Here is a 57,671-nt window from a genome sequence, read left to right as displayed (position 1 = left end):
GCCGTCCTCGTAGTTGACCGAGTTCACCGCGCAGCGCCCGCCCAGCGACTCCAGACCGGCTCGGATGACCTCCGGCTCGGTGGAGTCGAGCATGATCGGCAGCGTCGACGAGGTGGCGAACCGGCTGGCGAGAGCCGTCATGTCGGCGGCGCCGTCGCGACCGACGTAGTCGACGTTGAGGTCGAGCATGTGCGCGCCGTCGCGGGTCTGGTCCTTGGCGATGTCGAGGCACTTCTGGTAGTCCTCGGCGATCATCGCCTCGCGGAAGGCCTTGGAGCCGTTGGTGTTCGTGCGCTCACCGATCACCAGGAAGCTGGCGTCCTGGTCGAAGGGCACCGCGGAGTACAGCGACGACGTCTCCGACTCGTGTTCCGGGGTCCGGGTCGCCGGGGTCACCTCGGACACCGCGTCCGCGACCTGCCGGATGTGTTCGGGTGTCGTGCCGCAGCAACCGCCGACGAACTGCAGGCCGAACTCGCCCACGAACTGCGACATGGCCTGCGCGAGTTCCTCGGGCGTCAGCGGATACTCGGCACCGTTGGCACCGAGGACCGGCAGACCGGCATTGGGCATCACCGACACCGGGATGCGCGCATGCTTGGAGAGGTACCGCAGGTGTTCGCTCATCTCGGCGGGACCGGTGGCGCAGTTCAGGCCGATCAGATCGATACCGAGCGGCTCCAGCGCTGTCAGCGCGGCACCGATCTCCGAGCCGAGGAGCATCGTGCCGGTCGTCTCGACCGTGACGTGGGAGATGATCGGGATCCTGCGGCCCACCCGCTCCATCGCACGGCGGGCGGCCACCACCGCCGATTTGACCTGCAGCAGATCCTGCGAGGTCTCGATCAGGATCGCGTCGGCACCGCCCTCGAGCATGCCGATGACGCATTCCAGGTAGGCGTCGCGGATGGCCGCATACGTGGTGTGGCCGAGGCTGGGCAGCTTGGTGCCCGGCCCGATCGAACCCAGGACGAAACGGTCGGTGCCGTCGGCCGAGGGACCCATCTCGTCGGCGACGCCGCGCGCGATCGTCGTTCCCTTGTACGACAGCTCCCGGATCCGGTCCGCGATGTCGTAATCGCCCAGATTCGACAGGTTGCACCCGAAGGTGTTGGTCTCCACGGCGTCGGCGCCGGCCTCGAAGTACGCACGGTGGATGCCCTCGAGGACGTCGGGCCGGGTGTCGTTGAGGATCTCGTTGCAACCCTCGAGGCCACGGAAGTCGTCGAGCGTCAGATCCGCGGCCTGCAGCATGGTGCCCATCGCCCCGTCGCCGATCAGTACCCGACGCGACATCGCCGACAGAAATGTCGTGTCGAAATCGCGTGGATCGGTTCCGGAGAAGTCAGGGGACATGGTTGACAGCGTAGTTCGCCCTCTCTGCGTGTTCGGTCGTAGGCTGGATCGGTGAACGCTGAGCAGACGTCGAACCTTCCCCAGCTGCGCAGACCCATTCTGCTCGCGGCCTTCGAGGGGTGGAACGACGCCGGGGACGCCGCCAGCAGCGCTGTCGAGCACCTGGCACTCGAATGGGACGCCCGACCCCTCGCCGACATCGACTCCGATGAATACTACGACTTCCAGGTCAATCGCCCCACCGTGAATCAGATCGACGGGGTCACACGCCGGATCGACTGGCCGACGACGTCGATCTCGTACTGCAGCCCGCGGGGCGCCGACCGCGACATCGTGCTGGTCCGCGGCATCGAACCCAACATGCGGTGGCGGGCGTTCTGCGCCGAGATCGTCGACCTCGCGCAGGAGCTCGGTGTCGAGACCACGGTGATGCTGGGCGCATTGCTCGCCGACACCCCGCACACCCGCCCGGTGCCGGTGACCGGCGCGGCCTACAGCAGCGAGTCCGCGGCCCGGTACAACCTCGCGGAGAGTCGCTACGAGGGACCGACCGGTATCACCGGCGTGCTCCAGGATCTCTTCGTCCAGGCGGGTCTGCCGGCCGTCTCGTTCTGGGCGGCCGTCCCCCACTACGTGTCGACGCCGCCGAACCCGAAGGCCACGGTGGCGCTGCTGACCCGCGTCGAGGAGGTCCTCGACATCGAGGTGCCGCTCGGCACCCTCCCCGAGCAGGCGGAGGAATGGGAACGCGCGGTCACCGAGATGACGGAAGACGACGAGGAGATCGCCGACTACGTGCGCGGGCTCGAAGAGCGCGGGGACGCCGAGGTCGACACCGACGAGGTCATGGCGAAGATCGACGGCGACGCGCTGGCCGCCGAGTTCGAGCGCTACCTCAAACGTCGCGGCCAGGGCCCGTTCGGACCCTGAACCAGGCGTCCGGCCGGAATCCGGGTCGTCAGCCGATCTTCTCGATGGACACCACGGGGGTGGTGATCCGCCACGTGCGGACGTCGGGATCGTCGGCGGCGCGCACCCAGAACTGCGCGGACTCCCCCAGGCGACAGGACTTCACCCCGAGCAGCGGGATGTCCTCGGAGTCGCGTCGGAGCCTGCTGACCGTCCAGTCCTCGTTCTCGGTGCCGCCGACCCCGGGGGCCCGGAGCAGCGTCATCTCGGTGAAATCCAGCAGGTAGGTCGACGTCCGGGTGACGACGGTGTACACCCCGGCGTCGGTCTCGGGTCGGATCTCTTGCACGCGCGCCACGTCAGCACTCTACCCAGACGTCGGCGCGCGGACATCCGGGTGTGGGGACAACGCCTATCGGACGTCGGGGACGAGCGGGATTCCCAGCAGCGCGTCGACCGCGGCCGCGAGTTCGGCGGGCGCCGTCGTCGACGAACCGATTCCGTTGCGGACATCCGCGCACCAACCGTCCACTGCGGCAAGCGCTTTAGGGGTGTCGAGATCGTCGGCGAGATGCTGGCGGAGCCGCGCGATGACCGGTTCGGCGTCGGGTCCGGTACTCGCGCCGAGCGCCGCACGCCAGCGACCGAGGCGTTCGACGGCCGTGTCCAGGACCGCGTCCGTCCACATCCGGTCACCGCGGTAGTGGTCGGCGAGCAGTGCGAGTCGGATGGCCGCGGGGTCCACGCCCTCGCGACGCAGGACCGACACGAACACGAGATTGCCACGACTCTTCGACATCTTCTCGCCGTCGAGCCCGACCATCCCGGTGTGCACGTAGTGCCGGGCGAACCGCCGCGAACCGGTGAGGGCCTCCCCGTGGGCCGCCGAGTACTCGTGGTGCGGATAGATGAGATCGTTACCGCCGCCCTGGATGTCGAACTCGATCCCGAGCCGGTTCAGCGCGATCGCCGAACACTCGATGTGCCAGCCCGGCCGGCCCGGACCGAACGGCGACTCCCACGACGGCTCGCCCGGACGTTCGGCGCGCCACAGCAGCGCGTCGAGCGGATCGCGTTTGCCGGGACGATCGGGATCGCCGCCGCGCTCGGCGAAGAACCGTTCCATGGTCTCGCGGTCGTACCCCGACTCGTAGCCGAACTGTTCGGTGGCATCGGTGCGGAAATAGACGTCCGGGAACTGCGCATCGTCGACGGTGTAGGCGGCCCCGGAGGCCAGCAGCTTGCCGACGACTTCGACGACCTCGTTGACCGACTCGACCGCGCCGATGTAATCGCGCGGGGGCAGGACGCGCAGGGCGGTCATGTCGTCGCGGAACAGCTGCGTCTCCCGCGCCCCGAGATCACGCCAGTCGACGCCGTCCCGGTCCGCCCGTTCGAACAGCGGGTCGTCGACGTCGGTGACGTTCTGCACGTAATGAACCTCGTGACCCTGATCGCGCAGGATCCGGTTGACCTGGTCGAAGGTCACATAGGTGGCGGCGTGCCCCAGGTGGGTCGCGTCGTAGGGGGTGATGCCGCACACGTACATGGTCGCGGTGGCCCCGGGGGCGACGGGACGGACCGCACGGTCGGCGGTGTCGTAGAGACGGAGGGCGGGTCCACTGCCCGGTACGGCGGGGAGTTCGAGATCGGGCCACGACTGCATGCGTCCACTGTATTGCCCACCGCGCGCAGGCCCTTCACGGCCTCGTCCGGGACGGAGCGCATTCGCTCAGAACGGCGGCCACGGGATGGGCCGGTGACCGGGCGGGTGCGGCATGGTCGCGCTCTCGGCGACCACGATCGCGCGGATCGCGAGCGACTCGATCTCGTCGGGCGTGATGTGTTCGGCGAGCTGTGCGCGCAGGGCCGAGCCGTCGGTCTCCAAGCGCTCCGCGAGTTCGGCGACATCGGCGACGAGGTGCCCGGGTACCGGTTCGCCCGCCCAGCCCCACAGCACCGTCCGCAGTTTGTCCTCCTCGTGCAGACAGATGCCGTGGTCGATCCCGTAGACGGTGCCGTCCAGACCTTCCAGGACGTGACCGCCCTTGCGGTCGGCGTTGTTGAGGATGACGTCGAGCACCGACATGCGCTGCAACCGCGGGTCGTCGGCGTGCACCAGCACGACGGGGTCGCCGTACGGGTCGTAGGCCTGCAGGACCGCGAGATAGCCGGCGGGTACCGCGCCCACCGGGCACAGGTCGACCAGGTCGACCCGCGGTTCGGTCTCCGGGATCGGGTGATCGGTGTTGTCCGGTGTCTCGACCCAGCGCTGCACCATCCCGGGCCCGAGCGGCCCGTCGCGGTGCACCGTGGTCGGGATCGTGTCCCACCCCAGCGCCTCCGAGATCAGGTACGACGCCACTTCCCGTCCGGCGAGCGTGCCGTCGGGGAAGTCCCACAGCGGGACCTCACCGCGCACTGGTTTGTAGACACAACGCACCGAGGTCCGGTCGTCGAGCACCGCATCGCACACGAGCGTCGCGTTGCTGGCCGAGGGGATCCGGCCGAGGATGGTGAGTTCGCCGTCGCGGAGGACGTGGTCGACCGCGGGCTCGTCAGTCACGTGCGGAAGAGCCGGCGTCACCGGGCTCGTCGGGGTCGTCCGGGTCACCGGACGGCGGGGTGTCCCCCGCCTGACCGAAGGGGTCGTCGTCAGCCGCCAGGCCCGGATCACTCTGTGCGGCAAGGCTGTTGAAGACATCAGGGTCGATGAAGTCGAGGGATTTGCTCAACTCCGCGTCCCGTTTGTACCCGTTGGTCCGGATACACAGGTGACCTTCGGGGTCGAGCGGTTCGCTGCACAGCGGGCACGGCTGTCGTCCCGCGGATATCACCCTCGACGAACGGGCGGCGAACTCACGGGCCGCCGCGGTCGTCAGGAAGACCCGCACCGCGTCCGGGCCCTCGTCGGTGTCGTCGAGGACCACGCTTTCGTCGAACTCCCCCTCGGTGATGGCGAGCAACTCGACCACGACCGCCTCGGATTCGGCGTCCCAGCCGAGACCCATGGTGTCGACCCGGAACTCGGCGTCGACCGGCATCACCAGCGGACTCAGGTCACCGACCCGGTCGGTCTCCGGCGGGATCGGCGTGCCGAAGCGTCGGTGGATCTCGTCGAGCAGGGCACCGATCCGGTCGGCGAGGATCTGGACCTGCTGCTTCTCCAGCATCACGCTGATGATGCGGGCCTCGTGGACCGCCTGGAGGTAGAACGTGCGGTCACCGGGCTGCCCGATCGTGCCCGCCACGAAGCGGTCCGGGCTCCGGAACACGTGTATCGCTCGAGACATCACACCTCCTTCGTCGTCTGGTTCATTATCCCGATGTCGCCGGGATCGTAGCGGCACCATTGGCGGACGGCGCTACATCCGCGCCCGTGTCGCCGCCCACCACCGCGTCGTCGGACGGTCGTTGCCCGTCCTGCGCCGGCGGCGGGGGCTTCGGGATGGACAGCAACTCGGTCGCATTCACCGTATGGACATAAGGACGCGACGGCGTGTAGCGGATCACGCTGATCGACGCCGGTTCGACGACGATGCGCTGGAAGGCGTCGAGGTGGCTGCCCATGGCGTCGGCGATGATCGACTTGATCACGTCACCGTGCGAGCACGCGATCCACACCCCGGAACCGTCCGGGCCGCCGTGGACGCGGTCCAGTTCGCGGATGGCGCGTACGGCCCGTGCCTGCACGTCGGCGAGTCCCTCCCCGTCGGGGAAGATCGCGGCCGACGGCTGCCGCTGCACGACCTTCCACAGCGGTTCGGTCAACAATTCCGAGATCGGACGCCCGGTCCACCCGCCGTAATCGACCTCGGCGAGATCGTCGACGACGATCTCGGGTGGCGCCTGCCCGTCCGCGGCCAGCGCCGCCAGCAGTGGCTGGACGGTCTCGGCGCACCGATCGAGCGGCGAACGCGCCACCGCGCGAATGGACCCGAGATGGTCGCCGAGACGACGAACCAGATCATCGGCCTGGGCGCGCCCGCGGTCGTCGAGGTGGACGCCGGCGCTGCGACCGGCGAGCACCCCTGAGGTGTTCGCCGTCGAACGGCCGTGCCGGAGAAGGATCACGGTCATCCCACAACCATAGGCACCGGCCCGGCGGGACCGCACGGCGCGACCGCCCGGCGCCGCGGCCGTGGCATCAGGTCGCCGAGACGACGCCGGTCGACAACAGGATGATCAGCGTGACGCCCAGCACGACGCGATAGGCGCCGAACCAGTTCATGGAGTGCGCGCTGACGAACTTGAGCAGCCAGGCGATCGCGGCATAACCGACGACGAACGCGACCAGCGTCGCGACGAGCAGCTGGGGCCCGCTGGCCTCCATGCCCTCCCCGCTCGGGTTGAACGCGTCCGGGAGGCTGAACAGGCCGGATGCGGTGACCGCGGGGATGGCCAGCAGGAACGAGAAGCGGAAGGCGGCTTCGCGTTCGAGTCCGAGGAACAGGCCGGCACTCGCGGTCGCACCGGAGCGCGACACGCCCGGGATCAGCGCCAGACATTGGGCGCCACCCATCACGAGGCCGTCCCGCAGGGTGAGCTGTTCGAGGTTCCGCTGCTTCTGCCCGTAGCGCTCGGCCAGCCAGAACACGCCGGCGAACACGATCAGCATGATGGCGACGAGCCACAGATTGCGTCCGGTGGTGCGTATCTCGTCCTTGAACAGGAAGCCGATCAGGCCGATCGGGATGGTCGCGAAGATCACGTACCAGCCGATCCGGTAGTCGAGGTTCCGCTCGTCGGCATGGCGGAGCCCGCGGAACCACGCGGTGATGATGCGGACGATGTCGCGGGCGAAGAAGACGAGGACCGCGGCCTCGGTGCCGAGCTGCGTGACCGCGGTGAAGGAGGCGCCGGCGTCCTCGCCGAACATCAGTTCGGAGGCGATCCGGAGATGCCCGGACGACGAGATCGGCAGGAACTCGGTGAGACCCTGCAACGCCCCGAGGACGATCGACTGGGTCCACGTCATGGTGTCGGTCACGGCGCCCGATGCTACTTGGCACCGCCGCAGCCGACCCGACACGGCGACACGGCCCCGACCCGCCTGAGCGGCGCGCGGAAGCGGTCGCGCAAGATGGGGACATGCTCTTCCCGCGACCTTCACGCCCAAGTCACCAGTCCCACACGGGCATGTCGCGGCTACGGGGCCCGATCGCGGCCACGGCGGCACTGGTCATCGGTGTGGGCATGATCACCGCGTGCGGCTCCGACGACGGCACCCCCGACGTACCGACCGTCGCGCCCGCGACCGCGCCGGAGGCGCCGGCGGATTCGACGACGGCTCCCGCGGGCACCGTCGTGCCCGCCCCGGCCGGGGCGCGTGCGCTCGCCGCGTCGGGTGGCAGCGTCGCCGTCCTGTCGGCCGACGGCAACCAGATCCTCCGCTACGACGCCGGGGCGCTGACGACCCCGCCGCAGACGATCGCGGTACCACGCCTCACCACCCTGGCCGCCGGCGACGACGGCGGGTTCGTCGGCGCGGGCCCGGGTGCGCTCGTCGTCGTCGATGCCGACGGGCGGGTCCGCACCGGCGACCTCGAGTCCGACCAGCCGACGGCGATCGCCCGGACCACGGCCGGGCTGCTCGTCGTCGGCACGGCCGATGGACGAGTCCTCGTGTACGACAACGATTTCGCGAAGAAGCACGACGTCGATCGCTTCGTACGGGTGGACTCGGTGACGGCCGCGCCCGAGTCTGCGGAAGGCCTCGACGGCCAGGTCGTCGTCCTGGATCGGGCGCAGTCGTCGGTGACCCCCGTCGACCCCGAATCCGGTGAACTGGGGCCGGCGCTGCGTGCGGGCAACGGGGCCACCAACTCGACCGTCGACGAGTTCGGACGCGTGCTGGTCGCCAACACCCGTGACGGCGAGATCCTCGGCTTCTTCGGATCACCGCTGGTGATGCGCTTTCGCTACCCGGTGGCCGGCGGACCGTACGCCGTAGACTACGACGACACCCGGGACCTGCTCTGGGTCTCGACGACCGGCGACAACGAGGTGGTGGCATTTGACCTGGCAGACGGTGAACCCACCGAGGTCCGGCGGTTCGCCTCGGTCGTACAGCCCGACCGCATCGTGGTCGACGGATCGGGCACCGTCTACGTGCTCTCGGCGCGGAACGGCGGACTCCAGGTGGTTCCCGACGACGGGCGGGCCGAATGAACCCCGGCGCCGGGAGCGAAGCGAGCGGGCCGAATGAATCCCGGCGCCGGGAGCGAAGCGAGCGGGCCGAATGAATACTGACCGGCGTCCGCACGCTCGTAGTGCGCGTACTGCTGCGCGCCTCGGTTCGCGCTATCCCGACGGGTGGGAGGTCACCTCGGAGGATGTCGAGTGCATCCTGCTGCGTCTTCCCCCTGACGTCACCCGGGTGACCGCCTCGATGCGGTTGGCCCTCGAGGCGGAGTTCGGCGGTTGGGAGCTGTCCCGGGTGCGGCTCTACTCCGACGGAACCCGCAAGGTGCTGCTCAAACGGCGCCGGCCGCCGCGAGGTTCGCGCGGGCCCGACACCGCCGACCCGACCGGCGACCGGTCCACCGGATTGACCGACAACGACCCACGGAGCGCCCGCGCATGCTGATGTCCCGCAGCACCACCCGAGTACTTCCCGTGCTCAACCGGTGGTGCTATCCCCTGCTGCGCTCGATCATGTTCCGCGTCGATCCGGAGCGTATCCATCACATCGTGTTCTCGGTGCTGCGCGTCGTCGGGCGGGTTTCGCCGTTGGCGTTCCTGACCGCGAGGCTGTTGGCCCGGCATGATCCGATCCTGCGGACGCGGGTGTTCGGCGTCGACTTCCCCGCCCCGATCGGTCTGGCGGCCGGGTTCGACAAGACGGCCGGCGCGGTGAACACCTGGGGTCAGCTCGGCTTCGGGTTCGCCGAGATCGGCACGATCACCGGCCAGGGGCAGCCCGGGAATCCGACGCCGCGATTGTTCCGGCTGCCCGCGGACCGTGCGCTGATCAATCGGATGGGCTTCAACAATCCCGGTGCCGAGGTGGCCGCACAGCACCTGACCGAGGTACGACGGGGGCCGGTGTCGGTCCCCATCGGAGCCAACATCGGCAAGACCAAGGTCGTCCCGGTCGAGGACGCCATCGACGACTACCGGCGTTCGGCGGAACTGCTCGGACCGCTCGCGGATTTCGTCGTGGTCAACGTGAGTTCGCCGAACACCCCGGGACTGCGTGATCTGCAGGCCGTCGACTCACTGCGACCGATCCTGGCCGCGGTACTCGCCGCCGTGGACGTCCCGGTGCTGGTGAAGATCGCCCCCGACCTCGTCGACGACGACGTCGACGCCGTGGCGGACCTGGCCGTGGAGCTCGGCCTGGCCGGGATCGTCGCCACCAACACCACGATCGGCCGCGAGGGTCTGCGCACCGCGTCGCACGAGGTCGACGAGATCGGTGCCGGTGGGCTGTCCGGGCCGCCGGTCGCCGCTCGGTCGCTGACGGTGCTGCGTCGCCTCTACGACCGCGTCGGCGGACGTATCGCGCTCGTCAGCGTGGGCGGCATCGAGACCGTCGACCAGGCCTGGGAGCGGATCTGCGCCGGTGCCGACCTGTTGCAGGTCTACACCGGCTTCATCTACGGCGGCCCGGTGTGGCTCGCCGAACTCCATGCCGGACTCGCCCGGCGCGCCCGGGACGGTGGCTTCGCCTCGATCTCCGACGCGGTCGGTTGCGCGGCCCGCAACCAGCCCTGACGGCCACCGATCGCCCGGTACGCAGGGCACCGGGCGATCGGCCGAGCGAGAACTCAGACGTTCTCGGCTGGTTGCTCGTAGGTGCCGACGAGGGTCGCCCGCGCGATCGCATGCGAGAACAGGTTGAAACCCAGGTAGGCCGGTGTCGCGTTCTCCGGCAGCCCGAGCGATTCGGTGTCCACGGCGTGCACGACGACGAAATAGCGGTGCGGGCCGTGTCCGGGAGGCGGCGCGGCACCGATGTAGCGGCGTAGCGAAGCGTCGTTGGTGAGAGTGACCGCGCCTTCGGGGAGCCCGGACCCGTCGTCGTCGCCGGCGCCCTCGGGCAGGCTCGTGACCGAGGCGGGGATGTCGGCGACGGCCCAGTGCCAGAACCCGGCGGCGGTCGGAGCGTCGGGGTCGTAGACGGTGACGGCGAAACTCTTGGTCTCGGCGGGGAATCCGGACCAGCTCAGCTGCGGGGAGAGGTCCTCGCCACCCGCACCCATGATCCCGCTCACCTGCCCGTTGGCGAGTGCGGCCCCGTCGGTGAAGCTCTCCGAGGTCAGGGTGAAACCGGGAAGGCTCGGCAGCGGGGAGTACGGGTCGAATGACGACATGTGTTCACCTTTCTCACGTTTCGCGCGTCGGAAGAGTGCCGGTCGCCCTCCGAACCGGTGCGCCCGGATCGGCGGGAAGGCCGTGCCGCCCACTGTAGTGGTGTGCTCAGCTGTGCCGCAGAAAGTGCTCGAAGACCTTGGTGCCGAACAGAACCGAATCGACGGGCACGCGCTCGTCGACGCCGTGGAACAGGGCCGCGAAGTCGAGTTCGGGCGGCAACCGCAACGGCGCGAACCCGAAGCACCGGATGCCCAGCTTCGCGAACGCCTTGGCGTCGGTGCCGCCGGAGAGCATGTACGGCACCGTCTTTCCCTGCGGATCGTGCTCGAGGACGGCGGCGTTCATCGCATCCACCAGGTCGCCGTCGAAGGTCGTCTCGTAGGAATCGAGATGGGTGATCCACTCCCGCCGCACGTTGGGCCCGATGAGTTCGTCGATCTCCTTCTCGAACGCGGCCTGCCGCCCGGGGAGCACGCGGCAGTCGATGACCGCCTCGGCCTTCTGCGGGATGACGTTGGCCTTGTAGCCGGCCTTGAGCATCGTGGGATTGGCGGTGTCACGCAGGGTCGCGCCGATGATCCGCGCGAGGTTGCCCAGCTTGAACAGCGACGTCTCCAGGTCGGGGGCCTCGGGACTCAGGTCCAGGCCCGTCTCGGCACTGACCTCGGCCAGGAACTGGCTGACCGATTCCGTCATCACCAGGGGGAACGTGTGTCGACCGATCCGGGCGACCGCTTCGGCGACCTCGGTGACGGCGTTCTCCTCGTGCAGGAACGATCCGTGCCCGGCCCGCGCCTCGGCGGTGAGCCGCATCCACGCGAGCCCCTTCTCGGCCGTCTCGACCAGATAGAGACGTTTCTGCGTGCCGTCGGGCCGGTCGACGGTGAGCGAGAAGCCGCCGACCTCGCCGACAGCCTCGGTGATGCCCTCGAACAGGTCGGGCCGGTTTTCGACGAGCCAGTGGGCGCCCCACGCCCCGCCGGCCTCCTCGTCGGCGAGGAACGCGAACACCAGCTCCCGGGGCGGCACGGTGCCGTCTCGTTTGAACTGACGCGCGAGCGCCAGGGCCATTCCGGCCATGTCTTTCATGTCGACCGCGCCGCGGCCCCAGATGTAGCCGTCCTTGATGGCACCGGAGAACGGGTGAACACTCCAGTCGGCCGGTTCGGCGGGCACGACGTCGAGGTGGGCGTGGATCAGCAGCGCGCCGCGATCGGAGTCGGGCGGACCGGCGAGGCGCGCGAACACATTGCCGCGGCCGGGACGGCCGGACTCGACGTACTGCGTGGTGTAGCCCACCTCCTCGAGCTGCTGGGCCACCCACTTGGCGCACTCCTCCTCGCCCTTGGTGGTCTCGGGCTCACCCGTGTTGGAGGTGTCGAAACGGATCAATTGGCTGACCAGATCGACCACTTCGTCGGTCGCAGACTGTGAAGACACCCCTCACTCCTACGGGATTTGGGATACACGGGCAACCTCGGTTAGGGTTATCCCGCTGCAGCGAGACGGGGTCGAAAGACCACCGGCGGGAGATCGCCGGACGCTCACCGCGGCACGCAGGTCCGAGTGGCGGAATGGCAGACGCGCTAGCTTGAGGTGCTAGTGTCCTATTAACGGACGTGGGGGTTCAAGTCCCCCCTCGGACACCAGAACAACGAGAAGAACCCCGGCTCACCGCCGGGGTTCTTCTCGTTGTGCCGCAAGCGATCTCCGCGTCAGGGTGCGACCGAATCCGCGAGCGCCGCCCACGCCCGCGAGTACGGCAGATCGATCGAGTTCTCCACGAAGGCCCGCAGGATCGCCCGACGCAGTCGCCGCTGCACCGCCCACTGGCCGTTCGGTTTGGTCTTCACCGTCAGACGCAGGACGACCTGATCCGACGACACCTCCTGGACGCCGAGCATCTCGATCTGGCCGAGGATGTCGGTCGAGTCCTCCTCCACCGCGGTGCGGGCCGCCTCGTCGGCCACCTGCTGCGCCTTGTCGATGTCGGCGCCGGGCGCCACCGGGACGTCGACGCGCGCGACCGCGAACTCCTGGCTCATGTTGCCCACGCGGGCGATCTCGCCGTTGCGGACGTACCAGAGGGTGCCGTCGATGTCGCGCAGGGTGGTGACGCGCAGCCCCACCGATTCGACTTCGCCGACGGCCTCGCCGAGATCGACGATGTCACCCACGCCGTACTGGTCCTCGAGCAGCATGAAGACACCGGTCACGAAGTCGCGCACCAGGTTCTGCGCACCGAAACCGATGGCGAGGCCGACGATGCCGGCCGAGGCGATGAACGGCGCGATGTTGACGCCGAGGACGCTCAGGACCGACAGCACCACCCAGACGAGCAGCACGATCGACACCGTCGACTTGAGCACCGACCCGATCGTCGCGGCCCGCTGTGCACGGCGTGCGGCGATCTGGGCGTTGCGCTCGGTGGAGGCCGACTTCGACCGCAGTCCGCGCATGAGAGCGGTGCCGCGGCCCGGCTCCCCGCCGGCGGTCCGTGTCCGGGTGGCGCGGTCGATGGCACGGTGGATCACGAAGCGGACGATCAACGCCACGACCACGTAGGCGACGATGCGAGCGGGATTCTCGATCAGCCATTCGCGGTTCGTTTCCGTCCATTCGAAGGCAGAGTCCTGAATCGACATGGGTCCGACCGTACGGATGATGAGATCGTTGTCCAGTCGTGACCGACCCCGTGTCCGCTCTCTGGGCAAGACGGGATGTGGCCGAAACCGTTGTCGGCCTGCGGTGAACATGACAATGAACCGGCCGAGGATCATCTGTTTCGCGTATGTGCTCTCCATCACGTCGAGCGCGAGCCGCAACCGCCCCCCCCCGGGTGGCCTCCGAGGCGTCGGCGTGGTCCCCACGGGGTGGTAAAACCCCGTTCGCAGCGGACCCGGCACAATTGTGCGGTGACCCAGCGCCTGTTCTTCGACTGCGACACCGGCATCGACGACTCACTCGCGCTGATCTATCTGCTCGCGCGCACCGACGTCGACCTCGTCGGAGTGGCCTCCACGGCCGGCAATGTGCCCGTCGATGTCGTCACGGCCAACAATCTCTCGTGGCTGGAGCTGTGCGGACGCCCCGAGGTGCCCGTCCACACCGGCCCGGCCACTCCCCTCGTCGCCGCGCTGATGACCACCGAGGACACCCACGGTCCGCTGGGCGTCGGACACGCCGAACTGCCGGCCCCGACCACGACGCCGAGCCATCTCGATGCCGCCGACGCCTGGATCGAGGCGTCGCAGGCCCACGCCGGCGAACTCGTCGGGCTGGTGACCGGCCCGCTCACGTCCCTGGCGACCGCGATCCGACGCGACCCGGACCTGCCGGCGCGCCTGCGGCGCCTGGTCATCATGGGCGGCGCCTTCCACACCCATGGCAACACGACGCCCACCTCGGAGTGGAACGTCGCCGTCGACCCGGAAGCGGCCGCCGAGGTCTTCACCGCCTTCGGCACCGCGGGTGCCCCCGAACCCATCGTCTGCGCGCTCGACCTCACCGAGTCGGTCGTTCTGACACCCGACCACGTGGTCCGACTCGCCGCCGCGGCCGGCAGCACACCCGTCGAGTGCCCGGATCCGACCGACGAACGCGGACTCCGTTCGGTCGCCGACAACGACATCATCCGGCATCTCGTGGACGCCCTGCGGTTCTATTTCGAGTTCCACGACGATCACGACGAGGGTTACATCGCCCACCTGCACGACCCGTTCGCCGCACTGGTCGCGCTGGCCCCCGACACGGTCGAGACCCGCCCGGCGCGCGTCGACGTCGAACTCGCCGGGACGCTGACGCGGGGCATGACCGTGGCCGACGAACGCGCGATGACCGCACCCGGACCCAACGCCCGCATCGCGACCTCCACCGACGTCGACGCCGTGTTCGACGAATTGATCGAGACGATCGGCGCGTTCGCGCGCAGTCGCGCACCCGAAATCGTCGGCACCGCGCCGGAGGAGTCCACCGGACTACTCTGAACGGGTGACTCGACTCGGTTACCAGATCCCGAACTTCACCTACCCCGGCGTCGCCGCCGACCAGTTGTTCCCCACCGTGGTCGCGCAGGCGCAAGAGGCCGAGAACTCCGGTTTCGACACCGTCTTCGTGATGGACCACTTCTATCAGTTGCCGATGCTCGGTGAGCCCGACGATCCGATGATCGAGTGCTACACCCTGCTCGCGGCACTCGCCCAGCACACCTCGAAGGTCCGTCTGTCGTCGCTCGTCACCGGCAACACCTACCGCAACCCGACGCTGCTCGCGAAGACGGTCACGGCCCTCGACGTGGTGTCGGGTGGTCGGGCCCAGCTCGGCATCGGCGCGGGATAGTATGAGCTGGAACATGATTCGCTCGGGTACGAGTTCGGGACGTTCACCGACCGGTTCGAGCGCCTCGAGGAGGCGCTGCAGATCATCCTCGGCATGCTCGCCGGCGAGGCACCCAGCCTCGACGGTGACCGCTATCGGGTCACCAACGCTCTCAATGTGCCTGCGCCGCTGTCGAAGATCCCGGTGATGATCGGTGGCGGCGGCGAGCGCAAGACGTTGCGGATGGTCGCGCAGTACGCCGACGAATCGAACCTGCTGTGCACACCCGCCGACATCCCCCGCAAACTCGACGCCCTCGCCGGACACTGCGAACGACTCGGCCGGGACCGCTCGGAGATCACCGTGACCGTCCAGACGTCGGCCTGCGTGGCGCCGACCGCCGCCGAGGCGACCGCCGAGCTGGAGGCGTACCTGGAGCGCACACCGGCGGCCGAGTCACGTCGCGGATCGACGATCGTCGGGGATCCCGACGAGGTGGCCGCCCGGTACGCCGAGCTGCTCGCGACCGGTGTCGACGGTGTCACGGTGAACGCTCCCGCCAACGGCCACGTGCCGGGGCGGGTCTCGCTACTCGGCGAGACGCTGGCACCGCTCATCGGCTGATCCCTCCCCCTCATCCGAAGAACCGCACAAGCACTGGTCCCTGAGGTGCGAGGAGCGATAGCGACGAGCCACGAAGGGCCTGGTGGGCACCTTGCGAGCCCTTCGTGGCTCGCTTCGCTCACACCTCAGGGAGCAGGAGTAGGTCGTTCTTGCGGTTTAGGGAGCAGAGTGAGAGCGCTCGTCGAACGCGTCCACGATCCGTTGCGCGGCGAGGGCCGGGGTCAGCGACCCGTCCCGCAGTTGCTGCTCCACGTCGCCGCGGATCCCTCGCACGGCGGGTGAGTCACCGAGCCGGGACAGCACGATGTCGTTGACCATCGCCCAGGTCCAGTCGATCTGTTGCTGGTTGCGGCGGGCGGTGAACTCTCCTGCCGCGGTGAGTGTCTCGTTGTGGCGTACCACGGTCTTCCAGAACTCGTCGACGCCGGTGTTCTCGATCGCGCTCATCGTCAGCACCGGCGGCATCCACAGCGCGTCGTGCGGATAGATCAGCTTCAGCGCGTTCTTCAACTCGCGTGCCGCGCTCTTCGCCTCGTTGAGGTGTTTGCCGTCGGCCTTGTTCACCACGACCACGTCGGCGAGTTCGAGGACACCTTTCTTGATGCCCTGCAACGAATCCCCGGTGCGGGCCAGGGTGAGGAACGTGAACGTGTCGACCATGTTCGCGACCGTCACCTCGGACTGCCCGACGCCCACCGTCTCGACGAGCACGACGTCGAAGCCGGCCGCCTCGACGAGCACGATGCTCTCGCGGGTGGCCTTGGCCACGCCGCCGAGCGTGCCCGACGTCGGCGATGGCCGGATGTAGGCGTTCTCGGCCGTCGACAGCCGGCCCATTCGGGTCTTGTCGCCGAGGATCGAGCCCCGCGTGCGCGTCGAACTGGGGTCGACGGCGAGCACCGCCACCTTGTGGCCCAGCTCCAGCAGGTGCATACCGAGCGCCTCGATCGTCGTCGACTTGCCCACGCCGGGGACGCCGGTGATGCCGACGCGGAACGACTTGCCCGCGTGCGGCGTCAGCTTCAGCAACAGCTCCTGGGCGGCGGCCCGGTGATCGGCGCGCTTGGACTCGACGAGCGTGATCGCACGCGCCAGATCGGCGCGGCGATCGGCCAGGACAGCGTCGGCCAGCGCGTCGACGTCGATGGGACGTCGCGGTTGGACCGCCATCAGTTCGCGGTCGCCCCGGGCAGTTCCAGGCCGAGGGTGTCGGCGAGCTTGCCGATGAGTTCCACGGCCGAGTCGGCGATGACCGATCCGGGCGGGAAGATCGCGGCGGCGCCGGCCTCGTACAGTTCGGCGAAGTCGCCGGGCGGGATCACGCCGCCGACGACCACCATGATGTCCTCGCGGCCGACCTCGCGCAGCGCCTCCCGCAGGGCCGGGACCAGCGTCAGGTGCCCGGCGGCCAGCGACGACACACCCACCACGTGCACGTCGTTGTCGGCGGCCTGCGCGGCCACCTCCTCCGGCGTGGCGAACAGCGGGCCCACGTCGACGTCGAAGCCGAGGTCGGCGAACGCGGTCGCGATCACCTTCTGGCCGCGGTCGTGACCGTCCTGGCCCATCTTCGCGACCAGGACACGCGGCTGGCGGCCCTCCGCCTCGGCGAACTGGCGCACGGCCTCGATGGCCGCGTCGATGTTGCTCACCTCGCCCGCCTCATGTCGGTACACCCCGCTGATCGTCTTGATCTCCGCCTGATGGCGACCATAGACCTTCTCGAGTGCCTCGGAGATCTCACCGACCGTCGCCTGGTGCCGTGCTGCCTCGATGGCCAGGGCCATCAGGTTGTTCTCCAGGCCACCCTCCGACGACGCGGCGGCGCGGGTGAGATCGGCCAGGGCCGCCTCGACCGCAGCCGAATCGCGTTGTCCGCGAAGCCGGTCCAGCTTCTCGAGCTGCTCGGCGCGCACCTTCGAGTTCTCGACCTTGAGGACCTCGATCTCCTCGTCGTCGGCGACCTGGTACTTGTTCACGCCCACCAACGGCTGCTGGCCGGAGTCGATACGCGCCTGGGTGCGCGCCGCGGCCTCCTCGATGCGCAGCTTCGGCAGGCCCTCGTTGATGGCCTGCGTCATGCCGCCGGCCTCTTCGACCTCGCGGATGTGCTTGCGCGCCTTCTGCGCCAGCTGATGCGTGAGCCACTCGACGTAGTTCGAACCGGCCCACGGATCGATCGGACGGGTGGTGCCCGACTCCTGCTGCAGGAGCAGCTGGGTGTTGCGCGCGATGCGGGCCGAGAAGTCGGTCGGCAGCGCGATGGCCTCGTCGAGGGCGTTGGTGTGCAGCGACTGGGTGTGACCCTGTGTGGCAGCCATCGCCTCGACGCAGGTGCGGGCCACGTTGTTGAACACGTCCTGGGCGGTCAGCGACCAGCCCGAGGTCTGCGAATGTGTGCGCAGCGACAGCGATTTCGCGTTCTTCGGATCGAACTCGGCGACGAGCTCACTCCACAGCAGACGCGCCGCACGCAGCTTCGCGACCTCCATGAAGAAGTTCATGCCGATGCCCCAGAAGAACGACAGTCGGGGGGCGAACTTGTCGATGTCCAGGCCGGCCTCGAGTCCGGCGCGGATGTACTCGACGCCGTCGGCGAGCGTGTAGGCCAGCTCCAGATCGGCCGTCGCCCCGGCCTCCTGGATGTGATAGCCGGAGATCGAGATCGAGTTGAACTTCGGCATCTTCTGGCTGGTGTACTCGAAGATGTTGGAGATGATCCGCATCGACGGCTTCGGCGGATAGATGTAGGTGTTGCGGACCATGAACTCTTTGAGGATGTCGTTCTGGATGGTCCCGGCCAGCTTCTCCGGCGGCACGCCCTGCTCCTCGGCGGCCACGACGTAGAGCGCGAGGATCGGCAGCACCGCGCCGTTCATCGTCATCGACACCGACACGCTGCCGAGGTCGATCCCGTCGAAGAGCTGACGCATGTCGAGGATCGAGTCGATCGCCACACCGGCCATGCCGACGTCACCGGCGACGCGCGGATGGTCGGAGTCATAGCCGCGGTGGGTCGCGAGGTCGAATGCGACCGACAGTCCCTTCTGGCCGGCCGCGAGGTTGCGACGGTAGAAGGCGTTGGATTCGGCCGCGGTCGAGAAGCCGGCGTACTGGCGGATGGTCCACGGCTGGTTGACGTACATCGTCGGGTACGGGCCCCGGATGAACGGTGCGGCACCGGGAACGGAGTCGAGCGGGTACGGATGTTCGGCATCGTCGAGGACGGCGTCGCGCTCGGCGCGCGTGTACACCGGCGTGACGTCGATCTGCTCCGGGGTGCTCCAGGTGACCTGGTCCACCGAGTAGCCGTGCGCCGAGGCGAGTTCCTCGGTGACCGCGGCCGCGGCACCATCAGCGGACGTCGCACCGGTGTCGTCCGATGTCAGACCGATTCCGGCGAAGTTCGGGATCGTCTGTGTCAGATCGGGTTCGGTCTGGGTCATGCCGTTGCTCCCGCCGTCTTCGGGGATGTCGAGACCAGCTGGTCGAGAAGGTCGCCGAGGGTGCTCACCGCATCGATGCCGACGCGCAGCGAACCGTCGGGACGATCGTCGCCCTCGGGCCATTCCTTGTCCGGTCCGGCGAGGAGCACTGTCGACAGACCGGCCGCGCGAGCGGCCGCGAGTGCGGCGGGCCCCTCTTCGGCATAGCGCGCCTTGGTTCCGCAGAGGACCGCGATCGGGGTGTTCGCCCCGGCCACCGCGTCGCCGACCTTGTCCGCGGTCAGCGGGCCGGGGTTGACGACGGTGATGCCGCCGGCACCCAGGAAGTTCGCGACGAAGGTGGTGCGGCCGTTGTGTTCGGCGACGCTGCCGAGCGGGATGAGCAGGATCGACGGCCGTGCACCGTGCTCGGCGAGCACGACGTCGGACCGGTCCCGCAGTTCCTCGAAGGCGCGTCCGATCCGCGCGAGGCGCGGCGTACCGGTGACGACGTCGGTGACCGCGGAAGCCGGGGCCCCCGTCGTCTCCGACAGTGCGCGCTCGTCGATGTTGGGGAACTCGTTGACGCCGGTGACCGAGATGCGGCGATGCGCGACCTCGGTGTCGCGGCGAGCGAGGGAGGCATCGACCTTCTCGGCGATCCAGCCCGTGTCGAGCGCGACACGGTAACCGCCGGCGGCCTCGACCTCGGTGAACACCGTCCAGGCGTTCGTGGCGAGATCGTCGGTCAGGGACTCGACGAACCACGAGCCGCCGGCCGGATCGAGGACGCGTCCGATGTTGGACTCCTCGAGCAGCAGCAGCTGGGTGTTACGGGCGATGCGTCGCGAGAAGGACGCGCTCGAGGTGCGCTTGTCCGCCGGGATGGTCGCGTCGTAGCCCAGGACGGTCAGCTGATCGGCGCCGCCGACCCCGGCGCCGAATGCCGCGATGGTGCTGCGCAGCATGTTGACCCACGGGTCCCGCTGGGAGTACATCGACAGATCGGTCACGCCGTGGGTCAGCGCTCCGCCGACCTCGGGTGCGCCGACGACTTCGGCCACCCGAGCCCAGGTCTTGCGCAGCGCACGGAATTTCGCGATCGTGGCGAATTGGTCGTCGTCGGCGGAGACGCCGAAGGTGATCTGACGCAGCGCGGCCTCGGGTGAGAGGCCGGCCGCGGTGAGATCACGGAGGTGGGCGACCGCGGCCGCCACCGTGAGTGCGAGTTCGAGGCCGTTGTCGGCACCGGCGGTGGCGAAGTCGCTGCCGTCCACCCGGAAGGTACGGACCCCGCCGGGCAGCCCGGATGCGGCGAGGGCCGTGGCCTCGTCGGGATCGACGGTCGCCCGGCCCGAGAACGCGGCCGTCAGCGGCGACAGGCCGAAGGAGTGGACGGTGGCCGCCGTCGGAGCGGCGGCGACCGGAGCGGCCTGGGCCTTTTCCTTCAGGCCGAGCAGTTCGCGAGCCGCCGCGATGCCCTCGGTGCCCGCATCGAGCGTCACCGGCACCAGATCGAGGTAGACGCCGCGCAGCGCCGTCGCGAGGTCGGCGACCCCCAGCCCGTCACCGGGCCTGCTCACCGAGAGCCAGAGACCGCTCGTCCCGTTGGCCATCGCCTCCAGGATGAGCTCATTGAGGTGCGCCGCCGGCGTCGCGTCGTCGCCGAACCGTTCCGTGACGCGCCAGCCGGTGGTGACGTCACGCGCGGGGTCGGCGCCGCGGACGAACGGGAAGCGACCGGGGACACCGGGCTCGGCGAGTTCGTCGCGACGTGTGTAGAGCGGCCGGATGGTCAGCCCATCGGCGGTGTCGGTCGAGAGCAGCGCCTCGGGTGTGTCGGGCAGCTCGTCGACGTCGACGCGTCGCGACTTCGCCAGAACGGCCGCGGCGGCCGTCGACCACGCCTGGTAGGCGTCGTCGAGTTCTGACTCGGGTTTGGGCTGGTCAGTTTGCTGTGGCATGTGGGGAAGCACACCTCCGTGAATGCACTGTGATGAGCGCGTACACGACACTAGCCGATCGCTCGCTCGGCTCGGCGTCGAGGTCGGCGTGACGTGGCGCACTCGGGGACCCGGTACACCGCTGGGCCCAGCGTAGAGTGTCCGGGTGCCCGATCGATCCGCTGTCAGCGAGGATGTCGCCGGCCCGACCGCGGCCGACGCGGAGATCGCGGACGCGGCGAGCGCCGGAGACGGTCACCCGCCGACGTCGGGCCGTCGTCGGGCCGATCGACGGATCCTGCGCCGGGCTCTCGTCGCCGCCGTGCTCCTCGCCGCCGTCCTGGCCGCGTCCTACTTCGTCCCGCTGCCCTCGATCTCGAGCGTCCGCGACTGGGGCGCGGATCTGGGACCGGCCTTCGTGTGGTTGTTCTTCCTCGCCTACGCGGTCGTCACCATCGCCCCGATCCCGCGGTCGACGTTCACGGTGATGTCCGGGATCTTCTTCGGACCGCTGGTCGGTTTCGCGGGGGCGATGATCGCCTCGTCGGTGGCGGCGGTGGCAGCCTTCGTCCTGGTCCGCCGAGTCGGACGCGACCGCGTGCAGCCGTATCTGAAGGCACCGGTGGTCCGTGCCGTCGAGTACCGGCTCGAGCGTCGTGGCTGGTTGGCGGTCGGGTCGCTGCGGTTCATCGCGGCATGCCCGTTCTCGGTGGCGAACTACTGCTCGGCTCTGTCCTCGGTGCGTCTCGCGCCGTACGCGATTGCCAGCATCCTCGGTATGGCCCCCGGCACCGCGGCGGTGGTCATGCTGGGCGATTCCCTGACCGGTGACACGCATCCCCTCCAGCTCGCGGTCACCGGTGGCCTCTTTGCGATCGGCATCGCCGGTCTGGTGCTCGACTCCCGCCTGCCGGTCTCGTCGTCGAACGCGACAAGCGCAGCGACTTGATCCTCGGGGATCAAGTCACCTAGCGCGATCCCATCCAGTCAGGGGACTTGATTCACAGCGATCAAGTGCATAGCCTTGAGTGATGTTCGTACTCACCGTCGACCAACGCGGGAGTCGCCACGACATCGACCGGGTGGACGCCATCCTCACCGCTCTCGCATCGGTCCAGACCGTACGGGCCTTCGAACGTACCGCGGGCGACGAGATCCAGGGAGTCCTCGCCGATCCGGTGACGGCCGCCCGACTGGCCGTCGAACTCACCGCCGAGGGTCACTGGAGTGTCGGCATCGGCGCCGGACCGGTCGACGAGCCTCTCCCCCCGTCCACCCGGGCCGGGCGCGGGCCTGCCTTCGTCCACGCTCGCGACGCCGTCGAGGCCGCCAAGCGGCAGCGGGTCCCCCTCTGTGTCCGCGGCCCGGAGACTCGCTGGTCCCGTCACGCCCAGACGGCCGGCCGTCTCATCGCCGATGTGATCACCGCGCGCAGTGCCGCCGGCCGGGAGGCGGTGGAGCTGATGCGCCGCGGCCTCACCCAGGTCGAGGCCGCCGCCGAACTCGACATCACGCCACAGGCCATGAGTCAGCGGCTGCGGACCGCGGCGTGGGATCTGGAATCCGATTCCCTCGGCCTCGTCGCCGACGCGCTCGCCGAGGCCGACCGACACAGCCCGTCCGGAGGATCGGCATGACCACCGCAGCGATCACCCTTCTTCTCCTGACCGCGCTGGCGACGCCGACCTGGGCGCTCGCGACGCGGGAGAAGCGCAACCACGCGCCGGTGTCCGTCGTACGCAGACTCGACGTCATCGGAGCCGTCGTCCTGCTGGTCCTGGCCGGGGTGACCGCCGTCCTCGCCGCCGTGGCAGCGCCCGCCACGGGCTTCCTCGCCTCGGCCGTCCCGGTCGTCGCCGCGCTCGCGGCGATCACCGGCGGCGGACCCGTGGTCCGGACGGTCCTCGTCGCCGGCGGGGTCGGCCAGCGCACGGGGCCCGGACCCGATCCGGAGGGGTCGCCGGATGACGGATCCGGGGACGACACCGACGCTCCCGACTCCCCGGCGCCCGCCCCGGCCGACCCGGCCGAAGCCGGGCCGTTGCGCGGCGGCCGGGTGATCGGATACCTCGAACGCCTCGCGGTCGTCACCACGTTGATGGCGGGGTGGCCCGAAGGCCTCGCGATCATCCTGGCCGTGAAAAGCCTCGCCCGCTACCCCGAGCTGCGCGCCCCGCATGCGGCCGAGCAGTTCATCATGGGCACCTTCGCCTCGGTGATGTGGGCGGTCGGCATGGCGGGCGTCGAGCACCTCATCCGCTGAGCCGTTCTCAGGTCGTGGGCTCGGCCGGCCCCGGCTCCTCGGGCTGTACGGGCTGGGACCACGCACCATCGGTGAGCTCGGCCGGCTCGGACCCCACCGGCGACGCATGGCGCGACGCGCGCGACGCACGAGCGGTGATCTCGGGCGCGACCGGGGTGCGGGCCACCGCCTCCGCCTCGGCAACGGCCTGGGCGACCTTGGGATCGGAGGCCATCGAGAACCAATCCTCGGTCTCCGAGTCGTCGATCGGCGAGGGCGGCGAGTCGGCCGGCTCGTACCGGAACACGCCGTCGTCTCCCTGGACACCGAAGGATTTCGCGAAACCCTGGAGGGCCGAACCGAAGTCGGACGGCACCACCCACACCTTGCTGCCCTCGCCCTTGGCCATCTCGGGCAACTGCTGCAGATACTGGTAGGCCAGGAGTTCCGGGGTCGGCTTGGCCGCCTTGATCGCCGCGAAGGTCTTCTCGATCGCCTTCGCCTCACCCTGGGCGTTGAGGTACGACGCGGCGCGGTCGCCCTGCGCCCGCAGGATGCGCGACTGCCGATCCGCCTCGGCAGCGAGGATCGCGGCCTGCTTGGCACCCTCGGCGGCGAGGATCTGCGACTGCTTGTTGCCCTCGGCGGTCTTGATCGCCGACTCGCGCTGGCCCTCGGCCGAGAGGATCGTCGCCCGCTTCTCGCGGTCGGCCTTCATCTGCTTCTCCATCGACTCCTGGATCGACGGCGGCGGCATGATCGACTTCAGCTCGACGCGCGCGACCCGGAGGCCCCAGCGGCCGGTCGCTTCGTCGAGGACTCCGCGCAGCTGGCCGTTGATGGAATCGCGGGAGGTCAGGGTCTCCTCGAGCGTCATCCCGCCGACCACGTTGCGCAGCGTCGTGATCGTCAGCTGCTCGACGCCGGCGATGTAGTCGTCGATCTCGTACACGGCGGCCCGGGGATTGGTGACCTGGAAGTAGACGACGGTGTCGATGGACAGCGTCAGGTTGTCCTCGGTGATGACCGGCTGCGGCGGGAACGACACCACTCGTTCACGGACGTCGACGCGGGCGCGGATGCGGTCGATGAACGGCAACAGCAGGGTGAGTTGGCCGGACACGGTGCGGGTGTAGCGGCCCAGTCGCTCGATGACCGCGGCCTCCGCCTGCGGGATGAGCGCGACGGACTTGACCAGCATCACCACCACGAGCAACACGAGCAAAACGATGACGGTCAGGCCGAAGATCTCGTACTCCATGGTCACCTTCCAGCGTTGTCGTTCGGCGGTGTCGCGGCGGCCGCATTCAGGCGCGCCACACCACCGCGGTCGCGCCGTCGATCTCCACGACGGTCACGTGGGTTCCGGGTTCGAGCACCTGGGTCGGGTCCATCGTGCGGGCCGACCACACGTCGCCGCCGATCTTGACGCGTCCGTCATGGGCGTCGACCTGTTCGGTCACCACCGCCGGCCGACCCTCGAGCGCCTCGGTGTTCATCAGGACCGCCGGACGGTTCAGCATGTGCTTACGGGCGATCGGACGGACCGCAACCAGCAGCAGCACCGAGACGAGCGCGAAGACCAGCCCCTCGACCCACAGCGGCGTCTCGAACGCGAAATCGACACCGGCGGCCGCGAATGCGCCCCCGGCGAGCATGAGCAGGACGAGTTCGCCACCGAACATCTCCGCGACCACCAGGACGATCGCGGCCGCCAACCACAGCAGGGCGCTCATGGGTCCAGTCTGCCAGAGATGTCCGAACCGCCTTCGGCGCTCACGACGCGGGTGGGCCCCGGTGGGCGTCAGGCCGTGTGCGTCACCTGGGCTCTTCGGCCGCGGTCACGAAATCGATGAGTTCTTCCACCGACCGCAGCAGAGCGACCTCGAGATCCCGGAAACTGCTCACCCCGCCCAGCACCCGGCGCCAGCCGTCACGAGGGTCCCCCCAGCCGAGCTCGGCACACACCCCGGTCTTCCAGTCGGTGCCCCGCGGGATGTGCGGCCACGCCGGGATCTTCACCGACGCCGGCTTCACCGCCTCCCAGACGTCGATGTAGGGATGCCCGCACACGAGGACGTGCTCCCCGACCTCGGCGGTGAGATGTGCTTCTTTGGAACCCGCCACCAGATGGTCGACGAGGACACCGGCCCGGCGATGCGGTGCCGGCTGGAATTCGTCGAGTGCCGCCTCGAGGTTGTCGAGGCCGTCGAGGCTGACGACGACCACGCCCTCCGCGCGGAGGTCGTCACCCCACACCCGCTCGAGGAGTGTCGCGTCGTGCACGCCCTCGACGAAGAGCCGGCTGGCGCGCGCGGTCCGCGCGCGGGCGCGAGGGGCTGCTCGCGATCCCGACGCCGTCATGGCCGGCTGCTGCGGGCCTCTGGTGCGCGGCCGTACGAGCGTCACCGGCCGACCGTCGATGAGGAACGCGCCGGGGTGCATCAGGAACACCCGCGTCTGACCTCGCCGGTCCTCCAGCCGGACGAGATCGCCGGCGTAGCTCTTCTCGAGCCCGACGACCGCACCGCAGAAGCCGGTGGCGGCGTCCTCGACGACCAGATCGCGATCCGCGGCGACCTCCGCGGGACGCGGCTTCGCCCGACGGGGCTGGGAGAGCACATCGCGTCCGTAGCGGTCATCCATCGCACACCACCATCTCTCGATCGGTCATCTCGTGATCACGCCGCCGCGATGGACAGGTCGGGCGGCGCACACACCGTATGCCCCGCGGGCCCGCCCGCGGGGTTGCCACGCCCGGCTCCCACCGGCCTCGCCGGTATCCTGGCTTCTTGATGAAACGCAGCCGCCTGCTCTCCGCCACCGTCGCGTGGCCGACGTGCGCCCTCGGCGCGTGGTCGGCCGCCTGGCTCACCGGCCGGTGCTCCCCCGACGACGTGATCGAAGCCCTGGCGGAATCCGCCGACCGGCACCTCCTGCAATGGCCCGGCGGCGGTGTCGCCGGGGCCGAACAGGTCGCGCCCGCAGCGGGTTCGGCGAACGGGGTGCTCGATCTGCTCGCGTTGCTGCGACCCGCGCGGCGCCTCGTCGTCCGCCTGCCCTCCACGGGTGATCCGCAGGGACTCCCACCCCATGTGGCGACGTCGGCCGCGCTCGGCGCGGGCGAGGTGCTGCTCGTCGACGACGCGGCGGGCAACGGCACGCTCGCGCTCGTCCCGGCGTTCGCCGCCGACACCGACGATCCACCGTTCGTCACGTGCACATGGTCGGCCCACCGCTACGACGCCTCCCTCGACCTCGGTCATCTCGTATCCGCGGGACCTAGTGCCGGTGATCTGGAATACGAACTGCGGCAAGCAGTTCGAGAGGCGACCACGATCATCGGCGGGCTCGGCGGACGCCGGTCGGCCGACGCAAGCGACCTCCGTACGCAACTCGCAGCGCTCACCTCGAGGCATCGGGTCGCCCTGCCCCCGCATCTCCTCGACGCGCGCTCCACCCGCCTGATCGACACGGCGGCGCAGGTCGAGGCCATCGTCGACCTCGCCGGGGCGCGCAACGTGGAGATCGGCGACAGTGCCGGACAATGGGATTCCGGCGACGCGACGCTCCGGGGACTCCAGGCGCTCACGCGGACCGCACGGGCGGCGGCGGTCAACCACACGATCCTCGAGCTGCTGCGGCCCCAGAACTGACCGGGACTACCGACTGCGTGCCGGCCGGGTCGCGGGCACACAGCACCGGTCTCGACAGGTGCGTCCGTTGTCTCCGCATCCCATCGCCGACAGGTCGCCGAAGCCCCCGGCGTACGCCTCCACGAATTCGCCGATCATCGAGATGAACCGCGGATCGGGACCCACGGTGTCGGCGCGGACATAGTCCATGCCGAGGCGCTCGGCGACCTCCGCGGCCTCGTTGTCGAGATCCCAGATCACCTCGAGATGGTCGGAGATGAACCCCACCGGGTAGACGACCACCCGTCGGACACCCTCCGCGGCAAGGTTCTCCAGATGGTCGCAGATGTCCGGTTCCAGCCACGGGATCTGCGGTGGACCCGACCGTGACTGCCAGACCTGGTCGAAGTCGGCGATGCCGAGCTCATCGGCGACCGCCTGCGACGCGGCCAGCACCTGGCGCGAGTACAGCTTCCCGCCGTCGGCCGCGGGACCCGACGCCTCATCGGCCGAGGTCGGGACCGAGTGGGCGGTGAACACCAGCCGCGGCGCCTCCTCACCGGGCCCGAGGGCGTCCAGAGCGCGGCGCACCGCGTCGGCCCCGGCCGCGACGAACGCCGGATGCGACCAGTACTGCGGGAGCTTGCGGAGCACCACCGCGCCGTCGGGTTCACCGCTCGTCGGCTCACGGTCGGCGAGCGCCGTGACCGCCCGGTCGATGTCCTCGTGGTACTGCCGGCACCCCGAGTAGCCGCCCCACGCCGAGGTCGGGAACACGAGGATCCGGCGATGACCGGCGCGGTATATCTCGGCCAGGGTGTCCTCGGCCATCGGGTGCCAGTTGCGATTGCCGAAATACACCGGGAGGTCGACACCACGTCGGTCGAGCTCCGCACGCAGGGCATCGATCATCTCGAGGTTGAGCCGGTTGATCGGTGAGACGCCGCCGAAGTGCAGGTAGTGCTCGGCCACCGACTCGAGCCGTTCGCGCGGGATCCCCCGGCCGCGAGTGACGTTCTCCAGGAACGGCATCACGTCCTCGGGCCCGTCCGGTCCGCCGAACGACAGGAACAGGACGGCATCGAACGGCGCGGGAACGAACGGTGCGGGATCGACGGGCGCGGTGTCCCCAGGTGCTGGCGAACTCATGAGCCGGTGGTCATGCCCTCCGGGAACCAGGTGTTGTGGCTGGCGCCACCGTCGACGTAGACGATGGAACCGGTGGTCGCCGGCAGCCAGTCGCTGAGGAGCGCACACACCGACTTCGCGACGACGCTGGGGTCGTCGACGTCCCAGCCGATCGGGGACGCGCCGTCCCAGTACTCGTTGAGCATGTTGAGCTGCTTGGCGTCATCGGTCGCGGTACCAGCGATCGCCTTCGCGGCGAGGGTCTTGATCGGGCCGGCGGCCACCAGGTTCGACCGGATGTTCTTCGCGTTGCCCACTTCGCGCGCCACGTACCGGTTCACCGACTCGAGCGCGGCCTTCGCCACACCCATCCAGTTGTAGTACGGCATCGCGGTGCGGGGATCGAAGTCCATGCCCACGATGGAGCCGCCCTCGTTCATGGCGGGGAGTACGGCGCGGGCGAGCGAGGCATAACTCCACGCCGAGATCTCGAAGGCCTTGGCGGCGTCGGGGCCCGGCCCCTCCAGGAACGGCTTGGCCTCGGGACCCATCAGGGTGCGCGGCGCGAACGCGATCGAGTGCATCACGCCGTCGATGCCCTGCGGCGCCAGCTCGGTGAGCTTCCCGGCGAGCGCGCCGAGATCGTCCTCGTTGGTGACGTCGAGCCCGATGGCCGGCGGCACCTCCTTCGGCAACCGCTTGGCGATCCGGTCGATCAACCGGAGCCGTTCCGGGATGCCGGTGATGAGGACCGTGGCGCCCTGCTCCTGCGCCATGGCGGCGGCGTGGAAGGCGATCGACGCATCGGTGATGATGCCCGTGATGAGGACGGTCTTCCCGTCCAGGATTCCGCTCACGAAGATGTGCTCCTGAGATCGACGTTGATTGACGTGCCTTACGACCGCGCTGCGCGGGTCAGTAGCCGTGCGACCGCGCTCGGCAGTTCAGTGCCCCATGCCCATTCCGCCGTCGACGGGCAGGACCGCACCGGAGATGTAACCGCCCTCGTCGGAGGCGAGGAAGCTGATGGCCGCCGCGACGTCCTCGGGCTTGCCGGTTCGGCCGAGCGGGATCGCCTGCTTGGCCATCTCGATGTAGCGGTCCTCCATCGACGCGGTCATGTCCGTCTCGATGAACCCGGGCGCCACCACGTTCGCGGTGATGTTGCGCGAGCCGATCTCACGCGCGATCGAGCGCGCCATCCCGATCAGGCCCGCCTTCGAGGCCGCGTAGTTCACCTGGCCGGGGATGCCGGACATCGCGACCACCGAGCCGAGGAAGATCATCCGGCCCCACTTGGCGCGCTGCATCCCCTTGGTGGCGCGCTTGGCGCACCGGAACGCGCCGGTGAGGTTCGCGTCGAGGACCTTCTCGAAGGATTCCTCGGACAGTCGCATGAGGAGCATGTTCTCGGTGATCCCCGCGTTGGCGACGAGGATCTCGACGGGACCCTGATGCGCCTCGACTTCGGCGAAGGCGCGGTCGACCGACTCCGAGTCGGTGACATCGCACTTGACGCCGAACAGTCCGTCCGGTGCTCCGGAACCGCGGTGCGTCACCGCCACCCGGTGACCGTCGGCCGCCAGTCGCTGGGCCACGGCCAGGCCGATTCCGCGGTTGCCGCCGGTCACCAGGACCGAGCGGGAGGGATTCTGCGCTTCGTTGCTAGCTGCCGTCATGGGTGTTCAACTTATCCGTTCTCATTGCGGGGGGTGACACGCGGTCGGCGGACGGGGGGCACTTGCGGCACACCCCGGACACATCCGCGTCAGGGCAGCCGGCGGTTGATGGCCAGCGCGGCGAAGGCCGACACCAGCGCGAACAACGTACCGGCGATCAGCCACGGCTTCGAGTTGTCCCCTCGACGGGTCTCGTAACCGATCTCGTCCTGGAGCTGCTCGTAGACCTTGTTCAACTCGTCGAGGCTGGCCGCGGTGAAGAAGTCGCCACCGGACAGGTTGGCGATCTTGCGCAGCGAGTCGTCGTCGACCGGCACGGGCACCCGGTCGCCCTCGAGTTCGACGGTGCCGGTCCGGGTACCGAAGGAGATCGTGGAGACCGGGATCTTCTCCTCCTTGGCCTTCCGAGCCGCGGTGAACGCACCCCGCGGGTCGTCGGGGTCGTCCGGGACGGTCTCCTTGCCGTCGGAGAGCAGCACGATCCGCGCAGGTGGTGCGCCCTCGGTCCCGCCGAGCACCGCGTTCAGCGTGCTGATCTGCTGCAGGGCCGCGAAGATGCCCTCCCCGGTTGCCGTCTTGTCGTCGAGCCGCAGTTTGTCCACCGCGACCTTGGTGGCGTTGTGGTCCGGCGTCGGCGACACGAGGCTCGCGGCGGTACCGGCGAAGGAGATCAGTCCGAGGTTGATCCCCTCGGTCAGTTCGTCGGCGAACTTCTTGGCGGCCTCCTGCGCCGCACGGATCCGCGACGGCGACACGTCGGTGGCGTTCATCGACCGCGACACGTCCATCACCAGGACGACGGTCGCCTTGTTGCGCGGCACCTTGCGATCGGCCTGCGGCCCGGACAGCGCGACCGTGAGCAGGATCAGCGAGATGATCAGCAGCGCGATCGGAAGGTGCCGCAGGCGACTCCGATCGGCGGGCGCGACCGACTTCAGCAGGTCCAGGTTCGCAAAGGTCAGCGCACGCTGCCGCCGCCGGCGCAGCATGTAGACATACGCGGCGCCGAGTAACGCCACGACCAGGAGCAGGAGCAACCACCAGGGACTGGACAGCATCGACCTACCCCACCCCCGCCGCGAGACCGCGGCGGCGTTGTGCGACGAACTTGACGGTGTCGGCGATCCACTCCCGATCCGTACGCAACGTCAGGATCGCGCCGCCACAGCTGCGCAGGGTGCGGTGGACCCGCTGCTGGTGTGCGCGCGCCGCGGCCGCGAAGTCGCGCCGGAGGTCGTCGGTGATCGTCACGTCGTGGATCTCCCCGGACTCCGCGTCGGCCAGGGTGACCTCGCCGATCGCCGGGAGGTCGAGATCGCGGGGGTCGAGGACCTCGACCGCGAGGAGTTCGTGGTGGGCGCCGATGGCGCGTAGCGAACGCTCCCAGTCGATGGGGCCGAGGAAGTCACTGATGACGACGGCGAGGCCGCGACGGCGCTGGGGCCGTCGGAGAGCCTCGATCCCCGCCTTCAGATCGCCCCGGACCCCGGGCGAACTGCGCCGCGTGGTGGCGATGGTCTTGAGGAGGTTCTGGGCGTGCGCACGCCCGGCACGGGCCGGTACCCGCACCACGTCGTCACCGGTCACCACCAGCGCGCCGTGCCGGTTACCGCCGCCGGTCGTGAGGTGGACCAGAGCCGCGGCCGCCGCGACGGCCAGGTCGCGCTTGGTGCAGTCGACGGTGCCGAAGTCGAGGCTGGCCGAGGCGTCGACGACGAGCCAGGTCTCGAGTTCGCGGTCGGCGATCATCTGCCGGACATGCGGCTGGGTCGTGCGTGCGGTGACCGACCACTCCATCCGCCGGACGTCGTCGCCCGGCTGATAGGCCCGCGCCTCCCCTGGCTCCGAACCCGGTCCGGGGATCAGACCCAGGTGCTCGCCCTGGAGCACGCCGTCGAGTTTGCGCCGCACGGTGAGCTCGAGCATCTTCAGCGCCGCCGTCAGCTGCGCCTCGTCGAGCAGCCCGGCGCCGAGACGCGGTAGGTCCCGATTAGCCGCCATACTGAGGTGAATTCCGGTTCGCCGGGGCCGAATTCGGGTCCATCGGGCCGGCGGACTGCGGGACCTGCTGTCCCGCATACCCATTCGGCCCGTGTCCGGGATTGGGCGCCTGCTGCTGTCCGGCCGGGTACTGCCCCTGGGGCACCGGCTGCGCGCCGACCTGCGGCAGTCCGACGGTCTGCAGGACGCGGGCGATGACCTGGTCGGCATCGATCTCGTCGGCCAGTGCGTCGTAGGACAGCACGAGGCGGTGCCGCAGCACGTCGGGCATGATCTCGACGACGTCCTGCGGGATCACGTAGTCGCGTCCGCGGACCAGCGCCAGGGCGCGGGCCGCGGCCACGATGCCCAGCGTCGCACGGGGCGACGCGCCGTAAGACAGCCACGACGCGACGTCGTTCAGGCCCAGCTCGGCCGGCCGGCGGGTGGCGTTGATGACCCGGACGACGTAGTCGACGAGCGCGTGGTGGACGAAGACGTTCGCCGCGGTCCGCTGCAGGCGCAGCATCGCGGCGGGGTCGAGGACCTGGGAGGCGGTCGGCGGGACGTTGCCCATCCGGTAGACGATCTCGCGCTCCTCCTCCACCGACGGGTAGTCGACGAGGACCTTGAACAGGAAGCGGTCCCGCTGCGCCTCGGGCAGCGGGTAGACACCCTCGTTCTCGATCGGGTTCTGCGTCGCCATGACCAGGAACGGATCCGGCATCGAGTACGTCTTGCCGCCGATCGAGACGTGCCGCTCGGCCATCACCTCGAGCAGTGCCGACTGCACCTTCGCGGGTGCGCGGTTGATCTCGTCGGCGAGCAGGAAGTTCGCGACCACCGGGCCGAGCTCGGTGTCGAACTCCTCGCGGCCCTGCCGGTAGATACGCGTACCGATCAGGTCGGTGGGCACGAGGTCGGGGGTGAACTGCACTCGCGAGAACGACCCGCCGACGACGCGGGCGAACGTCTCGACAGCGAGCGTCTTCGCGACACCCGGCACGCCCTCGAGCAAGATGTGTCCGCGCGCGAGGAGACCGACGAGAATGCGCTCGACGAGCTGATCCTGGCCGACGATGACGCGCTTGACCTCGTAGATGGCCCGCTCGAGCAGGGCGACGTCGGCGTCGCTCAGCACCGAGCCGTCCGCTCCTGCCGCCGCGGAATCCCCCGTGGCCGCCTTGCCGAGGGAGTGCGATTCGGTCAACCCGTGCTCCTGTTCCTCTGAACTGCTGTTCCGTCGAACCGCGAGGGCCCACGGGCGGCGCGAACGCGCAGCGCGCAGGCGTCGACCCCGCGTGTCTGTGCCAGCCTAGCCGTGCCGGCTGAAAAGGTGCCAAGAAGACTCGGCGGGGGTCGGTCGTTCACCGCGCCCGCCGGAACCACCACGCCTCAGAGCAGACGGACCACGTTCGGCATCGCGCCGTTGGTGCGCAGCGGGGACACCTTGACCACGTCACCCGACTGCGGTGCCTCGACCATCTTGTTGTCGCCGAGGTACAGCGCGACGTGCGCACTCGCGTTGGGGCCGTAGAAGATCATGTCGCCGCGTCGCATCTGTGACAGCGGGAACTGCGGCCCCGAGGTGTACTGGTAACCGGTGTAGTGCGGCAGTTCGATCCCGACGCCGGCGAACGCGTAGATCATCAGGCCGGAGCAGTCGAAACCGATCTTGTTGTAGTCGCCGTAGCTGTCGGCCACACCGCCGTCGCGGATTCCCTGCGTCGGGCCGTTCGCGTCGCCACCGCCCCAGGCGTAGGGCACGTTCAGCTGCGAGAGCGCACGGTTGACGGCGATCTCGACGGCTTGCGGACCGCGCAGCCCGGGTCGGACGACGCCGCCCCCGCCCCCGCCGCCGCCGGAGGAACTGCCGAACAGTGAGCCGAGGCTCCCCGAACCGAGTCGCGCACTGAGGGTGTCGCCACCGCTGCTGCCGGTGATGTCCGCACCGCCGATGCCGAGCTCGTTCAGCAACTCGGACTGGGGCAACTGCTGCTGCCCGACCAGACCGGCGAGGATGGACGAACCGACGTCGATGGCGAGGCGCGCCGCGGCCTCGGCCGCGACGGCCAGTGCCTGGTTGTCGGTCGCGGGCGTGGCCGGCAGCGCCTTGAGCACACCCTCGGCCGACGGATCGGTCGGAAACAGGTTCGAGAGCAGATCGCTCGCCGACGGCCCCTCGACCGTCTTCTTCGGCACATATCCGCGAATCGTGTTGAGGCGCTTCTGGACCCGGTCGCGTTCCCCGATCAGGGTGGCCTTGCGCTTCTGTTGGGAGGCGATGGCGGCCTTCGCCTCGGTGACCGCCGCCATGGCGTCGGTCTTGCGCTGTTCGGCGCTCTTGGCCGCGAACGACGCCTGCCGGCGGGTGGCCTCGACGGCCGCGAGTCGGTTGGCCTTCTGGTTACGGGCCACCTGCAGCCGCCGGATCATCTCCTGCTGCTTCTTGCCGACCTGATCGATCAGCTTCATGCGGTCGAGGACGGCCTGCGGGTCCTCGGAGGCGACGTAGTTCGACATCGAACCCTGCTCCGGCCCCTGCTGGTAGGCCAGACGGGCGAACCGGTCGAACTCCTTCTGAGCGTCGACGACGGCCTTGCTCGAGCGGTCGAGTTCGGTGCGTGCTCCGCGCGCGGCCACCGTGGCGAGGCGCTGCTGCGCGAGCGAGTTCTGGAAGTCGACGATCGATCGGTTCACGTTCTCCTGGCGGGACGCGAGCGCCTGATCGAGGTCGGCGATGTCCTGGTTGACCGTCGCGATCCGGTTGATCAGACCGGAGATGGGCGACTCGGGCGTCTTCTTGGGCGCCGCGTCGGCATGACCCGCACCGACCGCGCAGACGAGTACGACAGCAAGGGCCGCCGAGACGCGCGCCGGCCATGACGCACCAGTTCTTCCTCGCCTCACCTGGAACTCCTCGCGATTCGCGGGGATCGTCCGATCCCCGGTCCGGCGACCGTCCGGGGTGTCTGAACCCGCGGCGATCACGCACTGCACTTCCGCCACATCGGACCCTGTAGGGAACACAGGCATCACACGCGACATCAGAACCGTACGTCACATCAACCACACGAGAAAACCGTGTTCGTGAATTACAAAGGCGTGATTACCTGCGAAAATGCCGTGAACTGGCGAAAGATCGAACGGTCGTCAAGGTCTCGAATTGGCAACAGACCGGAAGACACGCCGAGAAGGGTCCCCGCCGCGCGAGAACAAGGTGCCAGGGGGCGGGCCCACCCGCCGCATCGCCGGCCGGCAGAGGCGGCCCGGGCCTGTCTACTACCGGCCGGAAGCGGTCGGCTCGCGGCGTGATTCCGAGGAGTCATCCGACTCCGCGGCGGTGGTCTGCACGGGTCCCAGCGGACCGGCGGCCAGGCTCTTGCGGCTGCGGACCTGCCGCAGCCGGGCGAGCACGGCTCCGCCCGCGACGACCAGGATCAGCAGCAGGCCCACGATCGTCCAGTCCACGTTGGGACCGGTCATCGTGTCGATCATCTGCCGCGCCGCACCCGCGGGGTCGGTGAGGGTCAGGCCGTCGGTGGCCTGTTCCTGCACCACCCGGCTGAACTCCGGCGACGAGCTGCCGACCGAGTTGGGGCCGAGCACGATGACGGTGCCGCCGACCTGTTCCTGCAACTGGTTCGCGACGTCGCGGTAGAGAGTGAACCGGGGCTGAACCTGGTCGATGACCACGAAGCTGACGTCATGGCCCTTCGACTGGGCGTATTCGACGACCTCGAGCATGCCGGGCAACTGTTCGGGCGTCGCCCCCGCCACGCCGTCGTCGGCGATGTCCCGCGACAGCTCACCCATGTCGACCCCGACGAGTCCGGTGAGTTCGTTGTTCTCCGCGGGAGCTGCCAGCACCAGCGTCGTCGCCTGCGGACCCATCCGCCACCCCTGCCTCTCGAGATCACCCGGGGTTGCGTGCACGTTGACGGCGGTATCGCGCCGGCGTCGAGTGTCTCCTCGCCGAACCCCGCCCTGCACCGTACGACACAATGGACTCGTCTGGGTATTCCGGTGTCGGCAGGTCCGATCCGGCGTGTCCCGGCCCGAGCTTGGTAACAGTACGTCCGTACTGTTAGACTGGACGACGTTGTCGCGGGTGGCCCTCGCGGACATCCGATGGTGCCGGTGCAGCCCGCCGGTGCAGAACGTCAGCCGGTGCGGCACGACTGCGCCGGATCGACCAGCCCCGCCCGACCGCAAGTGGATCATCGAGTAATCGCCGGCGCAGCCCGCCGGCACACGAGGAGAGTGGATTTAGACGTGAGTATCAATTCCTTCGGCGCCCGCGGCACGCTGGACGTCGGTGACAACAGCTACGAGATCTACCGTCTGAACGCCGTCGAGGGCACCGCCAAGCTCCCCTACGCTCTGAAGGTCCTCGCCGAGAACCTCCTGCGCACCGAGGATGGCGCGAACATCACCAAGGAGCACATCGAGGCCCTGGCGAACTGGGACCCGAACGCCGAACCGAGCGTCGAGATCCAGTTCACGCCTGCCCGCGTGATCATGCAGGACTTCACCGGCGTGCCCTGCATCGTCGACCTCACGACCATGCGCGACGCCGTCAAGGAACTCGGCGGCGACCCGGACAAGGTCAACCCGCTCGCACCGGCCGAGATGGTCATCGACCACTCCGTCATCATCGAGGCCTTCGGCAATGCCCAGGCGTTCGAGCGCAACGTCGAGATCGAGTACCAGCGCAACGAGGAGCGCTACAAATTCCTCCGCTGGGGTCAGGGCGCCTTCGACGACTTCCGCGTCGTGCCGCCGGGCACCGGCATCGTGCACCAGGTCAACATCGAGCACCTCGCGCGCTCGGTGATGGTCCGTGACGGCGTCGCCTACCCCGACACCTGCATCGGCACCGACTCGCACACCACGATGGAGAACGGCCTCGGCGTCCTGGGCTGGGGCGTCGGCGGCATCGAGGCCGAGGCCGCGATGCTCGGTCAGCCGGTCTCCATGCTCATCCCCCGCGTCGTCGGCTTCAAGCTCACCGGCGCGACCAAGCCGGGCGTCACCGCGACCGACGTGGTCCTCACCATCACCGAGATGCTGCGCAAGCACGGCGTGGTCGGCAAGTTCGTCGAGTTCTACGGCAACGGTGTCGGCGAGGTCCCGCTCGCCAACCGCGCCACCATCGGCAACATGAGCCCCGAGTTCGGCTCGACCTGCGCGATGTTCCCGATCGACGGCGAGACCGTCAACTACCTCCGACTCACCGGGCGCAGCGAGGAGACGCTCGCGCTCGTCGAGGCCTATGCCAAGGAACAGGGCATGTGGCTGGAGAAGGACGCCGAGGAGGCCGTGTACTCGGAGTACCTCGAGCTCGACCTGGCCGACGTCGTCCCGTCGATCGCTGGCCCGAAGCGTCCGCAGGACCGCATCGAGCTGTGGGACGCGAAGAACGCGTTCCGCAAGGACATCCACAACTACGTCGAGAACGGCAACTCCGCTCCGCAGACCAAGCTGGACGAGGCGGTCGAGGAAACCTTCCCGGCGTCCGACCCCGCGACCCTGTCCTTCGCCGACGACGACGCCGAGCCGCTGCACTCGGCCGCCAACGGCGCCGAGGGTCGGCCGACCAATCCGGTCCGGGTGGATTCCGAGGAACGAGGATCGATGATCCTCGACCACGGGATCGTGACGATCGCTTCGATCACCAGCTGCACCAACACCTCCAACCCGTCGGTCATGCTCGGCGCGGCGCTCCTGGCCAAGAAGGCCGTGGAGAAGGGCCTGTCGTCCAAGCCGTGGGTCAAGACGTCGATGGCACCGGGCTCGCAGGTCGTCACCGGCTACTACGACAAGTCCGGTCTCTGGCCGTACCTGGAGAAGCTCGGCTTCTACCTCGTCGGCTACGGCTGCACCACGTGCATCGGCAATTCCGGCCCGCTGCCGGAGGAGATCTCGAAGGCGATCAACGACAACGACCTCACCGCCACCGCGGTGCTGTCGGGCAACCGCAACTTCGAGGGTCGCATCAACCCCGACGTGAAGATGAACTACCTCGCGTCGCCGCCGCTGGTCATCGCCTATGCCCTGGCCGGCACGATGGACTTCGACTTCGAGACCGACGCGCTGGGCAAGGACACCGACGGCAACGACGTGTTCCTCAAGGACATCTGGCCGACCAACGAGGAGATCGAGGCGACCATCGCCTCGTCGATCTCGCCGGAGCAGTACGCCTCGGACTACGCCGACGTCTTCAAGGGTGACGAGCGCTGGCAGAACCTGCCGACCCCGTCGGGCAAGACCTTCGAGTGGGACGACGAGTCCACCTACGTCCGCAAGCCTCCGTACTTCGAGGGCATGCAGCGTGAGCCGTCGCCCGTCTCCGACATCAAGGGCGCACGCGTGCTCGCGAAGCTCGGCGACTCGGTGACCACCGACCACATCTCCCCCGCGTCGACGATCAAGCCCGGCACCCCCGCCGCGCAGTACCTCGATGCCAACGGGGTGGCCCGCAAGGACTACAACTCGCTGGGCGCCCGCCGCGGCAACCACGAGGTGATGATCCGGTCGACCTTCGGCAACATCCGCCTACAGAACCAGCTGCTCGACGGTGTGACCGGTGGTTACACCCGCGACTTCACCCAGGAGGGTGCACCGCAGTCGTTCATCTACGACGCCGCGCAGAACTACGCCGAGCAGAACATCCCGCTCGTCGTGCTCGGCGGCAAGGAGTACGGCACCGGATCGTCGCGTGACTGGGCGGCGAAGGGCACCAGCCTCCTCGGCGTGAAGGCCGTCATCACCGAGAGCTTCGAGCGCATCCACCGCTCAAACCTCATCGGCATGGGCGTCATCCCGCTGCAGTTCCCCGAGGGCGAGTCGCACAAGTCGTTGGGCCTCGACGGCACCGAGACCTACGACATCGCGGGCATCGAGGAGCTCAACAACGGGACGACGCCGTCGACCGTGCACGTCACCGCCACCAAGGAAGACGGCTCGACGGTGGAGTTCGATGCCAAGGTCCGCATCGACACCCCGGGTGAGGCCGACTACTACCGCAACGGAGGCATCCTGCAGTACGTGCTGCGCAACATGATCAAGAGCTGACAGGAGGCACTCGACGTGCCCAAGGTCAGCGATGACCGGCTTGCCGCGCGTCGTCGGGAGATTCTCGACGGCGCGCGGCATTGCTTCGCGGAGTACGGATACGACGGCGCGACCGTCAAACGGATCGAAGAGTCCACCGGCTTGTCCCGGGGTGCGATCTTCCACCATTACCGGGACAAGGAGGCGCTGTTCCTGGCCCTCGCGCGCGAGGATGCCGAGCGGATGGCCGATGTCGCCGCCGAGCAGGGCCTGGTGCAGGTCATGCGCGACATGCTCACGCGCCCCCAGGATTTCGACTGGCTCGGCACGCGCCTGGAGATCGCGCGGAAACTACGGACGGACAACGGATTCCGTGCGGAGTGGGTGTCCTACGCGGCCGAGGTCGAGCAGGCGACACTCAGCCGGCTGGAGCGGGGTCGGCAAGCGGGGCGCCTGCGCGACGACGTCCCGACCGACGTTCTGCTCAACTACCTCGACCTCGTGCTCGACGGTCTGATCACCCGGCTGGCCACCGGCCAGCCCACCGACGATCTGCACGCGGTGCTCGACCTCGTCGAGGAGTCCGTGCGCGCACACGACTGACCTCAGTCCGGGGCCAGCAGGGACACGACCTCGTCGATCGAACGGTTCGCCGACAACCGGTAGGCCCGCACCGCCTCATCGCCGGTCAGCTGGACGACGGGATCGCCTCTCGTACCTCTCGTCGTCCAGCGTGGCGATCCGGCCACCCCTGACCCCATCGGCCGCAGCTCCGGCACCGGCAAACGGGGGTCGTTCGGGACCGGCGTGAGTCCCTGCACCTGTCGCATACGCATTCCGACGGCCGCGACCAGCCAGCACTCGGCGACGCCGACGGGTCGGATCGACGACAGGACCTGATTCGCCCCGTCGAAGGTCATGGTCATGGTGTCGGCGCGCTGTACCCGCCACATCGAGCCGACCACGTCGAACCGTGCCGTCCGGTCGTTGTGCAGATCGAACTCCGCACCGAAGCCGCGCAGCGCCGCGGTGCACTCGACGGTCAGATACCTTGTCGCCGAATCGCGTTCGCGGCGACGCTCGTCCTCCTCGCGTCGCCGATCACCGATCGGGCGGTACTCGCGTTCGAGGGCGCCCCGGTCCGCCGCGGCCCCCTCGGCGAGGCGCCGATACAGCCACGCCGGGTCGATCTGCAGGAAGTACCGGTAATGAATCCGGCACGGCACGACGTCCGCGGTCACCGGGCCGTCCCCGACGAGCATCTGCACACCGTGGTCGGCCGACCAGACGGCGGCGACCCGGCCGTCGACGTCGGCCACCCAGGACCAGCCCCGAGCACGGATCCCGGGCGCCGCCGCGGCGAGGACGACACTCAGCGCCGTACCCGGCTCCACCAGGAGTGAGTGTGCGTGGGAAGCGACGTCATCCCCCATCGCCACGCTGTCGCGGTCCACCTCGATCTGCAGCGCAGCCGTCACACCCCGGAGCCTAACGTCCCGCGGCCCCGGCCGACTCGGCGATCACGCACCGCGGCTGCCGGGCCGGATCAAGCCGGCCAAGATCCATCCCACACAGTTGCTGCTGCTAAGGATTCCCTAACCTTACTTAGCTCACGCTAAGGTTCCCGGGTGAAACTCGACAAACCCGGTCCCGCCGTCTCTCGCCGGACCCTCATGCGCTCTGCGGCCGGCGTCGGCGCCCTCGCCGCGCTCGGCGCGACCGTCACCCCGGCGCAGGCGGCACCGGGGCAGACCGCGATCGTCATCGGCACCGGCTTCGGCGGCGCGGTGGCGGCACGTCGCCTCGGCGAGGCCGGCTACACGACAACGGTTTTCGAGCACGGGCGCCGGTGGCCGATCCGACCGGACGGCAACACCTTCGCCACGACGACCACCCCGGACAAGCGCGCCGCGTGGTTCGGCAGCCCCGCCGGCGCGAGTGCGGCGAGCGGCCTCCCGGTGGAGCCGTATCCCGGCGTGCTCGACCATGTGATGGGCAACGGCGTCGAGGCCGTGTACGGCGCAGGCGTCGGCGGCGGGTCGCTCGTGTTCGGCTCCTTCACGCCCGTCCCCCGCCGACAGGACTTCGAGCACATCTCCCGGTGGCCGCCGACTACGCGCAGCTCGCCCAGACCCACTTCCCGCGCGCGAAGGCCGGGCTCGGCGTCTCGCCGCTGCCCGCGGACATCCTCGCGCACCCCGAGTACGTCGGGGCCCGGTCCTGGCTGAAGGTGATCGAGCGCTACGGCGCGTCACCGCACTTCTTCGACTTCGCCATCGACTGGGACATCGTCCGCGACGAACTGGCCGGCCGGGCCACCCCGTCGGTGACCGCGGGCGAACTGAGCTACGGCGTCAACAGCGGCGCCGAGAAGTCTCTCGACCGCAGCTACCTCCTCGCCGCCGAACGGACCGGAAACGTCACCGTCAAGCCGATGCACGAGGTTTTCGACATCCGGCCTCGCTCGCGCCGCGCCGGATTCGTCGTCACCGCACGGGTTCTCGACGAGCAGGGCCGCACGGTACGCACCGTGACCACCGAGGCCGATCACCTCTTCATGGCCGCGGGCTCCTTCCACACCACCCGGCTGCTCGTCGAAGCGCGCGCGCAGGGGCGCCTGCCGCGACTGTCACCGCGAATCGGCGACGGCTTCGGCGTGAACGGCGACTTCCTCACCATCCGGGCGAACCCCCGCGAGGATTTCGGCGCCGTCCAGGGCGGACCGGGTTACGCACGGATCTACGAGGACAACCTGCCCGGCGGACCGGTCTCGATGGTCTATCAGGCCACCCCGCTGCCGGCACCGCTCGGCAAGGCCGCGACCACCCACCTCGTGCAGGCCCACACCGACGAACGCGGCACGATCGACTACGACCATCGCACCCGGCGGGCGCAACTGAACTATCCCCACCCCGCCGACCGCAACGACCTCGACCGCCGCAGCAACGCCTTCATCAAGCGTTTCCACGAACGCACCGAGGGCCGTTTCGGCTTCGCCGCCAACGGAACCCACGTGTCGTCTCGCGCGCTCGGATTCGGTTCCGCGAGTACCTATCACGGGCTCGGCGGCGTCGTCATGGGTGCCGCGGCCGACGCTGACGGCGGAGTCCGGGGCTACGACAACCTGTGGGTCGTCGACGGTTCCTTCGTCCCCGGCGCAGTCGGCCTGGTGAATCCCGCGCTGACGATCACCGCGCTCGCGGAGCGAACCATGGACAGGTTTCTCGCGACGCACTGAGGAACTGCGAAATCGGACACGACGCTAGGGTACTGTGACTCGCAACACCCCGAACGAGCGTTAGATACGGTCGTTCGGGGTGGCCATCCCCTTCGTCACGAGGAGCGTCACTCTTGTTTCCTGGAGTCTTCGCGAAATCCACCCCCGACAAGCCGGCCGTCATCCGGGCCGCTACCGGCGAGGTACTGACCTACCGACAACTGGACGAGAACTCGACCCGGCTCGCCAACTACCTCGACTCCCTCGGACTCCGACGCGGCGACAACATCGCCGTGGTCTCCGCCAACGACTTCCACGTCTTCGAGGTGTACTGGGCGGCCCTGCGCAGCGGTCTGTACGTGACCGCGGTCAACCACCACCTCACCGCGGCGGAGACCAACTACATCCTCTCCGACTGCAACGCGCAGGTCCTGTTCGCCGGCGCCTCGGTCGTCGAGGCCGTGTCGGCCGCCGGCGAGATCGAGGCCCTTGCCGGCCCGGGTCGCCGCATCGTGTGGGGTGGCGATCTCGACGGCTTCGAGAATTACGACAAGGTCCTGGCCAATGCGTCGGCAGAGCCCCGCACCGACCAGCCGCGCGGCACCGACATGCTCTACTCCTCCGGGACCACCGGCCGTCCGAAGGGCATCAAGACACCGATGCCCGAAGGGCAGGTCGACCAGGTGCCCGACGCCTACACCGCGATCTTCGCACCCATGTACGGCTACGACGACTCCGCGGTCTACCTCTCCCCCGCGCCGCTGTATCACGCAGCGCCGCTGCGCTATTGCGGGATGACCAACTCGGTCGGCGGGACCGTCGTCATGATGGACCGGTTCGATCCCGAAGCGGCCCTCGCCGCCATCGAGAAGTACCGCGTGACCCACAGCCAGTGGGTGCCCACCATGTTCATCCGGATGCTGAAGCTGCCCGCGGACGTCCGCTCGAAGTACGACGTCAGCAGCATGAAGATCGCCGTCCACGCGGCCGCGCCCTGCCCGGTCGAGGTGAAGCGGGCGATGATCGAGTGGTGGGGCCCGGTCATCCACGAGTACTACGCATCGACCGAGGCCGCCGGCGCGACGTTCATCGGCCCGCAGGAGGCGCTCGATCATCCCGGCTCGGTGGGCAAACCGCTGCTCGGCGTGGTCCACATCTGCGACGAGGACGGCAAGGAACTCCCGACCGGCGAGGTCGGCCAGGTCTTCTTCGAACGCGAGGACGTGGCGTTCCAGTACCACAACGACCCCGACAAGACCCGCAAGGCCCAGCACCCCGAACACGAGAACTGGTCCACCACAGGGGATGTCGGATACGTCGACGACGAGGGTTATCTGTATCTGACCGACCGCAAGGCGTTCATGATCATCTCCGGCGGCGTCAACATCTACCCGCAGGAGGCCGAGAACGTCCTCATCAATCACCCGGCGGTGTTCGACGTCGCGGTGATCGGTGTCCCCGACCCCGACCTCGGCGAGGTCGCGAAGGCCTGCGTGCAGCTGGCCGACGGCCACGAACCCACCGATCGGCTCGCCGAGCAGCTGATCGCGTTCACCACCGAGAACATCGCGGCCTACAAGGCGCCCCGGTCGGTCGACTTCGTCGACGACCTGCCGCGCACGCCCACCGGGAAGCTCGTGAAAGGCGATCTGCGCAAGCGGTATTGGCCGGAGGCATCAAGCCCGTCAGCTGGTTGAGCCGCCCCACCGCTGGCCGAGCCGCCCGAACGCTGGTCGAGCCGGCACCGAGCGGAGCCGCCGGGCCGAGCAAGCGACGAAGGAGCGCGTCGAGGTCGAGGAGCCGAGTCGAAGCCACCTGGTGACCCGACCGCTCGTCCAGACCACAGCCCTCCGACGCCGTACTTTAGCCTACCCGCCGGGGCGACGGCCGTACTCTCCGCGATCCTGCAGGACTCGGCGGCGCAGTGCCGGGCCAGAGGTCGCACCGGACCGCGGATCGTCACCCCCGCACCGACATTCGAGGGTTTCGCGCTGCTCGCCGAGATGATCGGGCTTGGGATCGACACGACCCCGCTGTTCGACGCCGGGCGTCCCGATATCGGTGCGCTCGCCGCGGCCGCGCGTCCGGACACCGCGGCCGTCATCGTCTGCAGCCCGCACAACCCGACCGGATCGGTCCTCTCCGACACGGAGATCCGTGATCTGCTCATGGCTGTCGACCCGGCGATCCCGGTGATCCTCGACCAGGCGTACGTCGAGTACTGCCGGAACGCACCCGATGTCCGGACGCTGGTCGACGAGTACCCCAACCTGATCGTGGTGCGAAGCCTCTCCAAAGCCCACGGTCTCGCGGGACTGCGGGTCGGTTATGCGATCGGGTCGGCGACGTCCATCGGCGGTGCCCGCCGTCATGAAGTCCCTTTCTTGATCACCGCGGCCGCCGAACACGCGGCGTCGCTGGCACTTGCCGCGTCCGACGAGTTGGCCGGACGGGTCACGGCGATGCGCCGCGAACGCGATCGAATCGCCGACGCGCTGCGCGACTCGGGCCACCCGGCGCTGCCGAGCGAGGCGAATTTCGTGTTCGTGCCGGGCACCGACGGCATCGAGTTCGGGCGGCGGCTGCGGGCCGCGGGGGTCGTCGGCCGGGAGTTCGCCGAACACGGTCACCGGCTGACGGTGCCCGACCGCGCCGGGACCGATCGGGTCATCGAGGCGATCAGGCGAGCTCGATGAGCTCCTGATACTCCTCGCTCCAGTGGTCCTCGGTGCCGTCGGGCAACAGGATCACACGCTGCGGATCGAGCGCGGCGGCGGCGCCCGGATCGTGCGTGACCAGGACGACGGCCCCGGTGTAGCTGCGCAGGGCGTCGAGGACCTGTTCGCGCGAGATCGGGTCGAGGTTGTTGGTCGGCTCGTCGAGGAGCAAGACGTTCGCCGCCGAGGACACCAGCCCGGCCAGCGTGAGCCGGGTCTTCTCACCGCCGGACAGCGTGCCGGCCGGCTGATCGAGCTGGGCGCCGCTGAACATGAACGCGCCCAACAGGCCTCGGAGGTCCTGCTCGCCCGCGTCGGGTGCCGCGTGCCGGATGTTCTCCCACACCGACGCCCGGTCGTCGAGGGTGTCGTGTTCCTGCGCGAAGTAGCCGATCTTCAGACCGAATCCCGGCTCGATCGACCCTGTGTCCGGCTTCTCCACTCCGGCAAGCATTCTCAGCAGCGTCGTCTTGCCCGCGCCGTTGAGGCCGAGGACGACTACGCGACTGCCCTTGTCGATCGCGAGGTCCACCCCGGTGAAGATCTCCAGCGAGCCGTAGCTCTTCGAGAGTCCGGACGTCATCAACGGTGTCTTGCCGCATGCGGCCGGTTCGGGGAACCGGATCCGCGCGGTGCGGTCGGCCACCCGCTCCTCGTCGAGGGCGTCGATCATCCGCTCCGCGCGCTTGAGCATGTTCTGCGCGGCGGTCGCCTTGGTCGCCTTGGCACCGAGCTTCGCGGCCTGCGCGCGCAGGGCGGACGCCTTCTTCTCGGCGTTGGCCCGTTCGCGACGACGGCGCTGCTCGTCGGTCGCCCGGGCATCGAGGTACCGCTTCCAGCTCATGTTGTAGATGTCGGCCTCACCGCGCACCGCGTCGAGGAACCACACCCGGTTCACCACGTCGGCCAGCAGGTCGACGTCGTGACTGATCACGACGAGACCCCCCTCGTGGTTCTGCAGGAAGCTGCGGAGCCAGGCGATCGAGTCGGCGTCGAGGTGGTTGGTCGGTTCGTCGAGCAGGAGGGTGGTGTCGGATTTCCCCGAACCGTCGGACGCCGCGAACAGGATGCGTGCGAGCTCGATCCGTCGGCGCTGACCGCCGGAGAGTGTCCGTAGCGGCTGCTCGAGAACCCGGTCGGGCAGACCCAGGCTGTTGCAGATCCGCGCGGCCTCGGATTCGGCGACGTATCCGCCGAGGGCGGCGAAGCGCTCTTCGAGCCGGCCGTACCGCGCCACGGCCTTGTCCCGCAGCTTGTCGTCGGCGGCCTCGGCCATCTGCGCCTGCTGCTTCTCCATGTCGCGCAAGATCTCGTCGAGACCGCGCGCGGAGAGCACCCGGTCCTTGGCCAGGACGTCGAGGTCGCCCTCTTTGGGGTCCTGCGGGAGGTAACCGAGTTCACCGGACCGGCGGATCGATCCCGCGTAGGGTTCGGTCTCGCCGGCCAGGATGCGCAGCGTGGTGGTCTTGCCGGCACCGTTGCGGCCCACGAGGCCGATCCGGTCGCCGGGCTGGATGCGTAAGGCGTCGCCGGGCGCCGCCAACAGGGTCCGAGCGCCCGCTCGTACCTCCAGGTCGGTCGCGGTGATCACGACGGTCGATTCTACCGGTGCCGCGCCACTGCTTTTCCCACGTGCGGACCCCGGCGCCGTGCGGCCGAGTCGACCACCCCCGTCACGGTGGACCGATACGGTGTGGGACGTGACGCACTCCACAACGATTCCGCAGAACTTCCCGCAGTCCTCCGACTTGACCGGCCGGTCCGCGCTCGTCACCGGTGCCAGTCGCGGCATCGGTGAGGCGATCGCGACGGAACTGGCCCGACGCGGTGCCTCGGTCGTCATCACGAGCCGGAAGGCCGAGCCACTCGAGGAGGCGGCCGGCCGGATCCGGACGGCGGTGCCCGGAGCAACGGTCTCGGCGTGTGCGGGCAACACCGGCGACGCCGACGACCGGACGGCCGCCGTGGCCGCGGCCGTCGCACAGGGCGGCGGAATCCACATCCTGGTCAACAACACCGGGATCGCGCCGCTGGCCGGCCCGCTGATGGGGGCCGACCTCGCCGCGTACCGCAAGACGTTCGACACCAATGTCGTCGCCGCGCTCGGGTTCGTCCAGGAGGCCTACCGGGCGGGCATGAAGGACACCGGCGGGTCGGTCGTCAACATCTCGTCGGTCGCGGGTCTGCGGTCGACGGGCGTGATCGCGGCGTACGGCACGTCGAAGGCGGCGCTGATCCGCCTGACCGCCGAGCTCGCCTGGGAACTCGGTCCGGCCATCCGGGTCAACGCGATCGCCCCGTCCGTCGTGCGCACGAAGTTCGCCTCCGGGCTGATCGAGGGCGAGAACGAGGCCCGCGCGGCGAACTCGTACCCGATGAAGCGGATCGGGGAACCCGAGGACGTCGCCCGGGCGGTCGCCTTCCTCGCGAGCGACGAGTCGGCGTGGATCACCGGCGAGACCCTGGCCGTCGACGGTGGCATGCTCGCCACCGGCGGTTCGTGACGTCCCAGCCCGACGACGCGTCACCGTCCGGATCGTCGCCCGCGCCGAAGGACAGGATGTGAGTTCCGGAGTCATCGTCGCGGGGGCCGGGCCGGCCGGCCGCGCCCTCGTCCACCGCCTGGCCCGTGCCGGCGTACCGGTCACCCTGGTCGATCCGTCCCCCGACCGGGTCTGGCGGTCCACGTTCGCCTGCTGGTCCGACGAGTTGCCCGAGTGGGTCGAGCAGTCCGCCGTCGCCGCCCGGACCGAGCGCATCGGGATCGCGGGCCGCGAACTCGAGGAGGTGGCCCGCGGGTACACCGTCTTCGACACCCCCGGCCTGCAACGGTCACTGACCCTCGACGGGGTTCCGACCCGTTCCGCCCGGGTGGTCGAGATCGACGGCGCGCGTGTGCATCTCGATGACGGTTCGGTCCTGACCGGCGATGTCGTGGTCGACTGTCGCGGTGCGCTCCCCCACGACGCACCTCGACAGACCGCGTACGGGATCATCGTCGACGCGGAGGTGGCCGCACCCGTGCTGGACGGACACGAGGCACTGCTCATGGACTGGCGGGGTGGCGCGACAGACCGCCGGGCGCTGCCGTCCTTTCTGTATGTCGTGCCGCTCGGCGGGGGCGAGTACCTCCTCGAGGAGACCTGCCTCGCCGGGCATCCCGCCCTCGGTCTCGACGAACTCGAGCGCCGCCTGGCCGCGCGGCTCGGCGGGATGCCGTCGGGGATCCGGCGGGTCGAGCACGTCGACTTCCCGCTGACCGGCTCGTCACCACACCCCTGGCGCGATCCCGTTTTCCGGTTCGGCGCCGCGGGCGGTTTCAAGAACCCGACGACCGGCTACAGCGTCGCGACATCGTTCATGTGCACGGACGCCGTGGTGGCCGCTCTCGCCGCGGGTCGAGAACCCGCCAAGGATCTGTGGCCGCCGTCCACCCGTGCGGTACACAACCTGCGTCTCCGTGGGCTCAGCGCTCTGCTGGGGCTCAGTCCGTCGCAGACGGTCGCCTTCTTCGAGGCGTTCTTCACGATGCCCCTTGCCGCACAACGCAGTTACCTGAGCAAACGGGACGATCTCACCGGCACGATGAGCGCGATGACCAGGGTCATCGCTGCGGTCGACATGCGTACTCGCGTCGTGGTGGCGCGCGGTGCCATGTCCACCCCGGCGTGGGCCGGCGACGCCGGCTGATCACCGCCGCAGAGCCCGCCAGCGTCGGATCACGTCATCGACGTCGACGGTGTGCGCCACGACGCTGTGCGGCAACGCCATCTGGCGGGAGGCGAGATGTGCCTCTCGCACACGGCGATTGAACTCGACGAGGATGTCGCGGACCGCGTCCTCGTCGGCGATGTGGCGCAGCGACTCCGGGAAATCCTGTGCCTCCCGGCGCAACAGCAGCGGCGCCGGGAGCAACGCGGACGAGTCGAGGTTCTCCTCGCGGATCTTGCGTTTGACCCACCAGTCGGGATCGTCGCTGTCGGTCAGGTCCAACGGCTTCCCCGCGCCCGGCAGGTTGTCGAACTCGCCGCGTTCGGTGGCCTCGCGGATCATCCGCTCGACCCGCGACTCGAAACGCCTCATGCGATCAACTCCCCGCACGGAAGTGCCCTACCGACGAACAAGCGCCGGACCCGGTCGTCGATCATGACCGGGGCCGGCGCAGTGGTGTGTCCGATCGTCGGTCAGACGGTGAAGCCGAGGGCGCGGAGCTGCTCGCGACCGTCGTCGGTGATCTTGTCCGGACCCCACGGCGGCAGCCAGACCCAGTTGATCTCCATGTCGGTGCACAGACCGCTGGAGACCAGCGCACCGCGCGACTGATCCTCGATCACGTCGGTCAGCGGACAGGCCGCCGAGGTGAGGGTCATGTCGATCTTCGCGACCGCGTCGTCGGTCACCTCGATGCCGTAGACCAAGCCGAGGTCGACGACGTTGATCCCCAGTTCGGGGTCGACCACGTCGCGCATCGCCTCCTCGACGTCCTCGATGGCCGGCAGCGACGTCGCGGGCGCGGCGGGTGTCCCCGTCACGCCGGTGTCGGTGGCCTCGGTCGTCGGCTCGGTCGTCGGTGTGTCCGTGGTGGCTGTGTCGTCACTCATGCTGTCTCCGCTCGTGTCTCGTGGCTGTCCATCGTCTGCGCGAGTGCGTCCTTGAAGGCCATCCAGCCCAGGAGCGCGCATTTGACGCGTGCCGGGTATTTGCTCACCCCGGCGAAGGCGATCCCGTCGCCGATGACGTCCTCGTCGCCGGCGTCCTTGCCGCGGGAGGTCATCATCGCGTTGAACGACTCGACGGTGGCCAGTGCTTCCCCGACCGGCCGGCCGACGATGAGGTCGTGCAACACCGACGTCGACGCCTGCGAGATCGAGCATCCCTGCCCGTCGTAGGACACGTCGTCGATGCTCGAACCGTCGTCGGAGACCGCCACGCGCAGGGTGACCTCGTCACCACAGGTCGGGTTGACGTGGTGGACCTCGGCACCGAACGGTTCACGGAGTCCGCGCCCGTGTGGGTGTTTGTAGTGGTCCAGGATCACTTCCTGGTACATCTGTTCCATCCGCATGGCTCAGACCGTCCCGAAGAACTTCTGCGCCGTGACGATCGCGGCGGCGAGCGCATCGACCTCGGCGAACGTGTTGTACGCGGCGAACGACGCACGCGCGGTGGCGGCGACGCCGAAGCGCCGGTGCAGCGGCCACGTGCAGTGGTGACCCACCCGGATGGCCACGCCCTCGTCGTCGAGGATCTGACCGAGATCGTGGGCGTGGATGCCGTCGACGAGGAAGGCTACGGCGCCGCCGCGGTTCTCCGGGGTCGAGGGCCCGATGATCCGCAGGCCCTCGATGTCGCCGAGATGCTCCAGCGCCCGCGCGGTCAGCGCATGCTCATGCGCGGCGACGGCGTCCATGCCGAGGTCGGTCAGGTAGCGCACCGCGGCACCGAGTCCGACGACCTGCGAGGTCATCGGCACGCCCGCCTCGAACCGTTGCGGCGGCGGGGCGTAGGTCGACCCCTCCATGGTCACGGTCTCGATCATCGAGCCGCCGGTGATGAACGGCGGCAACGCATTCAGCAGATCGGACTTGCCGTACAGCGCTCCGACGCCACTGGGCCCGAACATCTTGTGCCCGGAGAAGGCGGCGAAGTCGACGTCGAGTGCACGGAAGTCGACCGGCATGTGCGGCACCGACTGGCAGGCGTCGAGCACGACGAGTGCGCCGACCGCGCGTGCGCGCGAGACCAGCTCGGCCACATCGGCGACCGCCCCGGTCACATTCGATTGATGGGTGAACGAGACGACCTTCACCGACTCGTCGAGGGTCAGCGAATCCAGGTCGATCCGGCCCTCGTCGGTGACCCCGAACCAGCGGAGCGTCGCGCCCGTGCGGCCGCAGAGCTCCTGCCACGGAACGAGATTGGCGTGATGCTCCAGCTCGGTGATGACGACGGTGTCGCCGGGCCCGAGCGCCGAACCCCCGAGGACGTCCGCGGACCGCGGGTCGCCGAGGGTGTAGGTCACGAGGTTGAGTGCCTCGGTCGCGTTCTTGGTGAACACGAGCTCGTCGGCGGACGCCCCCACGAACGCCGCGATGACCTCCCGGGCGTCCTCATACGCATCGGTCGCCTCTTCGGCGAGCTGATGCGCGCCGCGATGCACCGCCGCGTTGTGGTGCGTGAGGAAGTACCGTTCGGCGTCGAGCACCTGGACCGGACGCTGCGAGGTCGCCCCGGAATCCAGGTACACCAGCGGCTTTCCGTCGCGCACGGTGCGCGAGAGGATCGGGAAGTCGGCGCGCAGCGAATCGACGTCCAGGGCGGTGGAAACCTCTGTCGAGACTGTCACCTGGTACACCTCCTGTGCTGGTCGGCTCGGATCGGTCGGGCGGTCTCAGCCGGCCTTGGCAGCCGAGGTGAAACGCTCGTAACCCTTCTCCTCGAGCTCGTCGGCGAGTTCGGGACCGGCGGATTCGACGACGCGGCCGTTGACGAAGACGTGCACGAACTCCGGCTTGATGTAGCGGAGGATGCGCGTGTAGTGCGTGATCAGCAGGATCCCGCCGTTGTCGCGCTCCTTGTAGCGGTTCACGCCCTCGCTGACCACCCGCAGGGCGTCGACGTCGAGTCCCGAGTCGGTCTCGTCGAGGATCGCGATCCGCGGCTTGAGCAGATCGAGCTGGAGGATCTCGTGACGCTTCTTCTCACCGCCGGAGAAACCCTCGTTGACACTGCGCTCGGAGAACGACGGATCGATGTCGAGCGAGGTCATCGCCTCCTTGGTCTCCTTGACCCAGTGGCGCAGCTTCGGCGCCTCACCGCGCACGGCGGTGGCGGCGGTCCGCAGGAAGTTCGACATCGAGACGCCGGGCACCTCGACGGGGTACTGCATGGCGAGGAACAGTCCGGCGCGGGCGCGCTCGTCGACGCTCATCTCCAGGACGTCCTCACCGTCGAGGGTGATCGACCCCGAGGTCACCTCGTACTTGGGGTGGCCGGCGATGGCGTAGGACAGCGTCGACTTGCCGGAACCGTTGGGGCCCATGATCGCGTGCGTCTCGCCCGACTTCACGGTCAGGTCGACACCCTTGAGGATGTGGATGGGCTCGGCGTCGGCGTCGGTCTGCGCGACGTCGACGTGCAGGTCACGGATTTCCAGTGTGGTCATAGTCTCAGGATTTCTTTCTCCGGGCTGGGGACGTTCGTATGGCGAGGGTGGTCGACGGTCAGGCGCCGGCGAGTTCGAGTTCCTGCTCGACCGCGGCCGAGAGACGCTCGCGCAGCTCGGGCACACCGATCTTGGCGATCACCTCGCCGAAGAAGCCGCGGATGACGAGGCGTCGGGCCTGGTCCTCGGGGATGCCGCGGGCCTGCAGGTAGAACAGTTGCTCGTCGTCGAAACGGCCGGTGGCGCTGGCATGTCCGGCGCCGACGATCTCGCCGGTCTCGATCTCGAGGTTCGGCACCGAGTCGGCGCGCGCGTTGTCGGTGAGCACCAGGTTGCGGTTGAGCTCGAAGGTGTCGGTGCCCTCGGCCTCGGCGCGGATCAGCACGTCGCCGACCCACACGGTGTGGGCCTCACGGCTGCGATCGCCGGAGACGTCGCCCTGCAGCGCGCCCTTGTAGACGACGTTCGAGCGGCAGTGCGGCTGGCTGTGGTCGACGAGGAGTCGCTGCTCGAGATGCTGGCCGGCGTCGGCGAAGTACAGACCCCACATCTCGACGTCGCCACCGGGCGCGTCGTAGTGGACGATCGGCGACAGCCGAACCAGGTTGCCGCCGAAGCTGATCGCGAAGTGGCGGACCACGGAGTCACGGCCGGCACGCACGTGATGCGTCGCGACGTGGACGGCGTCGTCCTCCCAGTCGTGGATGTTCACGACGGTCAGTGCGGCACTGTCGCCGACGACGAATTCGACGTTCTCCGCGAACGTGCCGCTGCCCTTCTGATCGAGGACGACGACGGCGCGCGCGAACGCCTCGAGCCGGATCTGGGTGTGGCCGAAGGCGGTCTCGCCCTCGCCGGGACCGGTGACCGTGACGGTGACGGGCTCGGCGAGCTCGACCTCGCGGCCGACGGTCACCACGGTCGCCTGCGTGAACGACGAATACGCCTGCGCGGCAACACGGTCGAACGGCACGCCGCCCTCACCGAGCCGCTTGTCGTCGCGACCGACGGTCTCGACGGTCACACCCTCGACGGCCCCGGCAACCTCTACGCCGGCCTCGCCGGTCCGTTGCGCGGACCCGTCGTGCAACCCGCGGAGGCGACGGAACGGGGTGAACCGCCACGCCTCCTCGCGGGGACTCGGCACCTCGAAGGCGTCGACGTCGAACGAGGTGAACATCTCGCCCTTGTTGACGACGGGCGCCGCCGAGCCGGGAGTGGTCACGGGCAATGTGGGATCGGCCATCAGCCGACAGCTCCTTCCATCTGGAGCTCGATCAGGCGGTTGAGCTCGAGCGCGTATTCCATCGGGAGTTCCTTGGCGATCGGCTCGACGAAGCCGCGGACCACCATGGCCATCGCCTCGTCCTCGGTCAGACCGCGGCTCATCAGGTAGAAGAGCTGATCGTCGCTGACCTTCGAGACGGTCGCCTCGTGGCCCATCGTCACGTCGTCCTCGCGGATGTCGACGTACGGGTAGGTGTCGCTGCGCGAGATGGTGTCCACCAGCAGCGCGTCGCATTTCACCGTCGACCGGCTGCCGTGCGCGCCGTTGTTGATCTTGATCAGACCGCGGTACGACGCCCGGCCACCGCCACGGGCCACCGACTTGGAGACGATGTTGCTCGAGGTGTTCGGCGCGAGGTGGACCATCTTGGAACCGGTGTCCTGGTGCTGGCCCTCACCCGCGAACGCGACCGAGAGGACCTCGCCCTTGGCGTGCTCGCCGGTCAGCCAGACCGCCGGGTACTTCATGGTGACCTTGGAACCGATGTTGCCGTCGATCCACTCCATGGTCGCACCGGCCTCGGCCTTCGCGCGCTTGGTCACCAGGTTGTAGACGTTGTTCGACCAGTTCTGGATGGTCGTGTAGCGGCAGCGGCCGCCCTTCTTCACGATGATCTCGACGACCGCGGAGTGCAGCGAGTCCGTCTTGTAGATCGGCGCGGTACAGCCCTCGACGTAGTGCACATAGGCACCCTCGTCGACGATGATCAGCGTGCGCTCGAACTGGCCCATGTTCTCGGTGTTGATCCGGAAGTAGGCCTGCAGCGGGATGTCGACGTGGACACCCGGCGGCACGTAGATGAAGGACCCACCCGACCACACCGCGGTGTTGAGCGCGGAGAACTTGTTGTCGCCCGCCGGGATGACGGTCCCGAAGTACTGCTGGAAGATCTCCGGGTGCTCCTTGAGCGCGGTGTCGGTGTCGAGGAAGATCACGCCCTGCTTCTCGAGGTCCTCACGGATCGAGTGGTACACGACCTCGGACTCGTACTGCGCCGCGACACCGGAGACGAGACGCTGCTTCTCCGCCTCGGGGATGCCGAGCTTGTCGTAGGTGTTCTTGATGTCCTCGGGCAGGTCGTCCCACGTGGCGGCCTGCTTCTCGCTGGAGCGCACGAAGTACTTGATGTTGTCGAAGTCGATGCCCTCGAGCCCCGCACCCCAGCCGGGCATGGGCTTCTTGTCGAAGATCTTGAGGGCCTTGAGGCGCTGCTCGAGCATCCACTCGGGCTCGCTCTTCTTCGCCGAGATGTCGGCGACGACCGCCGGGGACAGTCCGCGCTTGGCGCTCGCGCCCGCGACGTCGGAATCGGCCCAGCCGTAGCCGTACTTGCCGAGGGCGGCGATCGTCTCCTCCTGGGTGAGGGGCGCCGCTGGGGTCGGGGTGGCCGGATCGGTGACAGTCATCGCGTGGCCTTTCGGGTTGTCGTGGCGGTCGGTGTCTGGTTCGGGGTGGCGCGGGGCGATACGGGCTGCATATCGGGGTCCGCGACGGCCCCGGGTCGGTGTTCGGTGGTCCCACCCGGCGGTGGGTGGATCGGCACATGGGTGGTGCAGGCGCAGTCACCGTTGGCGATGGTCGCCAGACGCTGCACGTGCGTGCCGAGCAGTTCGGTGAAGACCGCGGTCTCCGCCTCACACAGCTCCGGGAACTCGGTGGCAACGTGCGCCACCGGGCAATGGTGCTGGCAGATCTGCATGCCGGTCCCGACCTGACGCGTGTTGGTCGAGTACCCCGCGCTGGTGAGCGCGTCGGCGATCTCGTCGACCGTGTCGGCGACGGTCACCGGGCCGGTGCTGGGACGGACGCCGGCCACGATGCGTTCGACGCGCTCGCGGGCGAACTCGGCGACCGCGTCGGTGCCGCCGAGATCACGCAGCTTACGCATCGCCGCACCGGCCAGGTCGTCGTAGGCGTGGCGCATCTTGCCGCGTCCGGAAGCGGTGAGCTGAAAGTACTTGGCTGGTCGGCCCCGGCCTCGCTGACCGAACCCCGGCGAGGCGACCTCGATGTCCCCGGCGCCGGTCAGGGCGTCGAGATGGCGACGCACGCCGGCCGCCGAGATGCCGAGGCGCTCGCCGATGTCGCCGGCAGTGAGCGGGCCGTCTTCGACGAGCAGGGTGACCACGGCCTCCCGGGTCTGACCGTCATGGTGCGCGTCGACACCGCCGGTCACTCCGGCACCCGTACCAGCGGAGGGCACGGCGCCGGCACTGCCAGAAGGCAGCACAACATCGTTCCGCATGGTTTTCACAACACGAGTGTGACGTAATTACTTCCCTACTGCCAGCAAGGGTGCCCTTATCGCAGGGGGTCGAGAGGCCACCACGCCCGGCGATTACAGTCGTCGTGTGCCCGAAACCACAGCTCCGCGCCGCGTGCCGGACTACTTCGGACTCGTGTGGACCCGGTTGGTCGCCCTGCTCGACTATCTCGGACTGCGCAAACAGCGCCCTGCCGCTGCCGGCGCCGAACCCGGCGACTACGGCAAGACCGTGGCCCGCCTACACGACGACGAGCGCGAGGTCGGCCCGCTCAACGCCGAGGAGACCCGCCGGCTCCGCCGGATCAAGCTCTTCGGCGCCACCGGCTCGGTACTGATCCTCATCGGCGCCCTCGGGACCGGTGCGGTACCCGTACTGCAGAACCCCGTTGCCGGGATGCGCGTCCTGTCGTTGCCGTCACGCATGTTCGGCACCGCCCTCGCGCTGTCCATCGGCGGCGCGATCACCCTGGTCGTCGCGTGGTTGTTGCTCGGCCGGTTCGCAGTCGGCCGGTTCAGCATCGAGGTCCGCCACGGCCGGAGCCCGGAGCGCCGTATGAGCCGCCGCCAGGCCGACCGGACCCTCATGCTGTGGATCGCCCCGATCATCGTGGCGCCGCCGCTGCTGAGCAAGGACATCTACTCGTATCTCGCGCAGAGCGCCATCGCCTTCCGGGGCATGGATCCGTACTCGGTCAGTCCGGTCCGCGGACTCGGCGTGGACCACATCCTGACCAGGTCGGTGCCCAACCTCTGGCGTGACACCCCCGCGCCTTACGGCCCCTTCTTCCTGTGGATCGGCGAGGGCATCACCAAGGTCACCGGCGACAACATCACCGCCGCGATCTTCCTGCACCGTGTCGTCGCACTGATCGGCGTCGCGCTCATCGTCTGGGCACTCCCCCGCCTGGCCCGCCGCTGCGGGGTCTCGTCGGTGGCCGCACTCTGGCTGGGCGCGATGAACCCGCTGGTCATCCTGCATCTCGTCGGGGGCATCCACAACGAGGCCCTCATGCTCGGCCTGATGCTGGTCGGTCTCGAGTTGAGTTTCCGCGCCATCTACGGCGCCGAACGACTCCGCCGACCCGGGACCCTCGTCCCCACCCGAGCGGGCTGGTTGCTCATCGGCGGCGGTGCGGTGCTCGCGGCGTCGGCGATGATCAAGGTCACCTCGATGCTCGCCCTGGGCTTCGTCGGCATCGCCCTGGCCATGCGGTGGGGCGCCACCCTGCCCGTGCTCCGCCACACGCCGATCCGGGAATGGTGGGGTCGCTCCCGGTGGTCGGTGTACATGCTGAGCGCGTCGGCGGCCTTCTACGTGGTGGTCCTGGGCATCGTGATGATGGGAATCTCCCTCGGCACCGGGCTCGGCTTCGGCTGGACGGGCACGTTGTCGACGGGCGAGATCGTCCGCTCGTGGATGTCGATGCCGACCCTGTTGTCGGTGACCACCGGCCGGATCGGTGTCACCCTCGGCCTCGGTGAGCACACGCAGGCGATCCTCGAGGTGGCCCGGCCCATCGGCCAGCTCGTCGCCGCCCTGTTCATCGTCCGGTGGATGCTCGCCACGCTCGGCGGCCGGCTCCACCCACTCGGCGCACTCGGTGTGTCGATGGCCACAGTCGTGCTGTTCTTCCCGTTCGTGCAGGCCTGGTACCTCCTGTGGGCCGTGATCCCGCTGGCCGCGTGGGCCACCGGCGCCTGGTTCCGGATCTCCACCATCGCGGCGTCGGCGATCATCGCCATCGTGGTGATGCCCACGAGTTCCAACACGAGCGGAGTGGTTCTGGCACAAGGACTTCTGGCCGGTGTGATCATGGTCGCGGTTCTCACCGCCCTGTTCTTCGAGGACCGCGCGCCCCGTCGGCGACGCCGCCGCGGGCCCGTGTCGGACGACGACGAGGCGACGGCCGGGTCGGCGTCGGCACGACGATGAGCGCATGCGCCGTGTGCCCGGTCACCGCTTTTCGTCCCTGGGCTCCGAGCGCCTAGTCTGACCAGTGTGCGCAGCACGACCTCTCGGCAGATCAACGACGACGATCGGGTGAACGATCGTCGGCTCCGCGATCCCGGGTCAGCCGCCTCCGCCGGCACCCCGGCCGCCACTGCGGCGGCCGTCGAGGTCCGCGGTCTTATCAAGCGCTTCGGTGATCGCACCGCGGTCGATCGGCTCGATCTCACCCTCGAACGCGGCGAGATCCTCGCCCTGCTCGGTCCCAACGGCGCGGGCAAGACCACGACCGTCGAGATCTGCGAGGGCTTCACCGCACCCGACGCCGGCAGTGTCCGCGTCCTGGGTCTCGATCCCATCGCCGACAACGACGCGCTCAGGCGCCGCATCGGCGTCATGCTGCAAGGCGGTGGCGCCTACCCGGGAGCCCGGGCCGAGGAGATGCTGGGCCTGGTGG

51 protein-coding genes, 1 tRNA gene and 2 pseudogenes (2 of these 54 cut by a window edge) are annotated in these 57,671 nt (G+C 69.0%); 20 read left to right on the top strand and 34 right to left on the bottom strand.

The features are described from left to right. Positions 1 to 1,356, bottom strand: the start of a protein-coding gene (gene metH / locus B1818_RS08255; protein ID WP_078112408.1) for a methionine synthase. The gene continues 2,235 nt to the left of window position 1, outside the view; the window shows 1,356 of its 3,591 coding nt (coding positions 1-1,356); its start codon is at positions 1,354 to 1,356; the stop codon falls past the left edge of the window. A gap of 51 nt (positions 1,357 to 1,407) precedes the next feature. Here metH and B1818_RS08250 point away from each other — a divergent pair, with 51 nt between their 5' ends. Continuing rightward, the gene (locus tag B1818_RS08250; protein WP_058250418.1) at positions 1,408 to 2,286 is read left to right on the top strand and encodes a PAC2 family protein; all 879 of its coding nucleotides are present in this window, start codon (positions 1,408 to 1,410) and stop codon (positions 2,284 to 2,286) included. A 28-nt stretch (positions 2,287 to 2,314) separates the two neighbouring features. Here the strand turns inward: B1818_RS08250 and B1818_RS08245 are convergent, their stop codons facing one another. The 6 genes from B1818_RS08245 to B1818_RS08220 all read right to left on the bottom strand — a co-directional run bounded on the left by B1818_RS08245 (position 2,315) and on the right by B1818_RS08220 (position 7,255). Beyond that, positions 2,315 to 2,623, bottom strand: coding sequence for a hypothetical protein (locus B1818_RS08245; RefSeq protein WP_058250417.1), 309 nt, complete (start codon positions 2,621 to 2,623; stop codon positions 2,315 to 2,317). A gap of 54 nt (positions 2,624 to 2,677) precedes the next feature. Then, complete coding sequence (gene mshC, locus B1818_RS08240; protein ID WP_058250416.1) at positions 2,678 to 3,931, bottom strand: cysteine--1-D-myo-inosityl 2-amino-2-deoxy-alpha-D-glucopyranoside ligase; 1,254 nt, start codon at positions 3,929 to 3,931, stop codon at positions 2,678 to 2,680. A 66-nt stretch (positions 3,932 to 3,997) separates the two neighbouring features. Continuing rightward, positions 3,998 to 4,852 carry an SCO1664 family protein gene (locus B1818_RS08235; protein ID WP_078112407.1) on the bottom strand — a complete coding sequence of 285 codons (855 nt, stop codon included), beginning with the start codon at positions 4,850 to 4,852 and terminating at the stop codon, positions 3,998 to 4,000. Next, on the bottom strand, positions 4,824 to 5,558 hold the full coding sequence (locus B1818_RS08230) for a DUF3090 domain-containing protein (RefSeq protein WP_078112406.1): 735 nt from the start codon (positions 5,556 to 5,558) through the stop codon (positions 4,824 to 4,826). The genes B1818_RS08235 and B1818_RS08230 overlap by 29 nt, the downstream gene beginning before the upstream one ends. 25 nt (positions 5,559 to 5,583) lie before the next feature. Further along, positions 5,584 to 6,345 (bottom strand): MSMEG_4193 family putative phosphomutase, encoded by a 762-nt coding sequence (locus tag B1818_RS08225; RefSeq protein ID WP_058250413.1) that lies wholly within the window; start codon positions 6,343 to 6,345, stop codon positions 5,584 to 5,586. A gap of 67 nt (positions 6,346 to 6,412) precedes the next feature. Further along, positions 6,413 to 7,255 (bottom strand): undecaprenyl-diphosphate phosphatase, encoded by an 843-nt coding sequence (locus tag B1818_RS08220; RefSeq protein ID WP_078112405.1) that lies wholly within the window; start codon positions 7,253 to 7,255, stop codon positions 6,413 to 6,415. A gap of 149 nt (positions 7,256 to 7,404) precedes the next feature. On the opposite strand from B1818_RS08220, the gene B1818_RS08215 reads away from it, so the two are divergent. The 3 genes from B1818_RS08215 (at position 7,405) to B1818_RS08205 (ending at position 9,984) form a co-directional block, all read left to right on the top strand. Continuing rightward, on the top strand, positions 7,405 to 8,436 hold the full coding sequence (locus B1818_RS08215) for a hypothetical protein (protein ID WP_078112404.1): 1,032 nt from the start codon (positions 7,405 to 7,407) through the stop codon (positions 8,434 to 8,436). Between the two features lie 70 nt (positions 8,437 to 8,506). Then, complete coding sequence (locus B1818_RS08210; protein WP_078112403.1) at positions 8,507 to 8,854, top strand: DUF5703 family protein; 348 nt, start codon at positions 8,507 to 8,509, stop codon at positions 8,852 to 8,854. Next, entirely contained in the window at positions 8,848 to 9,984 is a 1,137-nt protein-coding gene (locus B1818_RS08205; protein WP_078112402.1) for a quinone-dependent dihydroorotate dehydrogenase, read from the top strand. Before B1818_RS08210 ends, B1818_RS08205 begins: the two co-directional genes overlap by 7 nt. 53 nt (positions 9,985 to 10,037) lie before the next feature. Here the strand turns inward: B1818_RS08205 and B1818_RS08200 are convergent, their stop codons facing one another. Together B1818_RS08200 and B1818_RS08195 are read right to left on the bottom strand one after the other, a co-directional pair. Further along, entirely contained in the window at positions 10,038 to 10,583 is a 546-nt protein-coding gene (locus B1818_RS08200; RefSeq protein WP_078112464.1) for a YbhB/YbcL family Raf kinase inhibitor-like protein, read from the bottom strand. Positions 10,584 to 10,689: 106 nt separating this feature from the next. Further along, a complete protein-coding gene (locus B1818_RS08195) occupies positions 10,690 to 12,024 on the bottom strand; it encodes a M20/M25/M40 family metallo-hydrolase (protein WP_065632192.1) in 1,335 nt (444 codons plus the stop codon). Between the two features lie 120 nt (positions 12,025 to 12,144). Here B1818_RS08195 and B1818_RS08190 point away from each other — a divergent pair. Further along, positions 12,145 to 12,233, top strand: a tRNA-Leu gene (locus tag B1818_RS08190). A gap of 66 nt (positions 12,234 to 12,299) precedes the next feature. Here the strand turns inward: B1818_RS08190 and B1818_RS08185 are convergent. After that, positions 12,300 to 13,229 (bottom strand): mechanosensitive ion channel family protein, encoded by a 930-nt coding sequence (locus B1818_RS08185; RefSeq protein WP_078112463.1) that lies wholly within the window; start codon positions 13,227 to 13,229, stop codon positions 12,300 to 12,302. Positions 13,230 to 13,499: 270 nt separating this feature from the next. On the opposite strand from B1818_RS08185, the gene B1818_RS08180 reads away from it, so the two are divergent. Together B1818_RS08180 and B1818_RS08175 are read left to right on the top strand one after the other, a co-directional pair. Then, a complete protein-coding gene (locus B1818_RS08180; RefSeq protein WP_078112401.1) occupies positions 13,500 to 14,570 on the top strand; it encodes a nucleoside hydrolase in 1,071 nt (356 codons plus the stop codon). 4 nt (positions 14,571 to 14,574) lie between these two features. Continuing rightward, positions 14,575 to 15,525 (top strand): annotated as a pseudogene (locus tag B1818_RS08175) (LLM class F420-dependent oxidoreductase). A gap of 156 nt (positions 15,526 to 15,681) precedes the next feature. Here B1818_RS08175 and meaB read toward each other — a convergent pair. From meaB to B1818_RS08160, 3 genes are read right to left on the bottom strand one after another with little or no spacing between them, the layout of a single operon-like run. Next, positions 15,682 to 16,695 (bottom strand): methylmalonyl Co-A mutase-associated GTPase MeaB, encoded by a 1,014-nt coding sequence (gene meaB / locus B1818_RS08170; protein ID WP_065632188.1) that lies wholly within the window; start codon positions 16,693 to 16,695, stop codon positions 15,682 to 15,684. Beyond that, a complete protein-coding gene (gene scpA, locus B1818_RS08165; RefSeq protein WP_078112400.1) occupies positions 16,695 to 18,971 on the bottom strand; it encodes a methylmalonyl-CoA mutase in 2,277 nt (758 codons plus the stop codon). The genes meaB and scpA overlap by 1 nt, the downstream gene beginning before the upstream one ends. After that, entirely contained in the window at positions 18,968 to 20,914 is a 1,947-nt protein-coding gene (locus tag B1818_RS08160) for a methylmalonyl-CoA mutase family protein (RefSeq protein ID WP_078112399.1), read from the bottom strand. Before B1818_RS08160 ends, scpA begins: the two co-directional genes overlap by 4 nt. Before the next feature lie 145 nt (positions 20,915 to 21,059). Here B1818_RS08160 and B1818_RS08155 point away from each other — a divergent pair, with 145 nt between their 5' ends. From B1818_RS08155 to B1818_RS08145, 3 genes are all read left to right on the top strand, one after another. After that, complete coding sequence (locus tag B1818_RS08155; RefSeq protein ID WP_058250402.1) at positions 21,060 to 21,842, top strand: TVP38/TMEM64 family protein; 783 nt, start codon at positions 21,060 to 21,062, stop codon at positions 21,840 to 21,842. 82 nt (positions 21,843 to 21,924) lie between these two features. Then, positions 21,925 to 22,530, top strand: coding sequence for a hypothetical protein (locus B1818_RS08150; protein WP_078112398.1), 606 nt, complete (start codon positions 21,925 to 21,927; stop codon positions 22,528 to 22,530). Beyond that, complete coding sequence (locus B1818_RS08145) at positions 22,527 to 23,156, top strand: hypothetical protein (RefSeq protein ID WP_078112397.1); 630 nt, start codon at positions 22,527 to 22,529, stop codon at positions 23,154 to 23,156. The genes B1818_RS08150 and B1818_RS08145 overlap by 4 nt, the downstream gene beginning before the upstream one ends. A gap of 7 nt (positions 23,157 to 23,163) precedes the next feature. Here B1818_RS08145 and B1818_RS08140 read toward each other — a convergent pair whose 3' ends face one another. The 3 genes from B1818_RS08140 to B1818_RS08130 form a co-directional block, all read right to left on the bottom strand. Then, positions 23,164 to 24,396, bottom strand: a complete 1,233-nt coding sequence (locus B1818_RS08140) for an SPFH domain-containing protein (protein ID WP_065632229.1) — start codon at positions 24,394 to 24,396, stop codon at positions 23,164 to 23,166. 46 nt (positions 24,397 to 24,442) lie between these two features. Further along, complete coding sequence (locus B1818_RS08135; protein WP_058250399.1) at positions 24,443 to 24,871, bottom strand: NfeD family protein; 429 nt, start codon at positions 24,869 to 24,871, stop codon at positions 24,443 to 24,445. A gap of 82 nt (positions 24,872 to 24,953) precedes the next feature. Beyond that, entirely contained in the window at positions 24,954 to 25,781 is an 828-nt protein-coding gene (locus B1818_RS08130; RefSeq protein ID WP_078112396.1) for a DUF3097 domain-containing protein, read from the bottom strand. A gap of 149 nt (positions 25,782 to 25,930) precedes the next feature. Between B1818_RS08130 and B1818_RS08125 the strand changes: the two genes are divergently transcribed. Beyond that, positions 25,931 to 26,791 carry a serine/threonine protein kinase gene (locus B1818_RS08125; RefSeq protein WP_078112395.1) on the top strand — a complete coding sequence of 287 codons (861 nt, stop codon included), beginning with the start codon at positions 25,931 to 25,933 and terminating at the stop codon, positions 26,789 to 26,791. A gap of 6 nt (positions 26,792 to 26,797) precedes the next feature. On the opposite strand, the gene B1818_RS08120 is transcribed toward B1818_RS08125, so the two are convergent. The 8 genes from B1818_RS08120 to B1818_RS08085 form a co-directional block, all read right to left on the bottom strand. Beyond that, positions 26,798 to 27,919 carry a ferrochelatase gene (locus B1818_RS08120; protein ID WP_078112394.1) on the bottom strand — a complete coding sequence of 374 codons (1,122 nt, stop codon included), beginning with the start codon at positions 27,917 to 27,919 and terminating at the stop codon, positions 26,798 to 26,800. Continuing rightward, positions 27,916 to 28,755: an NADH-dependent enoyl-ACP reductase InhA gene (gene inhA, locus B1818_RS08115; RefSeq protein WP_078112393.1), complete on the bottom strand. Its 840-nt coding sequence runs from the start codon at positions 28,753 to 28,755 to the stop codon at positions 27,916 to 27,918. Before inhA ends, B1818_RS08120 begins: the two co-directional genes overlap by 4 nt. A gap of 87 nt (positions 28,756 to 28,842) precedes the next feature. After that, positions 28,843 to 29,577 (bottom strand): 3-oxoacyl-ACP reductase FabG1, encoded by a 735-nt coding sequence (gene fabG1, locus B1818_RS08110; RefSeq protein WP_065632177.1) that lies wholly within the window; start codon positions 29,575 to 29,577, stop codon positions 28,843 to 28,845. An 89-nt stretch (positions 29,578 to 29,666) separates the two neighbouring features. Further along, complete coding sequence (locus B1818_RS08105; protein WP_078112392.1) at positions 29,667 to 30,635, bottom strand: VWA domain-containing protein; 969 nt, start codon at positions 30,633 to 30,635, stop codon at positions 29,667 to 29,669. Between the two features lie 4 nt (positions 30,636 to 30,639). Continuing rightward, positions 30,640 to 31,578 carry a DUF58 domain-containing protein gene (locus tag B1818_RS08100; RefSeq protein ID WP_058250392.1) on the bottom strand — a complete coding sequence of 313 codons (939 nt, stop codon included), beginning with the start codon at positions 31,576 to 31,578 and terminating at the stop codon, positions 30,640 to 30,642. Further along, positions 31,568 to 32,767: a MoxR family ATPase gene (locus tag B1818_RS08095; protein ID WP_078112391.1), complete on the bottom strand. Its 1,200-nt coding sequence runs from the start codon at positions 32,765 to 32,767 to the stop codon at positions 31,568 to 31,570. Before B1818_RS08095 ends, B1818_RS08100 begins: the two co-directional genes overlap by 11 nt. A gap of 185 nt (positions 32,768 to 32,952) precedes the next feature. Continuing rightward, on the bottom strand, positions 32,953 to 34,467 hold the full coding sequence (locus tag B1818_RS08090) for an NlpC/P60 family protein (protein WP_078112462.1): 1,515 nt from the start codon (positions 34,465 to 34,467) through the stop codon (positions 32,953 to 32,955). 372 nt (positions 34,468 to 34,839) lie between these two features. Beyond that, entirely contained in the window at positions 34,840 to 35,451 is a 612-nt protein-coding gene (locus B1818_RS08085) for a DUF6676 family protein (protein WP_078112390.1), read from the bottom strand. Between the two features lie 381 nt (positions 35,452 to 35,832). Here B1818_RS08085 and B1818_RS08080 point away from each other — a divergent pair, with 381 nt between their 5' ends. Together B1818_RS08080 and B1818_RS08075 are read left to right on the top strand one after the other, a co-directional pair. Then, positions 35,833 to 38,634 carry an aconitate hydratase gene (locus B1818_RS08080; protein ID WP_058250389.1) on the top strand — a complete coding sequence of 934 codons (2,802 nt, stop codon included), beginning with the start codon at positions 35,833 to 35,835 and terminating at the stop codon, positions 38,632 to 38,634. A gap of 15 nt (positions 38,635 to 38,649) precedes the next feature. After that, a complete protein-coding gene (locus B1818_RS08075; RefSeq protein WP_058250388.1) occupies positions 38,650 to 39,216 on the top strand; it encodes a TetR/AcrR family transcriptional regulator in 567 nt (188 codons plus the stop codon). A gap of 2 nt (positions 39,217 to 39,218) precedes the next feature. On the opposite strand, the gene B1818_RS08070 is transcribed toward B1818_RS08075, so the two are convergent. After that, the gene (locus B1818_RS08070; protein ID WP_078112389.1) at positions 39,219 to 40,091 is read right to left on the bottom strand and encodes a hypothetical protein; all 873 of its coding nucleotides are present in this window, start codon (positions 40,089 to 40,091) and stop codon (positions 39,219 to 39,221) included. 195 nt (positions 40,092 to 40,286) lie between these two features. Between B1818_RS08070 and B1818_RS08065 the strand changes: the two are divergent. The 3 genes and pseudogenes from B1818_RS08065 to B1818_RS08055 all read left to right on the top strand — a co-directional run bounded on the left by B1818_RS08065 (position 40,287) and on the right by B1818_RS08055 (position 44,526). Next, positions 40,287 to 41,851: pseudogene (locus B1818_RS08065) on the top strand (GMC oxidoreductase). A gap of 113 nt (positions 41,852 to 41,964) precedes the next feature. Further along, positions 41,965 to 43,527 (top strand): AMP-binding protein, encoded by a 1,563-nt coding sequence (locus tag B1818_RS08060; RefSeq protein ID WP_078112388.1) that lies wholly within the window; start codon positions 41,965 to 41,967, stop codon positions 43,525 to 43,527. Positions 43,528 to 43,539: 12 nt separating this feature from the next. Then, positions 43,540 to 44,526 carry a histidinol-phosphate transaminase gene (locus B1818_RS08055; RefSeq protein ID WP_139362995.1) on the top strand — a complete coding sequence of 329 codons (987 nt, stop codon included), beginning with the start codon at positions 43,540 to 43,542 and terminating at the stop codon, positions 44,524 to 44,526. Here B1818_RS08055 and B1818_RS08050 read toward each other — a convergent pair. Further along, positions 44,510 to 46,138 (bottom strand): ABC-F family ATP-binding cassette domain-containing protein, encoded by a 1,629-nt coding sequence (locus B1818_RS08050; RefSeq protein WP_065632168.1) that lies wholly within the window; start codon positions 46,136 to 46,138, stop codon positions 44,510 to 44,512. The two genes, B1818_RS08055 and B1818_RS08050, sit on opposite strands and share 17 nt — an antisense overlap. Before the next feature lie 100 nt (positions 46,139 to 46,238). Between B1818_RS08050 and B1818_RS08045 the strand changes: the two genes are divergently transcribed. After that, positions 46,239 to 47,051 (top strand): SDR family oxidoreductase, encoded by an 813-nt coding sequence (locus tag B1818_RS08045; protein WP_078112386.1) that lies wholly within the window; start codon positions 46,239 to 46,241, stop codon positions 47,049 to 47,051. A 58-nt stretch (positions 47,052 to 47,109) separates the two neighbouring features. Then, complete coding sequence (locus B1818_RS08040; protein WP_078112461.1) at positions 47,110 to 48,237, top strand: lycopene cyclase family protein; 1,128 nt, start codon at positions 47,110 to 47,112, stop codon at positions 48,235 to 48,237. Here B1818_RS08040 and B1818_RS08035 read toward each other — a convergent pair whose 3' ends face one another. The 8 genes from B1818_RS08035 to B1818_RS08000 form a co-directional block, all read right to left on the bottom strand. Continuing rightward, entirely contained in the window at positions 48,238 to 48,630 is a 393-nt protein-coding gene (locus B1818_RS08035; RefSeq protein WP_078112385.1) for a DUF1992 domain-containing protein, read from the bottom strand. A gap of 101 nt (positions 48,631 to 48,731) precedes the next feature. Further along, positions 48,732 to 49,148 (bottom strand): metal-sulfur cluster assembly factor, encoded by a 417-nt coding sequence (locus B1818_RS08030; protein WP_078112384.1) that lies wholly within the window; start codon positions 49,146 to 49,148, stop codon positions 48,732 to 48,734. Continuing rightward, positions 49,145 to 49,612, bottom strand: a complete 468-nt coding sequence (gene sufU / locus B1818_RS08025; protein ID WP_058250382.1) for a Fe-S cluster assembly sulfur transfer protein SufU — start codon at positions 49,610 to 49,612, stop codon at positions 49,145 to 49,147. The genes B1818_RS08030 and sufU overlap by 4 nt, the downstream gene beginning before the upstream one ends. A 3-nt stretch (positions 49,613 to 49,615) precedes the next feature. Further along, a complete protein-coding gene (locus B1818_RS08020; protein WP_078112460.1) occupies positions 49,616 to 50,893 on the bottom strand; it encodes a cysteine desulfurase in 1,278 nt (425 codons plus the stop codon). Between the two features lie 45 nt (positions 50,894 to 50,938). After that, a complete protein-coding gene (gene sufC, locus B1818_RS08015) occupies positions 50,939 to 51,712 on the bottom strand; it encodes a Fe-S cluster assembly ATPase SufC (RefSeq protein ID WP_058250381.1) in 774 nt (257 codons plus the stop codon). Between the two features lie 58 nt (positions 51,713 to 51,770). Next, positions 51,771 to 52,958: a Fe-S cluster assembly protein SufD gene (gene sufD, locus B1818_RS08010; RefSeq protein ID WP_078112383.1), complete on the bottom strand. Its 1,188-nt coding sequence runs from the start codon at positions 52,956 to 52,958 to the stop codon at positions 51,771 to 51,773. After that, complete coding sequence (gene sufB / locus B1818_RS08005) at positions 52,958 to 54,406, bottom strand: Fe-S cluster assembly protein SufB (RefSeq protein WP_058250379.1); 1,449 nt, start codon at positions 54,404 to 54,406, stop codon at positions 52,958 to 52,960. The genes sufD and sufB overlap by 1 nt, the downstream gene beginning before the upstream one ends. Next, on the bottom strand, positions 54,403 to 55,245 hold the full coding sequence (locus B1818_RS08000; RefSeq protein WP_078112382.1) for a metalloregulator ArsR/SmtB family transcription factor: 843 nt from the start codon (positions 55,243 to 55,245) through the stop codon (positions 54,403 to 54,405). Before B1818_RS08000 ends, sufB begins: the two co-directional genes overlap by 4 nt. Positions 55,246 to 55,378: 133 nt before the next feature. Here B1818_RS08000 and mptB point away from each other — a divergent pair, with 133 nt between their 5' ends. Further along, positions 55,379 to 57,199 carry a polyprenol phosphomannose-dependent alpha 1,6 mannosyltransferase MptB gene (gene mptB / locus B1818_RS07995; RefSeq protein WP_078112381.1) on the top strand — a complete coding sequence of 607 codons (1,821 nt, stop codon included), beginning with the start codon at positions 55,379 to 55,381 and terminating at the stop codon, positions 57,197 to 57,199. Between the two features lie 66 nt (positions 57,200 to 57,265). Further along, positions 57,266 to 57,671 carry the 5' end (the start) of an ABC transporter ATP-binding protein gene (locus B1818_RS07990; protein WP_078112380.1) on the top strand. It continues 617 nt past the right edge of the window, so only the first 406 of its 1,023 coding nucleotides appear in the window; it begins with the start codon at positions 57,266 to 57,268; its stop codon lies off the right edge, out of view.

Origin of the sequence: Gordonia sp. IITR100 (genome assembly GCF_002009645.1) — a bacterium.
Classification (GTDB): Bacteria; Actinomycetota; Actinomycetes; order Mycobacteriales; family Mycobacteriaceae; genus Gordonia; species Gordonia hongkongensis.
Note: the sequence above shows the minus strand (reverse complement) of the source record. Positions and strands in the feature narration are given on the sequence as shown.

Bases quoted from the DNA above. Each gene is read 5' to 3' on its own strand.
- mshC (WP_058250416.1), bottom strand. From the start codon at position 3,931: ATGCAGTCGTGGCCCGATCTCGAACTCCCCGCCGTACCGGGCAGTGGA.
- B1818_RS08230 (WP_078112406.1), bottom strand. From the start codon at position 5,558: ATGTCTCGAGCGATACACGTGTTCCGGAGCCCGGACCGCTTCGTGGCG.
- B1818_RS08225 (WP_058250413.1), bottom strand. From the start codon at position 6,345: ATGACCGTGATCCTTCTCCGGCACGGCCGTTCGACGGCGAACACCTCA.
- B1818_RS08215 (WP_078112404.1), top strand. From the start codon at position 7,405: ATGTCGCGGCTACGGGGCCCGATCGCGGCCACGGCGGCACTGGTCATC.
- B1818_RS08210 (WP_078112403.1), top strand. From the start codon at position 8,507: ATGAATACTGACCGGCGTCCGCACGCTCGTAGTGCGCGTACTGCTGCG.
- B1818_RS08205 (WP_078112402.1), top strand. From the start codon at position 8,848: ATGCTGATGTCCCGCAGCACCACCCGAGTACTTCCCGTGCTCAACCGG.
- B1818_RS08200 (WP_078112464.1), bottom strand. From the start codon at position 10,583: ATGTCGTCATTCGACCCGTACTCCCCGCTGCCGAGCCTTCCCGGTTTC.
- B1818_RS08185 (WP_078112463.1), bottom strand. From the start codon at position 13,229: ATGTCGATTCAGGACTCTGCCTTCGAATGGACGGAAACGAACCGCGAA.
- meaB (WP_065632188.1), bottom strand. From the start codon at position 16,695: ATGGCGGTCCAACCGCGACGTCCCATCGACGTCGACGCGCTGGCCGAC.
- scpA (WP_078112400.1), bottom strand. From the start codon at position 18,971: ATGACCCAGACCGAACCCGATCTGACACAGACGATCCCGAACTTCGCC.
- B1818_RS08160 (WP_078112399.1), bottom strand. From the start codon at position 20,914: ATGCCACAGCAAACTGACCAGCCCAAACCCGAGTCAGAACTCGACGAC.
- B1818_RS08150 (WP_078112398.1), top strand. From the start codon at position 21,925: ATGTTCGTACTCACCGTCGACCAACGCGGGAGTCGCCACGACATCGAC.
- B1818_RS08145 (WP_078112397.1), top strand. From the start codon at position 22,527: ATGACCACCGCAGCGATCACCCTTCTTCTCCTGACCGCGCTGGCGACG.
- B1818_RS08140 (WP_065632229.1), bottom strand. From the start codon at position 24,396: ATGGAGTACGAGATCTTCGGCCTGACCGTCATCGTTTTGCTCGTGTTG.
- B1818_RS08135 (WP_058250399.1), bottom strand. From the start codon at position 24,871: ATGAGCGCCCTGCTGTGGTTGGCGGCCGCGATCGTCCTGGTGGTCGCG.
- B1818_RS08130 (WP_078112396.1), bottom strand. From the start codon at position 25,781: ATGGATGACCGCTACGGACGCGATGTGCTCTCCCAGCCCCGTCGGGCG.
- B1818_RS08125 (WP_078112395.1), top strand. From the start codon at position 25,931: ATGAAACGCAGCCGCCTGCTCTCCGCCACCGTCGCGTGGCCGACGTGC.
- B1818_RS08120 (WP_078112394.1), bottom strand. From the start codon at position 27,919: ATGAGTTCGCCAGCACCTGGGGACACCGCGCCCGTCGATCCCGCACCG.
- fabG1 (WP_065632177.1), bottom strand. From the start codon at position 29,577: ATGACGGCAGCTAGCAACGAAGCGCAGAATCCCTCCCGCTCGGTCCTG.
- B1818_RS08105 (WP_078112392.1), bottom strand. From the start codon at position 30,635: ATGCTGTCCAGTCCCTGGTGGTTGCTCCTGCTCCTGGTCGTGGCGTTA.
- B1818_RS08100 (WP_058250392.1), bottom strand. From the start codon at position 31,578: ATGGCGGCTAATCGGGACCTACCGCGTCTCGGCGCCGGGCTGCTCGAC.
- B1818_RS08085 (WP_078112390.1), bottom strand. From the start codon at position 35,451: ATGGGTCCGCAGGCGACGACGCTGGTGCTGGCAGCTCCCGCGGAGAAC.
- B1818_RS08035 (WP_078112385.1), bottom strand. From the start codon at position 48,630: ATGAGGCGTTTCGAGTCGCGGGTCGAGCGGATGATCCGCGAGGCCACC.
- B1818_RS08030 (WP_078112384.1), bottom strand. From the start codon at position 49,148: ATGAGTGACGACACAGCCACCACGGACACACCGACGACCGAGCCGACG.
- sufU (WP_058250382.1), bottom strand. From the start codon at position 49,612: ATGCGGATGGAACAGATGTACCAGGAAGTGATCCTGGACCACTACAAA.
- sufC (WP_058250381.1), bottom strand. From the start codon at position 51,712: ATGACCACACTGGAAATCCGTGACCTGCACGTCGACGTCGCGCAGACC.
- sufD (WP_078112383.1), bottom strand. From the start codon at position 52,958: ATGGCCGATCCCACATTGCCCGTGACCACTCCCGGCTCGGCGGCGCCC.
- sufB (WP_058250379.1), bottom strand. From the start codon at position 54,406: ATGACTGTCACCGATCCGGCCACCCCGACCCCAGCGGCGCCCCTCACC.
- B1818_RS08000 (WP_078112382.1), bottom strand. From the start codon at position 55,245: ATGCGGAACGATGTTGTGCTGCCTTCTGGCAGTGCCGGCGCCGTGCCC.